The sequence below is a fragment of the Oceanobacter antarcticus genome (genome assembly GCF_044962685.1).
Lineage (GTDB): Bacteria > Pseudomonadota > Gammaproteobacteria > Pseudomonadales > Oceanobacteraceae > Oceanobacter > Oceanobacter antarcticus.
This window is the reverse complement of record NZ_JBBKTX010000004.1, coordinates 1-57,671: the sequence shown is the minus strand read 5'-3', so window position 1 is coordinate 57,671 and position 57,671 is coordinate 1. Positions and strand designations below refer to the sequence as shown.

Here is a 57,671-nt window from a genome sequence, read left to right as displayed (position 1 = left end):
GCGCATGCGCCAGGGCATTGCCTATGTGCCAGAAGGCCGTGGTATGTTCCATAACCTGAGCGTGAAAGAGCATTTGCAGTTGGCTGCCCGGCCAGGCACCAATGGTCAGCAGGAATGGCATTACGACCGGGTACTGGAAACCTTTCCCCGGCTGGCCGAACGCCTGACCAACCTGGGCACCCAGTTGTCTGGTGGTGAGCAACAAATGCTGGCGATCGGACGGGCGTTACTGACCAACCCGGACTTGTTGATTCTGGACGAGGCCACCGAGGGATTGGCACCGTTGATTCGTAAGGAGATCTGGGAGGTGATTGCTCATATCAAAGACAGCGGCATGTCTACGCTGATCGTTGACAAAAACATCCAGGTCTTGAAAAACTTGTGTGATCGGCACGTTGTACTGGTGAAGGGGCAGGTGGTCTTTGACGGTGATACGGCAGAGTTACTGAGTGATCTGGAAACGGTGGAAACCCATCTGAGTGTTTAAATTAAATGTGAGTGGCGGGGTGCAGCAAGCGCAGCATCCCGCTCTCACAGATAGGTCTCGCAAGTAAATTGGCGAGTAATTTGAAAATGGTCAAGGGCTGTTGGTGCGTTGGATAAAAGACAGCAGGTCTAACGCGCCTTTAAGGTCACCGACGGCAGCTCACCAAAAGTGTCCTTGTACTCGGAAGAAAAACGCCCCAAGTGCGTTACCGAATAATCCATGGCCGCTTCGGTAACGTTCCGAATCGCCCGGTTGCTTTTCAGCTCGCGATGGATAGCGAGCAGCTTGGCCTGTTTGATGTAACGTTTGGGAGTGGTCGACAAGCCATTGGCAAACAGGGAATACAGCTTGCGCACACTGATACCCGCAACGGCCGATAACTCTTCGACGGTCAGGTTTTCCTTGATATTAGTATCAATGTAGCCTAACACCCGTTGTATGGTTTTATCTTCTGGGGTGGTGGGGGGCATCACATCCATCAGGTTACTTTGAAAAGTGTTCAGCAGCTTCTGCACCAGCAGGTCGCGGTAGCTGGAGGAAATACCATTCAGACTGAGCTCGGATTCTTCGCTGGCTTCATAAAACACCGCTTCAATACAGGATAAAAAAGATTGCGACTGGCGAATATCCCGTACTTTACGTTCAAACAGAATGCCACTTTTGGGCAGCCGCCCGGCAAATTCGACACAAGTGTTATTAATAACTTCTCGAGGGATTTTAACGATCAGCTTTTCACAATCATCGCTGTAAAGAAGATCGATTTTTTCACCCGGATTCATCATCAGCGCCTGACCGCTGGTTAATACCATATCGGTATCGGAAAAGCGCCACTGACATTCACCGCGCATAACAATCTGAAAGTGATAAATATCTTCAAGGTCAGGACAGGCCACGCGAACCTTGTTGCCATAACAGATACGCGACAGTGACAGGTCGGAAAACTGGCACAACGACAGTTGCGAACGCGAGATTTCTGGTCCCATCAGCTCCAGACGATGACGCCCCACATGTTTGTTGACATGGTTGGATACCTCATCCGGTGTGGTGTTGATACAGACGGCTGAATTATTGAGTACGCTGTGTAACATGCGAATTCTCTTTTATTGTTATTATTTCACTTTACCCCGATTGATACCCATAGTCGAATTGACGGTATAAAAAACAGCCTGTATTCCTGCGAATGAAACGGGATTTATATCACCCAAAAATGGCCCTTTATAACTCGCGGAAACGGGCTTCCAAATGCCTGGTTTTGAGTGATAAACCGGTAGGCTCTTGGGTGGCAGGCATATAAAAGCACCACGACTGCTGCACTTATCTGGGTTAAACGTCACCTCACAAGGCTAATTTATTCCATATCCACTGCCGTTTTTACCGATTTTTGGGGTGTATTTTTTATCGCACTTGGCCTATTTTGATGTATTCAAGACCAGCGTCGGCTGCCGCTGTTGGTGTTGATATCCTGAAAACAGGATTACATTATTCCGTCTGGATGACCTCGCGCAGTCCCTCTGGCACGTCGGTATGGGTATCATTTAGCCAGACGGCTGTCCGCCATCCACATTGGCAAGCCCAGCACAGACACGCTTTACACAGGATCTCGAATGAATATCAAACTCTCGGTTGTCGATCAGTCACCGGTTCACGGTTCCCATAGCCGCAGGGAAGCACCGGAGCTCACCCTCGAACTGGCACGGATGTGCGATGAACTGGGTTACCACCGTTATTGGGTGGCCGAACATCACGACAGCATTCACTTTGCCAACCCCTGTCCGGAAATACTGGTTGCGACCATTGCAGCCCAGACGCGCCGTATCCGTGTTGGCAGTGGTGGCGTGATGCTGAGTCATTACAGCCCGTTAAAAGTGGCAGAGTGCTTCCGCATGCTCGCCACCCTGTATCCTGACCGCATTGACCTCGGCGTCGGACGGGCACCGGGTGGTTCCGGTTTAAGTTCAGCGGCACTGGCCTATCCCTATCGCCCGTTACATGGTGATGCCTATGAGCAGCAAGCGCAGCTGTTGGGGCAGTTTCTGGACGGCACCGTGCCAGCCAATAACCCGTTTCACAGCCTCAGTGTGATGCCAGACAACGAGCCAACCCCTGAGCGCTGGATGCTGGGTTCCAGTGGCGGCAGTGCCGGACTGGCTGGCAAGCTGGGTTACGACCTGGCATTGGCGCGATTTATTGCCCCGGATCACTGTCACCCGTCGATTTTTGAAGGCTGGCAGCAAGCGTGGCAAAAAGCCGGTCATCAGCGCCAACCCAACAAACTGCTCGGCATTGCCTGTATCTGTGCCGAGACGGAAGCAGAGGCAAAGCTTCGGGCTGGTACGGCGGTCTATCGTAAAATGACAGCACAGCAAGGCACGCCGGAAAATTTCCTGACACCCGAGCAGGTGCAGGATCGCTACCGGCAAATGTCGCCGTCTGCGCAGGCCGACTACGACCATATTCTCAGTGGCTATACCGTCGGTACTGCGGATCAGTGTCTGGCCGAGATGGAACAACTGAGCCAGACGTTTGACTGCCAGGAATTTGCCCTGGTCACCGTGACGCACAGTCATTACGACCGGATGGAGAGCTATCGGTTGTTGGCGCGGCATAAATAAACGGTTGAGCTACTAATCCGCCAACTCTTGGGCAGAATATTTCTCCAGACCATCAAAACGCCGGTAGAAGGTGGCCGATGCTGCTGGCAATGGCCCTTCGGCGGTCTCCAGTTGTTCGGCAATCCATTGCTCGGCATAGGGGGTCAGGCTGCGATAAATATTGCGGCACAGTTGCCTGGCTGCGCGGCCTTCCCAGTCTCCGGGCAGCAATTCTTCGGGTAACAGGGGGTCACGCAATACCAGTTTACGGTATTCATGAATCAGCAGTATGCGCGCCAAAAAGCAGGCCTGTTGATCCCGCCCCTTGTTGTCGTTCAATTCCTGCCACATTGGCCGGAACAGGTCGATAAAGTCTTGATAGCGGGCTCCCATATCAGGCAGGCCCCAGCTGTCGCGCACCAGCATTCGGATTGGTTTCCCTGCGAGCTCTTCCCGAGCAGAGGTATTAAACAGCACTACCCTGTCGCTGACCCCCAGCGACGAGAGCGCGGAGTTGACTTCTGCAGGGTTAGCTCGGGGGCTGCCAAGTAAACCAGGTGATAGCACACCAAATCCCTGCCATTCGAGTTCATCCAGCAATTGCTTGCGCTGTTCAGGGCTGAGCTGCTGGATGAGAATCAGTGACCAGGAGCCGTCCCAGGCGGCAGACTTTGCACTGTAAACGCGGCGAAACGCTTGTTCGAACTTACGTCGGCCCGGCCCAGTAAGGCTGTAGTAGCTACGTCGGCCCACCTTGTCACTCATTAGCCAGCCGTCCTGAGTTAGACGAAAAATAGTGGTTCGCATCAGGCGTTCGTTGATCCCGATTGGCTCTAGCAGTTTGATCAGGCTGCCCAGCCAGACGGTCCCCCCGTGTGGTTCAATGGCATCGCCATAAATCGTGATCACCAGAGAGGTGGCACGAATAGGGGTTTGGTTCTGGAAGCGCTTGATCACCGCGTCCAATGTGTTCAGTGACTTCATATTCAAGAAATTCCGGTCGAAGAGCGGGAGCAGCACCTGGCAGTTTAACAGGGCCTCCAAAGGTGTTTCCGCGCAGCAGCGAGTACAATTAGACAAGAACTGGGCGCGGTCTATGAGCACTATATGGGTATCTGGGGGCCATGTTTACAGCTCGGTGCCTGGCAAATTCTGCATAACCTGTCGGGGGTTTGCAGCGACTGCCTTCATGGTAGTAGCGCGACAGCAGTCAAGATTACCAGCCCGGAAGGCTGGCATCTATTATCCAACTGAACAGCAGCGAACGGGCTGGGTTATATTTTTGGCCGGTGGCCGGTATCAACGAAACTCTGGCGATCCGGCTCTTCGGCATTCAGTGGCAAGCACTCTACCAGGCTGTTCAGGCAGCGACGCGACAGCTCGATATATTGTTGCGTGCCGAGCTGTTTCCAGCGTAGCTCATCATCCGTGACTTGACGTTTGATAACACCGGGCGTGCCCATCACCATGGAGCGCGGGGGACAGGTAAAACGGTTTTTGATGAAGGAGGAGGCCGAGACGATTGACTCGGCACCTATATCGGCACCATCCATCACCACGGCATTCATGCCAATCAGGGTATCTTCACCAATAATGCAGCCGTGCAGCACTGCGCCGTGGCCGATATGGCCATGGCGACGAATAATTGTGCTGCTTTGCGGGAAGCCGTGCACCACACAGGTATCCTGGATGTTGGCACCTTCTTCCATAATGATGCGGCCGAAATCACCACGCAGACAGGCGGCCGGGCCAACGTAGCATTGTGCTCCGATGATCACATCGCCAATCAGGACGGCAGTTGGATGGACATAGGCACTGGGATGAACCACTGGTGTCACGCCATCGATTTTGTAACAAGGCATATAAATCTCTCCTGATCAGTCAGTGGCGGCGGTCGCTGGACGACGGCTTTGTACCACTACAAAGCGGCGACTGATAAACCCTCTATCGGTGAGAGAAGTGTTGGCTGCCGGGTTGCCACCAGTGCCATGAAAGTCACTGAATGTGGCGGACTGGTTCATATAAAAACTGCCATCCAGATTGATGGATAACGAGACTGCGACGTCCTGAGCCAGATTTTCTGCCTGCGCCAGCACATCGTCGCGGGTGGTGTAGATAGCCAGTGCAATCGCGCCTTGAGCTAACAAGGTCTGGCGTGTCAGTGACAGGGATTCTGCGGTGCCGTGGGTACGAACCAGATACGCAATCGGGCCAAACTGTTCTTTGCCATACAGATCCTGATCCTGGCTTGCCAGTGCGAGCAGCAGTGGCGTCTGCACGCGGGCTGAGGGAAAATCTGGATGAATCAGACTCTTGCTATCGAGTAATACGCTGCCCCGGCCTGTGATCGCCTCCCGGCATTGCTGAATTCTGACTAAGGTGCCTTCACTTTGAATTGCGCCGAGGAAGCCGCACGCCTGGGCTGGATCGGCGGTCCACTGGGCAATACTGCTGACCAGTGCATCAGCTACTTGCTCAAATGACCAGCATTCACCTCCTACCATCACGCCACTAGCAGGAATATAAATGACTTGGGGAGAGGTACACATTTGCCCGGAGTAGAGACTGAGTGAGAAACCGAGATTACCAGCAACTGCAGTGATGTCCGCCATGCTGTCAATAATCACGGTGTTGAGCCCGGCTTTTTCGGTAAACACTTCCGCCTGGTGAGCGTGCTGTTCCAGCCAGTTGCCAAAGTGGCTGGAACCGGTGAAATCGATCAGCCGCACCCGTGGGTCGGTTGCCAGTCGGGCCGCCAGCGGGGCAGGCCGAGTGTCGACCGCGAGCATCACTAGGCGTGGATCGTATCCGGCTTCGGTGAGTACCTCCTGTAGCACCTTGACGGTCAGTGCCAGCGGCAGAATCGAATCCGGGTGGGGTTTGATGACCACCGGATTGCCCGTCACCAGGCTGGCAAATAATCCGGGGTAGGTATTCCAGGTCGGGAAGGTGCAACAGGCGATGCTGAGTGATATTCCCCGAGGCACGATATGCCAACGTTTAGTCAATGACAGTTGACCACGTTTGCCCATGGGTTTTCGCCACAATACGGATTGCGGTATCTCCGCCATGGCATCCCAGCTGTAGGCAACGGCTTCTACTGCCCGGTCCTGGGCGTGGGGGCCGCCGGCTTGGAAAGCCATATTGGCAGATTGTCCAGTGGTGTGTTGTACCGCCTGAGCCATCAGCGGACTGAGTGCATTTAACCGGTGAATGGCCTCCAGAGCGACCGCCACCCTGGTTTGTGGCCCTGCATCGCGCCAGCCACCAATCAGTGATTGCTGGGTTTCCAGTAACGTATCCGGGTCGTACTGCGGATAGTGGATGCCAAGGGCGAAGCCGTAGGGTGACTGCTCCTCACCCGCTCGTCCAATCTCCCCTACTCCTTGCAGCTCAAACGGCTGTCCTAGCAAGGTCTGGAATTCTGCTGCCGCGCTGGCCAATGACTCCGCCGGGTACGCTTTGGGATGTTCCGGGAAAGGAGCCCAGTAACCGCGCTGATGAATCGCACTAACGGCCTGATCCAGCAAAGGTGAGTGGCGGGAAAACCAGAGCGTGGCCTGGCTGTTCGTCATGGCATCAGACGACATAACAACTCCATTAATGAGTATTTTTGTTTTAAAGACACTAAAATATCTATTATTTATTATTTAATGTATCAAATCATAGGTCGTTGTTGATTGAAACGGCATCTGTTGGTGTTGTTTAGATTGTCTCGAAATGATGTATTTGAATCCATTTTATTTTCTATCTATTTGAAAAATATTGTTTTTTAATCGAGAAATGCTCGCGTCTATTGATTTTTCAGAGGGTTTTTTCATGCAAAATGAAAATAAGATACGAAAATCAAAAAATAAATTATTGTTTTGTATCTTAATTTTGGGCAGCATTGATAACTGTTGATGCAGATCAAACGAGTCCGCTCCTTGATTCAAGGCTGGTGCCGTCAGGGTGCCGGAACGAGTGGGAACGAAGACGTCTGCGCCTTAAGTCATTGCCGAAACGCTATAAAAACAAAATCGGACAGGTTACTCAGATGACAAAACGCTACGCAACACTGGTCGTACATAAGGTCAGTGCAGGGGTTCAGCTGATTGAGCTGAATCGCCCTGCGGCACTCAATGCCCTGACCACCGCCATGCTGGGTGAGTTGTCGGTGGTCATGGATCTGGCAGAAGCCGAGGACGACATTCGAGTGCTGGTTCTCACTGGCAACCGCAAGGCCTTTGCTGCCGGAGCCGATATCAAGGAAATGGCCGAGCGCGATTTGGTCGGTATTCTGAATGACCCCCGCCAGCAGCACTGGCAGCGGATTAGCCGTTTTCCCAAGCCGCTGGTTGCCGCCGTAAATGGCGTTTGTTTGGGCGGTGGCTGCGAGTTGGCGATGCACGCCGATATTATTCTTGCTGGCGCAGACGCGCGCTTCGGACAACCGGAAATCAACCTTGGCATCATGCCCGGTGCTGGGGGCACGCAGCGATTATTGCGGGCGGTGGGCAAGTCGATGGCAATGCAGATGGTACTGACTGGCGAGCCGATCACTGCTCGACAAGCTCAGCAATCCGGTCTGGTAAGCGAGATTACCCAACCGGAATTGACTGTTGAGCGGGCGTTGGCTGTTGCTGCCAGTATTGCCTGTAAGGCACCGCTGGCAGTGCGCCTGGCCAAAGAATCGGTGCTCAAAGGTATGGATACCGATCTCGCCTCTGGTCTCCGTTTCGAGCGCCATGCCTTTACTGTTCTGGCTGGCACCGCCGACCGCAAGGAAGGCATTGCCGCTTTTCAGGAAAAGCGCAAACCCGAATTTAACGGCCAGTAGTGCTGGCAACCCATTCTGATCTCCAGGAGCAATATGCCCATGAACCTCGAGTATATTCTGTATTCCGTTGAGGACGGCGTTGCCATCCTCAGTTTGAACCGTCCCAAGGCGTTGAACAGCTTTAACGAAGCCATGCACCTTGAAGTCAAAGAGGCCCTGAAAGCGACTGCCGGCAATCCGGAAGTCCGCGCCTTGCTGCTGACGGCAGAGGGCCGCGGTTTTTGTGCCGGTCAGGATTTATCTGACCGCAATGTTGACCCTAATGCCAATTCACCGGATCTGGGGTTGTCGATCGAACGCTTTTACAACCCATTGATCAAGACCCTGCAAGACTTGCCGATGCCGGTGATCTGTGCGGTCAATGGTGTCGCAGCCGGTGCTGGCGCGAATATTCCTTTGGCCTGTGATCTGGTGCTGGCGGCTCGCTCCGCCAAGTTTATTCAGGCGTTCTGCAAAATTGGTCTGGTGCCGGATTCTGGTGGTAGCTGGTTTCTGCCTCGCTTGGTCGGCATGGCCCGTGCCAAACATATGGCCTTGCTGGGAACCCCTGTCACAGCTGAGCAAGCGTATGACTGGGGCATGATCTATCGGGTGGTGGATGACGAAGCCCTGCATAACGAAGCCCTGACACTGGCGAAGCAATTAGCGACTCAACCGACGCAAGGTTTGGCGCTAATCAAGCGTGCCTTGAACAGCAGCGTCAGCAACAGCTTCGAGGAGCAGATGACGCTGGAGAGAGATCTGCAACGCCTGGCCGGTCGTACCGCCGACTACCGCGAAGGCGTAAAAGCCTTTATGGAAAAACGCACACCTGAATTCAAAGGGCGCTGAATGATGCCAGAACAGACGCATACATTGAGTATCGACACTCTGGTTGCCGTCATTGGTGCCGGTGCGATGGGGGCGGGCATCGCTCAGGTAGCGGCCCAGGCCGGTCACCCGGTGAAGCTGTATGACAATCGCGAAGGCGCTGCTGCCCAAGCCATTGACACGATGGCTGCTCAGCTGAACAAATTGGTTGCTCGTGGCAAGCTCACGGCTGAACAGCGTGACGCGGTACTGTCTCGTATCACGCCGGTTGATGACATTGAAGCATTGGTGGATGCCAAGCTGGTGATCGAGGCCATTATTGAAAACCTCGACGTCAAGCGCAGCGTATTGGCAACACTGGAAGACGTTTGCTCTGATGATTGCATTCTGGCCAGCAATACCTCGTCGTTATCCATCACCAGTCTGGCCGCCGGCCGCCGGTATCCGGGCCGTATCGTTGGTATGCACTTCTTTAATCCGGCTCCGATCATGAAGCTGGTGGAGGTGGTGTCTGGCCTGGCAACGGATTCCAATGCCGCCAGCACCGTGTACGACACTGCTCTGAACTGGGGCAAAAAGCCGGTGCACACCCGCTCCACACCGGGCTTCATTGTGAATCGAGTGGCACGTCCGTTTTATGCCGAAAGCCTGCGTCTGCTGCAGGAACAGGCCAGTGATTGCGCCACGTTGGATGCCTTGATGCGCGACGCTGGCGGTTTTCGTATGGGAGCATTTGAACTGACCGACCTGATCGGTCATGACGTTAACTACGCGGTGACTTGCTCTGTTTTTACTGCCTATTACGGCGACTTCCGTTTCCAGCCCTCACTGATCCAGAAAGAGCTGGTCGATGCTGGCTATCTGGGCCGCAAGGCCAGTCGCGGTTTTTATCACTACGGTGAGGCTACTGAGCAACCGTTAGCCCTTACCGTGACGGTCAGTTCTGATACTCCATCCGGTTGTGTGGCACTTGGTGATGTCGGTTTGCTGTCGGTATTGGTGCAACGGCTGGCGCAAGCCGGTATCTCGGTGGATCAGGAGTCCGCATCCGATGCCGGGGTGTTACGCATCGGAACCGCCACCGTCGCTTTGACTGACGGGCGCCTGGCCTGTCAGCGGGCGCTGGAAGAGGGTCTCACTAACCTAGTGCTGATTGATTTGGCGCTGGACTACAACCAAGCATCCCGGCTGGCCATTAGCCGTGCTCACAACACCTCGACAGACGCAGTTCAGCAAGTCGTGGACTGCCTGGCTCAGGCCGGGATTCAGGTCAGTGAACTGACCGATGTTCCGGGATTGGCGGTGATGCGAACGGTTTGCATGTTGGCGAATGAAGGCGCGGATGCCGTATTGCAGGGCGTTGGTGATGCAATCGGCGTCGATACCGCCATGTGTTTTGGGGTGAATTATCCTCGTGGGCCGTTGCGGTGGGCCGATCAGATCGGCCTTGCCAAAGTCGACCAGCTGTTGACTTGTTTGCAGGCGGTTTACGGCGAGGATCGTTATCGTCCTTCCTTGCTGATTCGCCGTCTGGCACTGCAGGGAGGTCGTTTCCATGACTGATCAACCGCACCTGCAAACGATGAATGCCGACGAACTGGCGGTGGCTTGTGCCAACGAGTTGTATCGCCGTGATAGCGCGACACAGCACCTGGGCATCGAGCTGCTGCATTCGTCACCGGGCCAATCCACGGTAGCGATGACGGTGGCCGATTTTATGTTGCAGGGCCATCAGACTTGTCACGGTGGTTATCTGTTTACGCTGGCGGACTCTGCGTTCGCCTTCGCCTGCAATACCTACAACGAGCCCACCGTCGCAATCGGTTGTGCCATCGATTATGTCGCGCCGGGTCGCGGTGGCGATGTGCTTACGGCAACGGCAGTTGAGCGCAGCCGCAGTGGTCGGACCGGTAACTACGATGTCGAAATTCATAACCAGGATGGTCACCTGATTGCCTTGTTTCATGGCAAATCCTACCGGGTGCGTGGCCAGATTCTGGAGCCGAACACTCACCTCAAACCACCGACCCAGGAGAATCACAATGACTGATGCCTATATTTGCGACGCCATCCGCACCCCTTTTGGCCGTTACGGCGGCGCTCTGGCCCCGGTACGTGCCGATGATCTGGGTGCTATTCCGCTGAAGGCGCTGGTGGCGCGTAACCCCGATGTCGACTGGGCATCGGTCGATGATGTGATTTATGGCAACGCCAATCAGGCGGGTGAAGACAATCGCAACGTTGCGCGCATGTCGGCATTGCTGGCCGGTTTGCCAGTCTCGGTACCGGGCACGACAGTCAATCGCCTCTGCGGTTCTGGTATGGATGCCATTGGTCTTGCAGCGCGGGCGATCAAGTCTGGAGAAACTGAACTGATGATCGCGGGTGGTTGTGAATCCATGTCTCGCGCCCCTTTTGTGATGGGCAAGGCCGAATCCGCCTTTAGTCGCACGCCGAACGGTTTGTACGACACCACCATTGGCTGGCGTTTTATTAATCAGAAAATAAAAACGCAATACGGCGTGGAATCGATGCCGGAAACCGCCGAAAACGTCGCTGAAGATTTCAACATATCCCGTGCAGATCAAGATCTGTTTGCCTACCGCAGTCAGCAGAAAACGGCCGCTGCAATGGACGCTGGCTTGTTCAACGAAGAAATTTGCCCGGTGGTGATCCCGCAACGCAAGGGTGAAGACATTGTGGTGGATATCGATGAGCATCCGCGAGCATCCACGACATTGGAAGGGCTGGCCAAACTGAAAGCACCCTTCCGTGAAGGCGGCTCAGTCACGGCCGGCAATGCATCCGGCGTGAACGACGGTGCTTGCGCGCTATTGATTGCTTCCAGAGCCGCTGCAGAGAAAAACGGCCTGATACCCAAAGCGCGTATTGTGGCGATGGCTACCGCTGGTCTGGAACCACGCATCATGGGCTTTGGCCCGGCACTGGCAACCCGAAAAGTGCTGGCTAAAGCAGGTCTGACGCTGGCGCAGATGGATGTGATCGAACTCAACGAAGCGTTCGCCTCTCAAGGGTTGGCGGTACTGCGTGAGCTGGGCCTGGCGGATGATGCGACCCACGTTAATCCGAACGGCGGCGCCATCGCGCTCGGTCATCCGCTGGGAGCCAGTGGTGCTCGCCTGGTAATGACCGCTATGCATCAGTTGCAACGTACCGGTGGTCGCTATGCCCTCTGTACCATGTGTGTCGGTGTTGGCCAAGGGATTGCCATGGTGATTGAGCGACTAGATGACTGATCTGACTGGGGGTCGGCACTGACCAGACGGCCCTTGTCAGCCGACAAGCATAAAAAGAGCGCCTGCGACAAATAGCAAACAGCCAGCGCACAGCGGGTGCTGCAGAACACCTGACAAGGTATTCATTGCCTTATCAAAACAACAATAAAAGAGAGATAGAGAGACTCAGCATGAATATTCGAGACCAGTTCAAGCCGGATCAGCTCGATCCGATGGAAACCGCCAGCATAGATGAGTTACGTGCCCATCAGCTGCAGCGGCTGAAATGGAGTGTTGGCCACGCCTACCATAACGTGCCGCTGTATCGTCAGCGTTTTGATGCAGTCGGTATTCATCCGGAAGACATTCAGTCGCTGGATGATCTGGCCAAACTGCCTTTTACCACCAAGTCCGACCTGCGTGACAACTACCCGTATGGCATGTTCGCCACCTCGATGGACGACATCGTGCGTTTGCATGCCTCCAGTGGCACCACTGGCCAGCCGACTGTGGTGGGGTATACCCAGAATGACATTGATACTTGGGCCAATATCGTTGCTCGCTCCATTCGGGCGGCAGGTGGTCATCGTGGTGACAAGGTGCATATTTCCTATGGTTATGGGTTGTTTACCGGTGGACTGGGCGCGCATTACGGGGCTGAACGCCTGGGTTGTAGTGTGATTCCCATGTCTGGTGGCCAAACCGAAAAACAGGTACGCCTGATTCGTGACTTCCAGCCTGACATCATCATGGTTACCCCTTCCTATATGCTCAATATTGCCGATGAAATGGAGCGTCAGGGCATTACTCCAGATGAGCTGTCCTTACGGTTGGGTATTTTTGGTGCCGAGCCATGGACCGATGAGCTACGTCGTTCAGTGGAGCAGCGGCTGGGCATTCAGGCGCTGGATATCTATGGCTTATCGGAAATCATGGGGCCAGGCGTGGCGATGGAGTGTGCCGAAACCAAAGATGGCCCGACCGTTTGGGAAGATCACTTCTATCCGGAAATCATTAACCCGGTCACCGGTGCAGTGCTAGCGGATGGTGAGATGGGCGAGCTGGTGTTTACCACCCTCAGCAAGGAAGCCTTACCTATGATTCGCTATCGCACCCGAGACCTGACCCGATTGTTGCCTGGCAGTGCTCGTCGGATGCGCCGGATCGACAAGATTACCGGTCGTAGCGATGACATGATGATTATTCGTGGTGTTAACGTCTTTCCCACCCAGATCGAAGAAGAGGTGGTTAAAGTTCCACAGTTTTCAGAAATATATGAGATACACCTGTATCGCAAAGGCAACATGGATAGCATGGAAGTGCACGTAGAGCTGCGGCCAGAATTCCACCATTTGGATGAGGCACAGACCCAGCGTTTGGTGCAGGAACTGAAACACCACGTGAAGTCATCAGTGGGTATCAGCGTGGCTGTTGATGTACGTGGTTGTGGCACTATTGCCCGATCAGAGGGAAAGGCCCAGCGGGTGTTCGACAAACGGCATCAGGGCTAACGAACAACGTACTGCCTGGCCAGAGCCTTGGTCAATCCAGGCCAATGTACCTGGAATCGGATGGTTACGCCCTTAAAACGATACAATATATTTTATTTTAATTTATTTTTAGTATCATTATTGAGTTCAGCGGCAGCAGTGGCTGCCCAGTACTACCACCGGAGAGAGATTCATGTACGCACAAATGGTTGAGACAGGGGTCAAGCAAGTCAAAGCTCTGGACGACATGTCCCCGGAAGAGCGCGTCTTTCAGGAAAAGATTGACGCGGAAATCAAGATTGAGCCCAAAAACTGGATGCCGGACGCCTATCGCAAGACCCTGATTCGTCAGGTGTCCCAGCATGCCCACTCGGAAATTGTCGGCATGCTGCCAGAAGGGAACTGGGTCACTCGTGCTCCGACTTTAAAACGCAAACTGCAGCTGATGGCGAAGATTCAGGATGAAGCGGGTCATGGGCTGTATCTGTACAGCGCTATGGAGACCCTCGGTGCTGATCGCGATGAAGAAGTTGAAAAACTGCACAGTGGCCGGGCCAAATATTCCTCTATCTTCAACTATCCGACCTTGAACTGGGCGGATATGGGTGCTGTTGGCTGGTTGGTCGACGGTGCTGCCATCGTGAATCAGGTGGTGTTGCAGCGCACGTCTTACGGCCCGTATTCCCGCGCCATGATCCGTATTTGCAAAGAAGAAAGTTTTCACCAGCGTCAGGGTTACGAAATTCTGCTGACCATGATGCGACAGGGAAATGACGCCCAGAAAGCAATGGTGCAAGACGCTATCAATCGTCTGTGGTGGCCAGCCTTGATGATGTTTGGTCCTAGTGATGCCGACTCACCCAACAGTGCGCAATCCATGGCCTGGAAAATCAAGCGTCACACCAACGATGAATTGCGTCAGCGCTTTATCGACCAGACCGTGCCGCAGTTGGAAATTCTCGGCTGTAGCGCCCCCGATCCCGACCTCAAGTGGAACGCAGAGCGGGGCCACTACGATTTTGGCGAGATTCAGTGGGACGAATTTTTTGACGTCATCAAAGGCAATGGCCCCTGTAACCGCGAGCGTCTTGAAACTCGCCGGAATGCCATCAGCGACGGTACCTGGGTTCGCCGGGCAGCGGTTGCACACGCGAATAAGAAAAAACAACGGGCAGCTGCCTGATTGATACCGGAGATTAAAACTATGTCTGAGTGGACTCTTTTTGAAGTGTTCGTGCGCAGCAAACACGGCTTGAACCATAAGCATGTCGGCAGCGTTCATGCGACAGATACCGAAATGGCGCTGGAAAACGCCCGCGATTTGTATACCCGTCGCAGCGAAGGCGTCAGCCTGTGGATTGTGCCTTCCAATATGATCACAGCGTCGGCGACCGACGAAAAAGAAGCCTTGTTCGATCCATCCGATGACAAGGTTTATCGCCATGCCAGCTTCTACAAGCTGCCTGATGAAGTCGGCCATATGTGAGGCACAGCCATGAACCAATATGACGATCTGACCGAATACCTGCTGCGCCTCGGTGACAGCGCTGTAGTACAGGGGCAACGCCTGTGTGAATGGTGCGGCCGGGCACCAGCGCTGGAAGAAGAAATGGCATTGATGAACGTGGGTCTCGACCTGTTTGGGCAGGCTCGCAACTGGCTGGAGTTCACTGCAGAGCTGCTGGATGACGGTCGTTCTGCCGACCAACTGGTTTTCTGCCGCGATGAACGTGCCTATCGCAACCTGTTGCTGGTCGAGCAGCCAAACGGCGATTTTGCTGTCACCATGTTGAAGCAGTTCTTTTACGACGCCTGGCACTACCATGTACTGACGGCATTAAAAGCCTCGTCCGACAAACGTATCGCGGCGATTGCCGCCAAGGCTCTGAAGGAGGTGACCTACCATCTACGCCGTTCCTCTGATTGGGTACAACGCCTTGGCGATGGCACTGAGGAAAGTCACGACCGGATGGTCAAGGCACTGGATGTCGTTTGGCGTTTTACCGTTGAGCTGATGAGTGGGGACGAAGTAGAAAATCGGTTGGCAGCCGCTGGCGTGATTGCTGCCCCGGAATTGATCGCAGAGCAATGGCTGGCAACCGTCAGTCAGGTGCTCGAGCAGGCGACGCTGACCGTGCCGTCAGCCGCGCCCTCGTTTTACCTGAGTGGCCGTGAAGGCATGCATACCGAGTGTTTGGGCGTGTTGCTGGCCGAAATGCAGTTCCTGCAACGAGCGTACCCTGATGCCGTCTGGTAAGTTGCCTCCGCTGTCGACGGCAGGGGTTGGCCCGGCGGTTGAACTGATTGGTAGTGATCGGCAGGGACGTGCCGGTAGCGCTGAAGACATTGAGCGAGCCTGGTCTGTGCTGGCCGACGTGATGGATCCTGAAGTGCCGGTGATCAATGTCGTCGATCTCGGCATTGTGCGCGACGTACGCTGGTCAGCGGGGCACTTGCAGGTGATCGTCACGCCAACCTACTCCGGTTGCCCAGCGACCGAATTTATCGAAACCCTGATTGAAGAAGCTCTGACCACTGCAGGGTTTCACCAACCGGTACTGAAGCAGCAACTGGATCCAGCCTGGACAACTGACTGGATTACTGCCGCCGGGCGAGAAAATTTGCGCGCCTATGGGGTTGCGCCACCGGTAGGCAGTGCCAACAAGCTGAGTTTGCTGGCCGCTGCACCGGAGATTGCTTGTCCCCAGTGCGGCAGTGTCCACACCGAGCGTGTCAGTGAATTCGGATCAACGGCGTGCAAGGCCCTTTATCGCTGCCTGGACTGCCTGGAACCGTTTGATTATTTCAAATGTATTTGAGCTGAGTCACCGCCAACAACACGGTGGCCCTGGAGAGACACAATGAGTCAATTTCACTCGTTAACCGTTTCCGACTTGCGTCGCGAAACACGAGATTCAGTATCACTGGCCTTTGCCGTACCTGCTGAGCTGGCCGACACCTATCGCTTTACCCAGGGCCAGTACCTGACCTTGCGCACTGAGATTGAAGGTGAAGACGTGCGCCGTTCCTATTCGATTTGTACCGGTGTTAACGATGGGGAAATCCGTGTTGCCGTCAAGAAAGTCCCCGGCGGCCTGTTTTCTACCTTTGCCAACGAGCAGTTGCAGCCGGGCGCTCAGCTACAGGTGATGCCACCGATGGGCAGCTTCTACACCGAGCTGAATCCCGAACGCGCAGGACACTACCTGCTGGTAGCGGCAGGCAGTGGCATTACGCCGATTCTATCGATTGTAAAAAGCACGTTGGAAGTGGAACCCAACAGCACAATCACTGTGATTTATGGCAATCGCTCCAGTTCTTCGGCGATGTTCCGTGAAGCGCTGGAAAACCTGAAAAACACTTGGATGGGGCGGTTAAACCTGATCTATGTGTTTAGCCGGGAGCAGCAGGATATTGATCTGTATAACGGCCATATTGACGCTGACAAGTGCCGCACCTTGTTCAGTCGCTGGATTGATACCAGAACACTGGATGCCGCTTTTATCTGTGGTCCGGAAGCAATGACAGAAACCGTGCGCGGTACCCTCAAAGAGTGTGGTCTGGCCGCCGATAAAATCCATTTTGAACTGTTTGCCAGCGCTGGTAACGAGCGCAAGCGTGAACAGCGGGCGGAAGCTGCCGCTAGGGATGCCAGTATCAGTGAAATTACAGTGATTCGCGATGGCCACAGCAAAACCTTCGATTTGGCTCAGAACACCACCAACCTGCTGGAAGCAGGTAATGAGCACGGTGCCGAGTTGCCGTTCTCCTGTAAGGCCGGGGTGTGCTCAACCTGCAAATGCAAGGTCATCGAGGGTGAAGTCGATATGGACGTCAGTGTTGGCCTGGAAGAGTACGAGGTGAAGGCTGGCTATGTACTGTCGTGCCAGTCGTACCCGCTCAGCCGCAAGGTGGTACTGGATTTCGACGAAGTCTGAGAATGACTGAACACCCTCAATCACCTGTTTAACCGGAGTTTCCAGGAGTCAGGACATGAATCAGATACCGACGTTACAAAGTTTTATTGCGGGCCAATGGATTGGTTCGACTGCGGCCAACCCGCTGGCCAGCGCTGTCAATGGCAAGCTGGTGTATCACACTCATGCCGAGACCATCGATTTTGAGCAGTCACTAGACTTCGCCCGTCGTGCTGGTCAGCAATCACTGCTGGCGATGGATTTCCAGAGCCGTGCCGCCTGTTTGAGGGCGTTGGGCAAGTACCTGATCGAACACAAGGAAACCCTCTACACTATTTCCACCCATAGTGGAGCCACTCGCGCCGACAGCTGGATTGATATCGAAGGCGGCGCTGGTACTCTGTTTGCTTACGCCAGTTTGGGCCGACGGGAATTGCCTTCTGGCAATCTGATCCCGGAAGACGATGTGATACCGCTGGGGCCAACAGGAGCCTTTGCTGGTGGTCACATTTTGGTGCCACGTCGGGGGGTTACGGTGCATATCAACGCCTTCAACTTCCCGGTGTGGGGCATGTTGGAAAAATTTGCGCCTAACTTCCTCGCCGGCATGCCCTGTATTGTCAAACCGGGTTCCTCGACCAGCTATGTCACCGAAGCGGCTGTACGGCTGATGCAGCAGTCGGGCTTGTTACCGGAAGGCAGCTTGCAACTGGTGATCGGTCGCACCGGCGACTTGCTGGATCGGCTGGGTGGACAGGATATTGTGACGTTCACCGGGTCAGCCGCAACAGCGGCCAAGTTGCGGGTAACGCCTAATCTGGTTGCTAACTCGGTGATGTTTAACGCCGAAGCCGACTCCCTCAATTGCGCCATTCTAGCGCCGGACGTAACGCCGGACGACGCCGAATTTGATCTGTTTGTGAAAGAGGTTGTCCGTGAAATGACCACCAAGGCCGGGCAAAAATGTACCGCCATTCGCCGGGTGTTGGTGCCTGCGGACAAGGTGGATGCAGTGACAGAAAAACTGATCGCCAGATTGGCTAAAACCCGCGTCGGTGACCCGGCGATTGAGGGCGTACGGATGGGAGCGTTGGCTTCCCATGATCAGCAGCGCGACGTGCATCATCAGGTCGAAGCCCTGATGACTAGCTGCGAACGGGTATATGGCGGTACGGCTGATTTCTCTCCGCTAGGTGAAGGTGCCAGTAACGGAGCCTTCTTTGAACCAACCCTGCTGTTGTGCCGTGATCCCGATGCAGAAGGTGGCGCTCACGATATTGAAGCGTTTGGCCCGGTCAGTACGCTGATGCCATATCGGGATATTGATCATGCAATTGAGCTGGCGGCTCGTGGCAAGGGTTCGCTGGTGTCGTCAGTGATTACCCGAAGCCCGGAGCTGGCTGCCCGGATCGTGCCCGCCATCGCCAGCTGGCATGGCCGTGTTCATATTCTCGACGCCGAAGCAGCTACTGAATCGACAGGCCACGGCTCACCATTACCCATGCTGAAACACGGTGGCCCTGGTCGTGCCGGTGGTGGCGAGGAACTGGGAGGAATCCGGGCAGTAAAGCATTATTTGCAGCGTGCGGCGGTGCAGGGGTCGCCCACCATGTTGACTGCCGTAACCGGAGAATACGTGCGTGGTGGCCAAACCTATGAGACCGAAGTACACCCGTTCCGCCGGCATTTTGAAGAATTGAGAATTGGTGAGTCGTTACTGACGCACCGACGCACAGTGACCGAAGCCGATATCGTCAACTTCGGTTGTTTATCTGGTGATCATTTTTATATGCATTTTGATGAACTAGCAGCACGGGATTCGCAGTTCGAACAACGTATCGCGCATGGTTATTTCGTGTTATCGGCCGCAGCCGGTCTGTTTGTATCCCCCGGCGTTGGCCCGGTGCTGGCCAACTACGGTCTGGATAACCTGCGCTTTGTGAATCCGGTCGGTATCGGTGACACGATTCAGGCGCGGCTGACCTGTAAACGCAAAATCGATCAGGGCAAGGAAAGTCCGAAGGGTGACCCTCAGGGAGTCGTGGCGTGGGATGTTCAGGTGACCAATCAGCAGGGTGAGCTGGTGGCCAGCTATGACATTCTGACACTGGTGAAAAAACAGGGGGTCGGCAGTTAACTTCGGCAAGCGATTTTATTTCCATATAAGAATAAATAAGTATTCAGCATAAAAAAATATTATTTTTCTGGCGTTGATAACGTTAATAAATTGGTATTTGAGTCTGACGAGATAATACCGAAATAAAGTAGTGCCCATTTGGCTTTTTATCACAGTGTGATAACGAGACAAAATAAAATAAATCTAAAAGCAAGGGTGAAAACGACATGTTTAGTATTAAAAATATGGCGGCGGCCGGTGTGGCAATCGCAGCATTGGTGACCTCCGCCGTCAGTCATTCTGCCACCGAATTACGGGTTGGTACCTGGTTGCCACCAACCGACAATCAGAATGCCATTGTTTGGCCGACCTGGGCTAAATGGGTGGAAGAAGCCACCGAGGGGCGGGTCAAGGTCAAACTCGAGTACGGGTTGGGTCATCCGAAAACCATGTTTCAGCTAGTGGAAGATGGCGTGATTGATGCCAGCTTCAGCTACCACGGGTACGTACCAGGCCGTTTTAAACTGCCACAAATTGTGGAGCAGCCAGGGCTGGGTGTCGGTGCCGAAGCTGCCTCGGTGGCGCTGTGGCGTGTGTACGACAAATATTTCCGCGTCGCGAATGAATTTGAAGGTCTGGAAGTCTTGGGGATGTTTACCCATGGTCAGGGTACCATTCAGTCAAATTTTCGTATCACCTCGCTGGCTGATCTGGAAGGCAAGAAAATTCGTGTAGGGGGCGGTATCCAGACCGAATTATCAGAAAAAATGAAAGTAACGCCGGTGGCTGCACCCGCCACCAAAGCCTACGAAATGCTGCAGCAGGGAGTGATCGACGGCATCTTTATGCCGATGGCACAGCAAAAAAGCCTGCGTCTGAGCGAAGTCACCAAATACATCACGATTTTTCCGGAAGGCATGTATATGGGCAGCTTCTCTATGTTCATCAACCCGGATTTTCTCGATAGCCTGAGCGAACGTGACCGTCAGGCCATTATGTCTGTTTCGGGTGAGAAATTGTCCCGGATGGCCGGTGCGGCCTGGGAAGAAGGTGACGGGGAAGGTTTTATCGCAGCCAAGGCCGACAAGGTAGAAATCAACGAAGTCGGAGCTGCGCAGCTGCTGTCGCGTCAATTCAATACGCTGATTACCGGTATGGATAAGCTCTGGATAGACTCTGTTGCTGACCGCAAGGTTGACGCGGAGGCGGCCTTGGCTGAGTTGCGAAATATTGCCCGTAATTACCACAGAGCGAAATAGCAGATGGTGTTTTCTGATTGGATTTCAGAACACTACGAGGAGAAGGGGCCAGCCAAATGGCTGGCCTTCTCCCTTGAGTGCGTTGCTGCTGCCGTGCTGATGGCGCTGATGCTGCTGACGTGTGCCGATGTGATCGGACGCTATTTTTTAAACAACGCGGTCGATGGCACCGTGGAAATCACCGAGCTAGCACTGGCGGTGGTGGTGTTTGCCGAAATGCCGGTTATTACCTGGCGCGGAGGCCATGTCGTTGTCGATTTGCTGGATCGTTATATGAACCATCGATTGGTCAAGGCGTTGGGGTTGTTATCTGCGCTGCTGGTCTCTGGGGCTTTTTATGCCGTGGCTGGGCGCATGATGTTTACCGCTGAACGTTCGTTACGGCGTGAAGTTGTCACCGAGTATCTGCAAATGCCGGTTGGTTATATTGTTCAGTATATATCGGTGATGAGTTATGTCTGTGCGGTTGTTATGGTCAGCTATGGAATATATAGAATACTGAATGAAGAGCGATGAGCTGAAATGATTTTTACCACTTTATTTATCGGAATTCCCATATGATCGTCGCACTGATTGGCTTTTTTATATTGTTGCTGTTGATTATTGTCGTACGCATTCCCATTGCCTTTGCCATGGGGCTGGTCGGATTTTTCGGCTTCGCTTATTTGCAGGGACTCGGGTTCGATAATCTGCTGGAGTTTCGCTGGACCGGTGCCTTGGCGATGGCATCCAACCGGGTCATTGACACGGTGCAAGAATACAGCCTGTCGGTCATACCGCTATTTATTCTGATGGGCAATCTGGTGACCAGCTCCGGTCTGTCGCAAGCGTTATACCGTGCTTCTAATGCCTTTCTGGGACATCACCGCGGAGGCTTGTCGATGGCCACTGTGGTGGCTTGTGGCGGGTTCTCGGCGATTTGCGGCTCGTCTTTGGCAACCTCGGCGACTATGGCCAAGGTGGCGATGCCTCCGATGCGGAAGTACGGCTATGCCGATTCGCTGGCAACGGCATCGATCGCTGCCGGTGGCACGTTGGGGATTCTGATACCGCCCAGCGTGATTCTTGTGATTTATGGCTTGCTGACTGAAACCAGTATCCGTGAGCTGTTCGCCGCCGGTTTTATGCCTGGTATTTTGGGTATTCTGTTGTACCTAGGAGCAGTCAAGTTTGTGGTGTGGCGCACTCCGGAAGCGGGCCCTTGCGGTGACAAACTGGATTGGAAACAGCGGCTGGAGGCGATGAAGGGGGTCTGGGGTGTGGTGATTCTGTTTACGCTGGTGATGGGGGGCATTTACCTCGGCGTGTTTACGCCGACTGAAGCGGCAGGAATTGGTGCTGGCGGTGCCTTTATTATTGCCTTGACGCGTCGTAGCCTGTCGTTCAGCTCATTGTTTTTGGCACTTACGGATACCGGACGTACCAGCGCTATGTTGTTTACGGTACTGATAGGGGCTTTGATTTTTTCCGATTTTATCAACCGTGCCGGGTTGCCCGCCGATTTGCTGACCTTTGTCTCGGCGCTGGATATGAGCCCGATGGGAGTGATTCTGGTGATTCTGGGTATTTATATTGTACTTGGAATGGTGTTTGAAAGCTTATCGATGATGCTGCTGACGGTGCCGATTTTTTTTCCGCTGGTGCAAAGCTTGGGTTTTGATCTGGTGTGGTTCGGTATTGTGGTGGTGGTGGTCACCGAAATCAGCCTGATCACGCCTCCAGTAGGCATGAATGTGTTTGTGCTCAGTGCGGTGCTACGTAATGTGAATCCGGCGACCATTTTCAAGGGAGTGACGCCCTTCTGGTGTGCCGATATTGTGCGTCTGGCATTGATTGTCTTTATTCCAGCGATCGCCATGCTGCTGCCGGAATGGCTGTATCGCTGATGCCGTTTACTCTGATTATCCAACAGGAGGTGCCTTATGCTGCCTGGTGTTAAACGTATTTTGTACGCATCCGATTTGCAGGATGGTTCGCGCCCGGCATTTCGAGCGGCGGTCAGCTTGTGTGGCCATTACCAGTCGCACATTACCTACCTGCATGTGATCGAATCGCCGAGCCGTCAGGCTGACCGTCTGGCGCAGCAGCTCATGGCTCAGGATCCGTCATTGCAGGCCTTGCATGATGACAGCCTTGTTGCGGTACGGGAGCAGATTCTGGCGCGGGTGCAGGATTTTTGCGCTGCGGAACTGGATATCGACGAGCAGTTGCAAGCGGATCAGCTGGTTGCTCGCGTCGAAGAGGGGCGTGCGTGGCAAGAAATTCTCCGTGTAGCGGATGAAATCAAGGCCAGTGTGATCGTCATGGGGACGCGTCATGGGCTTGGGCTCGGCAAAAAACTGTTGGGTTCAACCGCTGCCAAGGTGATGGAGCACGGTGCTCGCCCAGTACTGATCGTTCCTCTTCTCTAAAAGGCAGGGTTATGGCGGCATGCGGTTTTATTGATACATTACAGACTAGGCCAGCTCCAGCCGCTCTGACGGATGGCAGACGGCATTCATGTCCTGACTATATCTGCATTCAGGAGGTATTTGCGTTCCTGAGGGGCGGGCCTGTGCCACAGACTAGCCAGCAGTCAGACATATTCGTAGAGTGTCGGGGGAGCCATGCTTTGGTGTCGTTCAGTGGTCTGGATATGCCTTGTGACTGGGTCATTCCGGCAGAGATGATGCAGGTGGTTGTCAGTCATACTGGGCGCCATCAATTGCTGTGTAGTGGTACTTGCTACCAGCTGCAATCCGGTGATGTGCTGCTGCTGTTTGCTGGCACTCACAATGCCTTGGTTCCTGATAGTGACGGTTGCTTCAGTATTCTGAATGTGCCGTTGGCTGAACTCAGTGACGCGGCAATTGGTATGAGTTGGCTACGGAAGGAAACACTTTGGGAGCTGCCTGTCGTCTGCGGAGCCCCAGAGCTGGAGCAACTGGTAAAGGTGATGACGCAGCCGTCGCACCAAACAGACCATTTCCGAGAACATATACGTTTTCACCAGTTACAAGTGTGTCATGGCCTGATACTGCAACTGTTTCATGGTCTTGGTTGCGGGATGATAACCACACAGCCGCTGAACGATGCGGTGGTGGCTCAATTGCGGCGTCAGGTGCTGACCAATCTGCAGGAGGATGTCGATCTGTCTGCTCTGGCAGCGTCCTGCAAGGTCAGCGTCAAGACCTTGTATAACCGCCTCAGATCCTCACTGGACTGCACCCCAGGCGAGTTTATTCGCCTGCTCAAAATTGAAAGTGTGTTCCGGGAATTAAGTGCCCGACCTCGAACAGCAAGGAATGTGACTGAGGTGGTTATTAATTACGGGTTTTCCAATCTTGGGCGTTTTGCACAGCATTATCGCCAGCATATTGGTGAGTTGCCTTCTGAAACCTTGCGGCGATCTTCGTCATAGCATTTTCCATATATCAGGCACCCTCACACCCTGCGTATGAGACGAGCAGGTCAGGAGGTGATGGCTGCTTGCACCACCTGATTGATCAGCGCTTCATCATTCAGCCCCTGAGACATATAAGGCATCAACATCTGTTGATTGCGTACCAGGGCGAAGCCGTACAGCATTGACCACATACAGATCATGTTGATTTGTATTTGCTGGCTATCCCGTTCCGGAAAGGCGCGTAAAAACATGCGGTAGAGCAGTCGGTAGGTTCTGGCCAGTGATGCCAGCCGCTGCTCTGCGTTAGCGGCATGAATGACTTCATCGTGATACATCATGCGAAAGGTGCCGGGGTTTGCCTGACAAAAATCAATAAAATGGCGGACAGCAACTTTCAGCGCGGGCAGTGGTTCCGGGTGACTGGCAAGGAACCGTTCGAGCTGTTGATAAAGGCGCTGGTGGGCCTCTTCTGCCAGTTCAAGCAACAGGTCGCTGCGGCTGGCAAAATGCCCGTACATGGCGGCTGGGGTGACACCGATGGCTTTGGCCAGATGACGGATTTGGACGGCATCGTGTCCCTCCGTGGCGATCAGTTGGCGGGCCAGTTCAAGGGCTGTCGCGCGCAGGCTGCCATGGTGATAGGACGTTTTCTTGTTCACTGGGTGCTCCATGTGCGTCGGCCTTTTGGTTGCCGGTGCAGCCAAAAGGCGCAATCTAACATTCTGCCCCGAAGGATTCGAGTGCTTGTCCAGACTCGGGCTTCAGAGGTCAATGGTCAACTGACGACTGTGTGCTCGTGAACAACAGGGGGTGAAACAGTTATTGGCAGCCTGTTCATCCGGGGTAAGGAAGCTGTCCCGGTGTTCTGGAGTCCCTTCCAGGACGGTGGTCAGGCAGGAGCCGCAAATACCCTGTTCGCACGACAAGGGGACATCGATACCCGCAGCCAGCAGCGCTTCGGCTGCGCTGGTGTCGGCAGCCACCCGGATCACCTGATTGCTGCTGCTCAGTAACAGGTCAAACGCGCGATTGCCTTGCTCGTCGTCGTCGCTTGGGCTGGAGGCACTGAAATATTCCCGATGCAGTTGTTGGGCTGACCAGCCAGCCTGAGCAGCGCCGTCCAGTATATAGTCCATAAATCCGGCTGGGCCACAGACGTAGATATGGGTGGTCGGGTCGGTTTGTTGCAACAGGGTGGTGATGTCCAGCCGTTGGGCCGATTCACTTTCATCGCAATGGATATGAACCTGATCACCGTATTCGGACTGTTGCAGGTCGTTAAGGTAGGCCATGTTGGCTAACTGGCGACCGCAATAATGCAGCTCGAACGATTTGCCTTCACCGTGCAGGCTGGCTGCCATTGAGCGAATAGGGGTCACCCCTATGCCGCCCGCCACCAGCAGCGAATGCTGGGCGCTGCTATCCAATGGGAACAAGTTTCTGGGGGCGTTGATCTGCAGCGTACTGCCTTCAACTGCAGCCTGGTGAATGGCGGTCGAGCCACCACGAGAGTCGGCTTCCAACTGAACTGCGATGCAATAGCGATGGCGTTCAGCCGGGCTATTGCACAACGAGTATTGGCGCACGGGGCCATTTGGGGTGACGACATCAATATGAGCGCCAGCGCTGAATTCCGGTAACTCGCCGCCGTTGGGGGCGGTCAGTTCCAGGCTGATGATTCGCTCTGATTCCTGAGTGCGTTTCGAGACGATAACGTCAAACATGCTGTTTACCTGTACGAGTGCAGTCCGCCGGGGCTGTTATCCCCGGCGGTGGTTCTAGGGGACGTTCCAATTAGTTAACGTGGCCTGTCAGGAGGAAAATCCCGTCAGGCAAGGCGTTGGACGCCGAGAATAGCGCGTCCTTTTCAAGTCCGACAACACCGCATGGAACACCGCATGGCGGGATATTGACCCTGACCCTTCGGGCTCTCAGCAGGCTCGGTTTAATCATTGAGAACGTCCCCTCGGTTTGAGGAATAGGATGCTGAGCTGGCTCAGGTCGCGGCGTTTTCTGCCTTGATCAGCTTGTCCAGTGTCCTGCGTGCACGAATGGCTCCTGCGTCACCGATCAGCAAGACCGGTTTGTTTTCCCAGAAGTCGCTGTCACCCATGTTGTCTTGCTGGGCTTCCAGCATGGGCAGGTCTTCGGTTTCAAACGGCACGCTCAGGTTGGCGACCTGTTCGTCAGCCAATTGCTGCGCATGCGGCCCGATGGCCTTGGGAAAGGACATGCCAAACCAGTAATGCGTGGAATGTGCGGTTTCGGGGGTGAAAATATGTGGAATCAAGGTTTCGATGCCGTTTTCTCTGGGCTGTCCGGTGGGGGTTGCACCGCTGATCAGCAGCATGTTGGCCGGGGCGTCCCAACGGACGTCGATCCAGCGATCGACCCGTTTTCCATGTTCAATGCCCCAGGCCTGGTACAGGAAATCGGGCAGGATTTCGTTGTTGGTTTGGCGCATGGACCAGACGGTGTCGCCATCCTGTTTCACTTCGGTGACCGAGTCTTTGACAGCATCGCTGCCCAGCGTGCCAGGATGCAAGAACTCGATATGGGACAGGTCTAGAATGTTATCGGACTCCAGCACATAGTTGGCTTTGGCATATAAATACCCTTCACCCACGTAGAAATGTTCCCGATCCATGCAGGAAAAATCGGTTATCAGTGCTGGGTCAGCCTTGTCTTGGTCACCCATCCAGATCCACAGACAGTTGTGTTTTTCGACCAACGGGAAGGTCTTGACGCGAGCGGCTGCGGGTATTTTTCCATCACCGTGCGGATTGTGCACGCACTGGCCGGACTGGTTGAACTGCAATCCATGGTAATTGCACTGGATCGAACGGCCACCATCGCAGAGGCTGCCGCTGGACAGGGGGACAAAACGGTGGGGACAGCGATCCAGCAAGGCGTGGGCCACGCCTTCGTTGTCGCGGTAGATGACGACTTTCTGATCCAATAGGGTGCGGGGAAACAGTTCCCCGGTGCTTACTTCGCTGGCCCATGCGGCCACGTACCAACAATTCATCAGATAAGGCATACGGTGTTCTCCTGCTGGGTTATGGATGCTGTTATCCCTTGCCGGGCGTGATGATCCATGACCTGGTGATTTATTTTTATGTAGCGGGTGTTTCAAAGGTTAAATTAACAGTGTTAAGTTAACTATGTTTACTTTAGTGGTGAGTATTTTTTATGTCAAGGTTCCGGAGCTGACAAGTTGAGTCTGCTGTGAGGGTAAGCACGGTTCAAGATAGCGATGGTTGGTAGCTGATCATCAGAAACAGGCACTGGCTACCAGTGCCTCAGGTGATCGGTCAGCACCAAGTGGGTGTTCGAGACATTGGCTGCTGTGCGATCGGCTGCTACGCCGGGGGTGAGATATCCAATTGGGAGGTGGCTTTGACCAGCAGTTCTCGGAGCCAGATTAGCCCTTTGTCATTATTGCGGTACTGATGCCATTGCACACATTGCTTCATTCGCGCCATGGCAAAGGGTAGGGGCTTGATCGTGAGCGGCCAGATTCTGGCAATTTGACGGGCCAGACGTGCATGCACAGTGGCGATGTTTTCTGTCCCGACCACCATGGAAGGCAATACGGCAAAGCTGTAGGTGCTGACGGTAATGTGACGGTTGATGCCGTATTCCTGGTTAATAAACTGGCTGAAAAAATCTCGGCGATGGGCGGAAGGCTCCATGCTGACATGACCCGCATTGGCATAGGCCGCTACGGTCAGGGGGGTGTGTGCAATAGCGCTGTCGTTCCACATCATGCACACAAAATCTTCTTCATAAAGTACATCGCTGGGGTTTTCGGCGGAGACAAAGTCCGACGGAATAATCAGCAGGTCGGCCTCGCCTCGCTCCATGGACTTATGCGGATTTTCAATCTGTGGCAAAAACCGGAAGCGGGCATTGCTGTTTTGTTGTTCTGCCAGCATCAGCAGGTGGGGAATAAGTACCATCTGGGTGTAGTCAGAGCAGAAGATACTGAAGGTTCTGTCGGTAGTGGCGGGGTCAAAGTTGGGCTGGATAAGAATACTGCTTTCGATCAGATTGAGCACATTACGGACGGAATCCTGCATGTCTTCCCCTAATGGCGTGATGTACATCTTACGGCCGATCTGGGTCAGGATATCGTCGTTGAAATACTCCCTCAGACGTGAGAGTGAGTTGCTGACGGCGGATGGACTCAGGTTCAGCTTTTCTGCTGCTCTGGTAATACTTCGTTCTTTTAGCAACACATCCAGTGCGATCAGCAAATTCAGATCCAGCTTGTTAAAACGCATGATGTTTCCCCTCTTGTCTCGCCATTCCGGCTCACAGAGTAGAGTCTTTCCAGCTGCTTTGACCAGCCTTATTGGCAAATGGGCGGATGACCGAATTATTCAATAAACGTTCGATCTTATCGAATCCTCTGTTTAGTTTTAAGCGTTTTACTGAATGGTCGGTCACTCGTAATCTGCCCTCTCGCGGTACATCGCTAGCCTCAGTTCAGTAGCGATAACGCTGGCTCCGGTGTTCGGCTCCCTGAATAAAAACAACAATCTCCAAATAATTGGAGGAGGGTCTGATGACGATAAACACTCGCAAGGGTATGGCTCCCGTGTGTCAGAAATTGCACCCCAAAGTGCTCTCTCTGGCCATCATGGTATGCACAACATCTGTTCACGCATTTACGATTGATACCGGTCATCCGGAACTGTCCCTGCGTTTGGATAATACGGTCAAATACAGTGCTGCCTATCGCCTCAAAGAGCGGTCTGCAGAGCTTTCCGAAACACAGTACGATGCCAATGGCATTGTCGGCCCCAATAATGTTAACCAAGACGACGGTGACAATAACTTCGACAAGGGGCTGGTCTCCAACCGACTGGATATCCTGACTGAGGTTGACCTGGCCTATAAAAACATGGGCGCTCGGGTCAGTGCGGCGGGTTGGTACGATCAGATTTACCATCAGGATACCGACAACGATACCACTACCTCTAATGCCGATTCGGCAGATGAGTTTTCAGACGATGCCCGCACCATTATGGGGGGGGATGTTGAACTGCTGGATGCCTTCGTGTACGGCTACTTCAGCTTTGGTGAGCACATGAGTACGGTGCGGGTCGGGCGTCATACCTTGCTATGGGGTGAGAGCCTGTTTTATGGCGCGAATGGTATTGCCGGTGGTCAGGCACCGCTGGATCTGGTGAAATTGTTATCGGTTCCCAATTCCCAGTTCAAGGAAGTAGCTCGGCCGCTGGGCAAGGTGTCTGCCACCTTATCGTTGTCCGACTATTTGTCGCTGGGTGCCTATGTTGGGTACGAATGGGAGAAAACCCGTTTGTTGCCAGCGGGTGCTTATCTGTCGAGCAGTGATGTACTTGCTGGAGAGCGTTTGAATGCTGGCCCCACCGGTGTGTTTGAAAATGGCGGTGATATGGAGGCGTCTGGCAGCGGCCAGTACGGCCTGCAGGCACGCTTGTATGTGCCTGAGGTTGACACCGATTTTGGTCTGTACGCCATTCGATACAATTCGTTTTCTCCCAGCGTTATCTACACCACCTTGTCTGGTACTCCGCCGGAGCTGACGGCTTCCAAGTTCCAGTGGGCCTATCATGAAGGGATAAAGGCGTTTGGCGCCAGTTTTGCCAAAACGGTCGGCGTGTGGAGCCTGGCGGGTGAAGCCTCCGTTCGTCTGAACGCACCGTTGGCCAGTTCTGGCGTAACCATTCTGGAAACCATCGGTGTCGGCACCGAATACAACAACAGTGATAACCCTGGTTATGCGGTAGGCAAGACGGGTCATGCCCAGGTGTCATGGCTCGCCAGCCTCGGCCCTTCGTTTATTTCAGATGAGGCCAGTTTCTTGGGTGAAGTTGCCTGGAATACGCGTATGGCCATTACTGATAACGAGGGTGCATTGAATCCGAATACCGATAAATCGGCATCGGCTATTCGGGTTGTTTATAGCCCGACCTATCGCCAGTTATTCTCCGGTATTGATGTAAGTCCAACGATCGGTGGTAGCTATACATGGGGTCGTTCGTCTGCCGTTGGCCCGGCTTTTGGTGTTGACCGGGGCGGCGATTTTAATGTTGGCGTCAAGGCAATATATCTGAGTCGCTGGACTGGTTCGCTGAGCTATATGAGGTTCCACGGACCGATTGGCTCAGGCAACGATAACAATAATGACCCCCAATTCAAACAAGCGCTGAAAGACAGGGATTACCTCTCATTGTCTGTCAGTACTACCTTTTAAATAGCCGGAGGCAATTATGTATAACAACAAAAGCCGGGCACTGTTGGCCGTTATTTCTACAACGGTATTGTCGTGTTCCAGTCTGGTCGCCAGCGCGGCTGTTTCAGAAAAAGAAGCTGCTCGTTTGCAGCGGGATCTGACCCCGCTTGGTGCCGAGCGCGCCGGGAATGCGGCTGGTATCATTCCTGCCTGGACTGGCGGTTACACCCAGCCAATTCCCGGTGATGTGGCGGGCGGGCGTCGCAGCGATCCGTTCAAGGATGAGCAGCCGCTGTACACCATCACCGTCGACAACATGAATCAGTATGCCGATCAGTTGACTGACGGTGTCAAGGCGATGCTGCAAAAATACCCGGATAGCTACCATCTGAATGTCTATCCGACTCATCGTACTGCGTCAGCGCCCCAGTGGGTGTATGACAACACTGCCGCCAATGCGATTCGCGCGACTCTGGATGGTCACACCCTCAAGGGTGCCTACGGTGGCGTGCCGTTCCCGATTGCTAAAACAGGTCTTGAAGCCATTAAAAATCATATTCTCGGCTGGGCGGGAAGCAGTTGGGAGGTGATGCTGACGCAATATCAGATCACTTCGAACGGCAGAAGCGTACTGACCACCGAGGGGTCTATTCGCCAGAATATGCCGTATTACTTTCAGGATGGCAGCGTGGATAACTACGATGGCATGTACTGGGAAATTAACCTGACCAACGTCGGACCGCCGATTCGTGCCGGTGAAATGATCGTCGGACGTGATAACCTGGATGCCGACAAGTCGGCGGCCTATGTCTACCTGACAGGTCAGCGCCGGGTTCGGCGTTTGCCGAATGCCTGTTGCGATACGCCAGCTCCCGCTACTGCCGGTCTGATGTCATTTGACGAGATATCGGTGTTTTCGGGTCGTACCGACCTGTTCGACTGGAAACTGCTGGGCAAGCAGGAAATCCTGGTGCCCTACAACCAGAACCGGTTTTTGCAATACAGCGAAGATCAGATCATTACCGGCCAGCACCTCAATCCCGCAGCCGTACGCTGGGAGTTGCACCGGGTGTGGGTCGTCGAAGCGACACTGGCGGAAGGCAAGCGTCATCGTGTTCCCAAAAGCAAGTACTACCTGGACGAAGACACCTGGCAAGCGGTGTTGGGCGACCGTTGGGATGGCAAAGGCCAGCTGTGGAAGACGTTGTGGGGCTTTAACTACGTGATGCCAGACTTTCCCGGCACGATTCGCCAGACCTTTGGTTACTACGATCTGTTGTCTGGTGAAGGTTATGTGGCCAATGTCTTGAACGATCAGGAATTCCATCACCGACCGACCAATCGTTGGCCAACCAATACCTTTACCGGCCAGGGCCTGGCAGCACAAGGGGTTCGTTAATAGCAAATCAGCGATACCGGATTTGAATCGTTATCTCCTGTGAGTGGCAGGGGTAGTCTCTTGAAATAACAAGGGTTTGGATTCGGTATTACTGCGGTGTGATCGAGTTGGATATGTGCATGATGTGAATGGGACATGAAAATACGATTGCTTGGTAAGCCACCGGGTAACCGCTTGCTTGCCAGAGTTATGTTGTTGGGTTGTATCTCGGTGGTAATTAATGGCGGCCAGGATCCATTTTAACGTGCCTTGTTTTATTGGGTTGGTTCAGCAACAAGGTGCTTTGACTTTCAGAGGTTAATTCAGCGTTTGACGATAATTGTTAATGGTGTCGGAGGGCCTCTGAAAGTCTTTTTTATTGTGTGTGGATATCTGAGGATATTCTGTTTTTACCGTTGTTATTAATTTATGTTATTGATTTGATCAGGAGGAATTATGTTTCGATATTTTCCAACCAACTATCCGTGGAATTTATCCGTCGATCTGGCCATTGAAATGGGGGCCAAGATGGGTGAAATCGAGGAAATGTGCGCACCGCTGATGGAGGCTTCCAAAAAGCGTGACGCGGAAGGCACGGTTGCATTTCGTGAAACCTGGGCGCGTATGGCCGACAAACTCTGCGATCTGGCGGCTGAAGATGAAACCAAAGGGCGACTGATCTCTGCCGGAGAAAAATACAACCGGGCTGCAACGTATTATCTGACCGCCGAGCGTTTGCAGGCCCATGGTGCAGAAGGTCGTCTGGCGTTATTTACCCGTTTTCTGGAAGTGTTTAACCGCGGTACCGAGCTGACCAAAGAAAACTGCGTGCGGGTAGAAATTCCCTACGAAGGCACACACCTGTCGGCGCTGTATGTGCGGGCGGAAGGGGTGGATGGCCCGGCTCCAGTGCTGGTACAGGTCAACGGCCTGGATTCCACCAAAGAAATGAAATACCGCGTTGGTTTGCCCCGCATGCTGGCTAAACGGGGGGTGGCTTCCCTGGTTATTGATCAGCCAGGCACAGGTGAAGCGTTGCGTTTGCAAGGTTTGCCTGCACGCTTTGATGCCGAGCACTGGGCCAGCCGCGTGGTCGATTGGCTGGAAGCCCGCGATGATATTGATGCTGCCCGTATTGGTATGGAAGGGGTGTCGCTGGGTGGCTATTACTGTCCTCGTGCCGTGGCATTCGAGCCGCGTTTTGCTTGCGGTGTGGTCTGGGGTGCTAACCACGACTGGCGCGACGTCCAGAAAAAGCGCCTGGAAAATGAAGGTGATTTTCCGGTGCCGCATTACTGGGAACACGTGCGCTGGGTCTGGGGTGCGAAAGACATGGGCGACTTTATGGCGATTGCGGAACAGGTTCACCTGGATGGTGTGGTTGAGAAAATCAAGGTGCCATTCCTGGTTACCCATGGTGAAAAAGATTCCCAGATTCCATTGAAGTGGGCTCAGCGCACCTTCGACCAGCTGGTGAACAGCCCTGACCGTGAACTGAAAATTTTCACCGAACGTGAAGGTGGTACCCAGCATTCCAGTTTTGATAACCCGGACAACGCTGGAGCCTATATTGCTGACTGGGTTGCCGAACACTTGAATGGCCGCATCGCCTAGCACTGTCTTTTCAGGAGAAGCAAAGATGAATATTACCGGTTTGGAAACTTTGGTATTTGGTGTTGAAAACCTTGCTGACTGTGCTCAATACCTGACCGACTACGGCTTGATTGCGGTCGATACGAATGATCAGGGTGGTCGCTTTGAAGCCCTGGATGGCACTGCCATCGTACTGGCTCATACCGACGATGAAACCTTGCCAGCGGCGCTGGGTAATGGCTGTTTGTTGCGTAAAACCGTGATGGGTGTGGCTAATCAGGCATCGCTGGATGGCATTCGCGACGAGTTATCGAAAGACCGTGCAGTACGGCTGTTAGACGATGGCTCGATTGAATCCGTTGACGACATGGGTTTTGTGATTGGTTTTCAGCTGACCCAACGCAAGTTGATCGAAAAAATCGGCGAAATCGCCAACGTGCCCGGATCGCCGATCCAGCGTGATGTCAACCAGCTGGGGGTCGATGACCATGTTGGCCAGATACGCCCGCGTACCCTGTCGCACGTTGTGTATTTCGTCCCGGATGTGGTCAAGGCCGAGGCCTTTTATGTTGAACGCCTGGGCTTCCGCTGCACTGACCGCTTTGATGGTATTGGCCCCTTCTTACAGGCCAGTGGCTCATTGGAACACCACTCTCACTTTCTGATTGGTGCGCCAGAACATATGAAAGGTGTTGAGCATTTCACCTTCCATTTCTCTGGTCCAACGGAAGTGATGCAGAACGGTTCCCGCTTTATCGAAAAAGGCTATCAGGCGTTCTGGGGCCCAGGCCGACACCTGCTCGGATCCAACTGGTTCTGGTATTTCAACAGCCCGTTTGCCTGCCATATGGAAATGGACGCCGATATGGATCTGCACGACAGAACCTGGGAAGCGCGGGTTTCTGACCTAGGGGCTGATGCCTCGCAGGCGTTCCTGCTGCAATACCGCAAGAAGTGGTCTCCAGGCCCAGGTACGCCTGAAAACGGTGACTATGCGTGATATCTGCGTGATATCGCTTCACCGGGCGGTGCTTTGCCGCGCCGCCGGGTGAAGCGCTTTGCCATTGCGGTGGCAATAAAGACGCAAGGACAGCAGGCCAGGCAGAAGGATTGAGCGGCGGTCTTAACCGCCAGCAGGCATCACCACATAACAATAAACAGTTTTGTATCGAGGTAGCGTCATGGCACACACATATAGAAAAGCTTCGTTAGCCTGGCAGGCAAGGGTTATTTTCCGCTCTGCGCCAGGAGTGGCTGGTTCATGATGGCAGTGGCATCGAAGCATGGCTTTTTGGCGTTGCTGTTGGCGTTGGCGGGTCTCGGTAGCCCGTGTCTGGCGGCAGAACAAAACCCTGATGAAGTGGCGGATGCCTGGGATCGACCGGCGCTATCAAGCCGGGCAGATGCCCATTCGTTTATGACCTCGGTTGCGCTCGCGGGATCACGTCAGATCGCCGTCGGTGAACGGGGTCTGATCCTGCTGTCGGGCGATCGTGGCACGCACTGGATTCAGGCACCGGTGTCCGTCAGTGTGACTCTGACGGATGTTGATTTTTTTGATGCCAATACCGGGTATGCCACGGGACATTCTGGCGTGGTGTTAGCCACCACTGATGGTGGTGCACATTGGCAGGTGGTGCTGACGGGTGAACAAATAGCTCGCATCCTGCTGGCGGAAGCGGAAGCCTCTGGCAATGATCATGCACTCCGGGCGGCCAATTTTCTGGTTCAGGATGGCCCCGACAAACCTTTATTTGACCTGTTGGTACTCAGCGCGAAGCACCTGATTGTGGTCGGTGCGTACGGTCTGGCGCTGGAAAGTAACGATGGCGGGGCGACCTGGAGCGACTGGGCGCAGCGCTTGAATAATGTCATGGGCATGCACTTGTACGGTATTCGCAAGCAAGGGCAGCGCTGGCTGGTATTTGGCGAACAGGGCCTGGTGCAGCTGTCGGTTGATAACGGTCACACCTTCAGTGAACTGGAAGCACCTTATCCTGGCAGTTTCTTTACTGGTGAAATCACTGCCGGTGGTCGATTGGTTTTGGCTGGATTGAAGGGCAATACCCTGGTATCCGCCGATGCCGGTCAACATTGGCAAGAGATTAGCAACCCGGTGGCGGCCACCATTACCTCGTCGCTTTATCAGGATGGCGAGTTGTTGCTGATTAATCAGGCGGGTCAAATCCTGCGTGAAACCAACGGCGCGCTGTTGCCGGTTATCAATAAAAAACTCCCACCCCTGAATCATCTTGTCCGAACCCAGGACGGTGGACTGCTCGCGGCCAGTGTGCGGGGAATTATCTTGGTTGAGTCTGGAGACGTGCAGTGAAATATTCCACTCCAAGTACACCCGCCGATAGCGGCGAATTCGATCCTAAATCCGGATCTTTGATCGAACGTTTGTTGTTTAACAACCGCCTGGTCGTGGTTGTGCTGTGCGCCCTGATCACGTTGTTGCTGGCCTCTCAGGCAATCCGGCTGGAATTGAATGCCAGTTTTGAAAAGACCTTGCCAACTCATCACCCATACGTCACTAATTATCGGTCTTACAAGAGTGAACTGAACGGCTTGGGCAATTCGGTTCGTGTGGCTGTCGCCAATCCGGGCGGCACCATTTACGACGCCCAGTACATGGAAACCTTGCGGCAGATGAGCGATGAGATCTTTCTGCTGCCAGGGGTTGACCGGGTACAGATGAAGTCAATCTGGACGCCGTCGACCCGTTGGGTCGGGGTGACCGAAGAAGGTATGGAAGGCGGCCCGGTGATTCCAGACGGCTACGATGGTTCGCAAGCCAGCATGGAACGGTTGGCGATCAATGTTAACCGTTCTGGCGAAATCGGCCAACTGGTGGCACTGGATAGCGGCTCCAGCACCATTTATGTGCCGCTGCTTGACAAGGATGCTGAAGGGAATCCGATCAGCTACGCTGAATTTGCCACCCGGCTTGAAGAGCTTCGAGGCCGTTACGAGCAACAGGGCGTCGAGATCCACATCACCGGTTTTGCCAAGGTTATTGGCGATCTGATTGATGGCGTGCGATCGGTTCTGATGTTCTTTGCTATTGCCGTCGCCATTGCCACTGCCATGGTGTACTGGTACACCCGTTGTGTCCGCTCTACCGCACTGGTGGTATTGGCCTCATTGACGGCGGTGGTATGGCAGCTGGGGTTACTGCCGGTACTGGGTTACTCGCTGGATCCTTATTCCATCCTGGTGCCCTTTCTGGTGTTTGCCATTGGCATGAGCCACGGTGCCCAGAAGATGAATGGCATTATGCAGGACGTCGGGCGGGGGTTTGACAAATTGGTTGCCGCCCGCTTTACCTTTCGCCGGCTGTTTCTGGCTGGACTGACGGCCTTGCTGGCCGATGCAGTGGGCTTTGCCGTACTGCTGGTGATTGATATTCCGGTGATTCGCGAGCTGGCTATTGCGGCCTCGATCGGTGTTGCCGTGCTGATTTTTACCAATCTGATTCTGCTGCCAATCCTGCTCTCCTACATTGGGGTCAGTGAGCGCGCCGCCAAACGCAGTGTCGCCAATGAGAATGAAGACCAGAGTCATTCTGCCGAAGCGCGTTTGTGGGTGTTTCTGGATCGCTTTACCCGGCGGAAGTGGGCCATCGGTGCGATTCTGACCGGGGTTACGTTGGCCATTGCTGGCGGTGCCCTGAGTACCCAGCTGAAAATTGGCGACCTCGATCAGGGTGCCCCGGAGCTGCGCCCTGACGGTCGTTATAACCGCGACGTGGCCTTTATGAATCAGCATTACGGTGCCTCCAGTGATGTACTGGCGGTGATGATTGAAACCCCCGCCGGGTTCTGTTCCCAGTACGGCATTCTCAAAGCGGTTGACCTGCTGGAGTGGCAATTGCGCCAGCTGCCCGGTGTGGAAACCACCAATTCTCTGGCCTTGATGTCGCGTCGTATGCTGTCGGGCCTGAACGAAGGTAATCCGCTGTGGTACGGCTTGTTACCCAACCAGAATATGCTGAATTTTATTACCGCTGGCGCGCCACGGGGTTTGTATAACGACGACTGTTCGCTGTTGACCTTGTACGTCTATTTGCAGGATCACAAGGCGGACACCCTGACCAGGGTGGTGGATCATATTGAACAGTTTGCCGCCGCCAACAACCGTGAAGACGTCACTTTCTTGCTGGCCGCAGGCAGTGCCGGTATTCAGGCGGCAACCAACATCGCGGTCAAGGAGGCCTGGCGCAATATGCTGTTACTGGTATACGGCGCGGTGATTCTGCTGTCGTTTATCACCTTCCGTTCCTGGCGTGCCGTGGTTGTTGCCATTTTGCCTTTGATGTTGACCTCAATTCTGGCTGAAGCCCTGATGGTTCTGCTGGGAATGGGTGTCAAGGTCGCTACTCTGCCGGTGATCGCACTGGGCGTGGGTATCGGTATTGATTATGCGCTTTATATTCTGTCGGTCACGATGTCCCGCTTGCGAGCTGGAGCGAGCCTGTCGGAAGCCTATTTACGGGCGCTGCAGTTTACCGGAAAAGTGGTAATACTAACGGGTGTTACTTTGGCCGTCGGTGTGGTGACCTGGGTGTTCAGTCCGATCAAGTTCCAGGCTGATATGGGGTTGTTACTGGCGTTTATGTTTCTCTGGAACATGCTGGGGGCACTGATTCTGATCCCGGCGCTGGCGCACTTTCTGATGAAACCTGCTGCTGAGCCGGAATCACAACGGTGAGCAGCGGACAGCAATCTCAGCCTCAACCCCAGCTGCTGTGCCGCAGTGAGATGGTAGCAGAAGGCCAGTCGCGCGGGTTTGACCCGCTGCAACTGGGCTGCGACAGCCTGTTTGTGGTGCGTCGGGCTGGGCAGCTGTATGGCTGGCGTAATGCCTGTCCCCATATCAACGGCGCGCCCATGGCCTGGCGTAAAGACGCGTATCTGGATGCGGCCGGGCGCTATATCGCCTGCCATGCCCATGGCGCTTTATTCGAGCCAGACACAGGTATGTGTATCCAGGGGCCTTGTGTTGGCCAACAACTTCAACCAGTGGATGTATCTGAAACTCCCGACGGCAATATCGTCGTGGTGGATCCATTACAAGACAATAAGAAGGAGTAATAACGATGAGTGCAGTTAACAAGGTATTGGTTATTGGTGGCGGGTTTTCCGGAATGGCCGCCGCCATCCAGATGCGCAAGGGTGGCATTGAGGTTGATCTGATCGAGATTGACCCGGAATGGTGCCCTTTGGGGGCCGGTATCACCATTAATGGTGCGACTTTGCGAGCTCTGGAAACGCTTGGTCTTTATGATGAGTTTCTGGAAACCGGGTTTGTGTCTGACGGGGTGGATATCTGTACCGCCTCGGGCCAACTCGTTGCCACTCTGCCAACACCCCAGCCGCTTGGCTCCAATGTGGCCGGTGGTGGCGGTGCCATGCGTCCGGAACTGGCCCGGATCATGGCCAAAGCGACCCGTGATAGCGGTGTTGACGTACGCCTGGGATGCACCTTCAGCGATGTGACCGTAAACAGTGACCATGTCGATGTCAGCTTTAGCGACGGTAGCAGCGCTAGCTATGATCTGGTCGTGGGCGCTGATGGCGTGCACTCGTCGCTGCGTGAGCGGTTCTTCCCGGAAATCAAAAAACCTGAGTATATCGGGCAGGGGGTCTGGCGTGCAGTGATGACACGTCCGGCCAAGCTGGAACGGCCGTGTATGTGGTTGGCAGAGCATTTGAAGCTGGGCATTAACCCGGTATCCCAAACCCAGATGTACATGTTTATTACCGAAGACCGTCCGACCAAGGAATATATTGATCCGACGACCTGGCCAGATGTGTTTGCTGAGCTGATGAGCCGTTTTTCCGACCCGATGATTACGGATCTGATACCTCAGGCTCATGCTGCAACTGCCAATATAGACTATCGTCCGTTAGCCAATTTGCTGGTGCCGACACCCTGGAACCGGGGTCGTCTGGTCATGATTGGTGACACCGTGGCGGCCACCACACCGCACCTGGCATCCGGTGCCGGTATCGGTATTGAAAGCGGCATCGTGCTGGGTGAGGAATTGGCCAGTAATACCGATCTGCAAGTGGCGCTGGATCGCTTCCATGAACGCCGCTGGGAACGCTGCCGCATGGTGGTGGAAAACTCTGGTCGCCTGTGTCAGATCGAGATTGATGGTGGTGACAAGGCCGAACATGCCAGCATCATGAAAACCTCGATGATGACGTTAGCACAGCCTATTTGATTGGCTTTGTTACTGGTTGTGCTGGATGGCTGACATCAGGGTGTATTGGTTGCAGCCATGTCAGCCATCGGCATACCGCCTTTGAGGAAAAATACCATGGCTGTTAACGTTTTGCGCCGATTTGTTGATTGTCAGCCATCGCCATACCGCCGTTGAGGAGTAATACCATGGCTGTTAACGTTTTGCGCCGATTTGTTGATTTGTCGATTTATCTTGAAAATGATGTGCTGTCTGATCCGCCTGCCCTGGCACCTAAAATCACCTATCAGACCCATCAGGATACCATTGGCGAATTTACCCGGTTAATACCGGGCACCAGTCCGGAAGACTATCCAGAGGGCGAAGCCGCTGCCGCAGAATGGGTCAGCCTGTCCACCCATAGCGGCACGCATCTGGATGCGCCCTACCATTTTCATTCTACCCAGGATGCCAGAAACGGCGGCTCGCGCCCATCGATCACCATCGATGAAGTACCGCTGGAATGGTGCTTTCAGAACGGTGTGAAACTGGATTTTCGCCACTTTCCGGATGGCTATGTGGTCACCGCAGCGGATGTTGAAGCCGAACTGGAGCGGATTGGCTACGACCTTCAGCCGCTCGATATTGTGGTGGTGAATACTCGTGCGGGGATGGCTTATGGCCAGCCAGGTTACGTCAATACCGGTTGTGGTATGGGTTACGAAGCCACCATGTATTTGTTGGAGCGTGGCGTACGCCTGACTGGAACCGATGCCTGGAGCTGGGATGCGCCTTTCAGTTATACCGCCGAACGTATTGCTGCCACCGGCGATACCTCGCTGATCTGGGAAGGCCACAAAGCAGGCCGTGATATCGGTTATTGCCATCTGGAAAAGCTCCATAACCTGGAAGCGCTACCCTCTCATGGATTTATGATCAGTTGCTTCCCGCACAAGATTCGCGGCGCATCAGCGGGCTGGACGCGTGCGGTCGCGATCTTCGACGATGAACAGAACTAACGCTGGCAACGTAGATAGCAGGGCGAATTGACCGTGCTGGATGGACACCCCCAAGGCATCCCAAAAAATCGTTTTTATACACCGCGCAATGAGGTTTTTTTATGAGTTTTCCTGATATTCACCGAGTCGTTACGGGTCACGATGCAGACGGCAAGGCCGTCGCTATTCTGGATGGCCCATTGGCCACCGTTGTACCGTTGACGGCCATTCCCGGTACTGTGTTCCATGAAGTCTGGAGTACCTCGGCAACGCCGGTCAGCATCAATAACGACACCGATCCGACAGTGGGGGAACTGGTCTTGCCGCCGCCCGGTAATGGTACTCGTATTCGCTTTGTGGATATTCCCCCCGACACGGAAGACTATCTCGCAAATGGCGCCGGCCGTATGAAAGATGCGTTCAACGAAATCGGCGATGAAGCCGCTTCTACAGTAAAAACCGACTCGCCCCATCCCTTGATGCACCGTACCGAATCGGTTGATTACGGCATTGTGATAGAAGGCGCCATGACACTGGTGCTGGATGATTCCGAGGTTGAATTGCGTGAGGGCAGTGTGGTGGTGCAGCGTGGCACCAACCACGCTTGGGCCAATCGCTCCGGCAATATGTGTCGCATGTTGTTTGTACTGGTCGATGGCAAGTACGAAGCAGAGATCGCTGCGGCCCTGGATAAAAGGAACGGTTGATATGGACTCTACGCTGTTTGACTTGACTGGCAAGGTTGCTCTGGTCACGGGTGCTGGCGGTGGGCTGGGCAACGCCATCAGCAACGGGCTGGCTGCCCATGGAGCGACGGTGATTGTCTCGGATATCGATCTGACAGTCTGTGACGCTGTCGCCGACAGCATTCGTCGCCAGGGAGGAATCGCCCATGCGCTGGGGTGTGACTTGGCAGACCCGGTCGCCATCAACCAACTGGTCACTGATGCCCTGGCATTGTGTGGCCGGGTGGATGTGCTGGTGTGTAATGCCGGTATTCAGGGACCTGCCGGTTCGCTAGCAGCGGTCTCGGATGATGACTGGGAGCAGGTGATGAACATCAACCTGCGCAGTGCTCAACGATTAACTGCCTTACTGATTCCGGCGATGGCTGAACGTGGTGACGGTTCGGTCATTCTGATGGCCAGCATCGCGGCGTTACGCGGCAACAAGGCGATTGGCCTGTACGGCTTGTCGAAGGCTGCACTGGCGCAGCTGGCGCGCAATCTTACTGTGGAATGGGGGCCATCCGGGGTGCGGGTGAATGCCATTGCCCCTGGTCTGATTCGTACCCCGCTGGCGACAGCGCTGATCGATAACCGTGCTTTTATGGAGCGTCGCTTGGCGGCCACACCGTTACGCCGGGTTGGCGAGCCAGAGGAAATTGCCGGAGTGGTCATCATGCTGGCCAGCCGTGCGGGTGGTTTTATCGCCGGGCAAACCCTGGTGGTGGATGGCGGAACCCTGATCAGTGACGGCGGTTGACCGCCTTTGGTGCGTAGCCGGTTGCTGACCGAGATGTTCCACGTTTTTGTTACCAGTATAAGAAGAGCACACTATGAAACTGGCTTCACTCAAATCTGCACGTAAACACGGTCGTTTGGTTGTGGTATCCCGCGACCAGACTCTGGCGGCCGATGCCTCTATGATTGCGCCGGATCTGCTTTCTGCGCTGGAGTGCTGGGATACCCGTCAGCCAGAGCTGGAAGAAATTTATAGCCGTCTCAACGATGGCACTTTTATTGGTGCCTTTGCGTTTGACCCGGCCCAATGCGCTGCGCCGTTACCCTGTGCACCGCAATGGCTGGATGCCTCGGCCTTCCTGAATCACGGCTACCTGATGGAACGTGCGTTTAATACCGAACGTATCCCTCACTTCGAGACCATTCCCGTGATGTACCAGGGTGCCAGTGACGATTTTCATGGCCCGATGGACGATATGGTCATGGCCAGCGAAGAATACGGCATCGACTTCGAAGGAGAGTTTGGTGTGGTGGTGGGAGCCATTCCGATGGGTTGCAGCCCGGAAGCCGCAGAACAACAGATACGTTTGATCGTCCAGGTCAACGACTGGAGTTTACGGGCACTTGGCCCCCACGAAATGAAAACCGGCTTCGGTTTTTTGCAGGCCAAGCCATCCAGCAGCTTTGCCCCGATTGCCGTTACTCCTGACGAACTGGGTGATGCCTGGGCGAATGGCCGGGTCAATATGCACCTCAAGGTCGAGTGGAATGGTGCGCGCTTTGGCGAACCCCATGGCCGCGAAATGCATTATTCATTTGGTGAACTGATTGCTCACGCAGCTCGCACCCGTACCTTGTCAGCGGGCAGTGTGGTGGGATCTGGCACGGTGTCGAATCAATCCCGTGCCGCTGGCTCAGCCTGTATTGCTGAACGGCGAGTCATTGAAATTATAGATGAGGGTGCCGCTAAAACACCTTTTATGCAGTTTGGCGACCGGGTGCGGATGCAGGCCATGTTTGATAACGGTGATGCCGGCCCCTTTGGTGTTATCGATCAGCGCGTTGTTGCATTAACCAAGGACTGAAACCATGCATATAGTAATTACTGGAGCCAATGGCTTTGTCGGCAAGGCTCTGGCGCAGCGTCTGTGTGGTATGGGGACGCTGGGTAGCAGAACAATAACGCGACTGACCTTGCTGGATCTGTCGTTTGATAACGTTTTGAGTGGTGATGTGGCGGTCAGCCAGCGCTCTGGCAGCATCGCCGACCAGGACTGGCTGGTGTCGCAATTTCCCGCCAGCGATACGATGGATGTGGTGTTTCACCTCGCCAGCATTCCCGGTGGCATGGCAGAAACCCACTACGAATTGTCTCGGGCAGTGAATCTGGATGCAACCCAGACCTTGCTGGAGCTGGGGCAAACCCAGCAGCAAGCCGGTGGGCCAGCCCCCATCTTTGTCTTTGCCAGCAGTATTGCCATTTTTGGCACGATGGATGGCCCAGTATCCGATGACACACCGGCCCGCCCGCTGATGACCTATGGCGCACAAAAACGCATCGGGGAAATTCTGCTGGAAGACTTCAGCCGCCGGGGCTGGGTTGACGGCCGCTCCTTGCGATTGCCTGGTGTATTGGCCCGTCCGCCAGCCAATACCGGCCAGTTATCGGCCTTTATGAGCGATATTATCCGTGAACTCGCGGCTGGACGCCCGTTTGTCTGCCCAACCGCGGCGGCGGCAACAATCTGGGCTTCCTCCCTAACCAACGTGATCGACAACCTGATTCATGGCGCTGTGGTGCCGGCGCAGCAGCTGGCGGGCCAGCGCACATTCACCTTGCCAACCCAGGTCTGCACCATGGAAGCACTGGCACAAGCGGTGGGCAGGGTATACCAGGTGCCAGCCATGGAGCTGGTGCAATTCAGCCCGAATAAGCGGATAGAAACCCTGTTTGGGCGTTTCCCGCCTTTACTCTCAGGGCATGCAGACACGGCCGGTTTCAAAGCCGATGCTAACCTGGATGCACTGGTACGGGATGCCTTGCTGACAGCATGACTGGTCATGGCTGGCAACCAGCAGGGACGCACCAACTATAATAACAATAAGGTGATTATCATGAGGTATCTGATCGGATTGATCCTGTGTCTGAGCTGGCTGGTGGCCAACGCAGATGACGTTTTTAGCATGCGAATGAACGCGTTTCGGCTGGTGAGTGATGTACTGCTTTACCACAACCCCAGGTACAGCAATCAGGATCCGGCATTACGAGAGGAGTATCATCAGCTGGCTGTTACTCTGTCTTCGTGGTCGGCTGCAAACCGTTTCGGCCCCCTTGCCAGCAGCCAGACCCTGGTCAGCGACCTGGAGGCGGCAGTGACAGATGTCGACCAGCTGGCTCCAGAGCTGGACTACCTGTTCCCGATCTATATGAACAAGATGTTGCAAACCCATGCCGCTTTGGATGAGTTTCTGGCTAGCCTGGAACCGCAGGATTCCGACCGCTCCATTCTCAACGACGTTGCCGTTTCGGTCTCCATGCAGAACCTGGCCTATCAGGCCCAGGTATTCGGTTCACTGAATTTCTACCTATTGGGTGGAGACCCGGATGCACTCAGTTTGCTGGATGACCAGATACTGCAAAGGTGCATCAAGGCGGTGGAATCGAAGGACTACCAGAACCTGGAAGAACAGCAAAAAATACAAGACATTCTCACCAAATACCGCTTTATCCGTACCCATGTCACCGGAGAGAAACAGCAATGGATACCCGATCTGGTGGCTCGTTATCGCAACAGCATCGTTGACGTGGCTGACTAAAACAAACGTCTACTGGAGATTTCCCTGCTCCTCAGCAGATGGCGCGGCAAAAGCGCTTTTGTTGAGTGCTGATAACCGAAATACTGGCAAGACGCGTTGCTGGCCGATAATCTGTGGTCAACCTCTATCGACGACAGCAAAAACCAGATGAACCTGCACCAGATTCGCCAATTGGCGGGCGATAGCGTATTTAAAAAAGGTACCGACCTGCTGGAACAGGATCGCGTGCAGGCGCTGCATTCGGAAAACAGCCATGATCGGATCACGGTGACGTCGGATGTACAGGGCACCCGGCGTTATCAGGTGACACTCACTTTTGCTGACGGCAGTTTGCTGCACCACCGCTGCACCTGCCCGGCTGCCGATTACCAGCCGATCTGCAAACATCAGGTCGCGACTTGCCTCGAATATCTGGACAGCTTGCAAGACGACGTCAGCGGGCCAGGCGATAACCAGAACAATGCCGCTGATAACACCTCTGCAAAAAATTCCGCAAACACCGCGCCACGCAAGCCAGCCAAAAAAGACACCGAGTTGGAACAGATACAACAGTGGCTTCAACAACAGCCTAGCGCCGCGCTCATCGAACGCCTGTCCAGACTGGCCAGCCAACACCCCGAACTGCGTTCCGAACTGGCGATTCAGGCAGCACTGGCGCTCTCGCCACCCACGCCTGCCGCATTAAACAAACACATCACCAAAGCCCTGCCAAAACGCACGGGCCTGTGGGAATACCGCAAGGTGGCGCAATATTTTGACCGCGCGCTGTTACAGCTACAGCCGGTGATCGACCACATCGCCAACCTGCCAGCCGAGACTGCGCTCAACTGGAGCGCCAAGGCCTTACAACGGCTGGGGAGCGTGCTGGAACAAATTGATGATTCGGGTGGTTTTCGAGAGGCGCTGGAATACACCCTGGGCAAGGCAATCAGCCGCGACGTTGCCCGGCTCGACTGGCCACAAGAATGTAAGCTGACCTGGTTACTCAACCAACAACTGGACAACAGCGACCTGTTCCCATCGGTGGCGGAGCTGGAACTGTCCGATGGAGAGAAACAAGCGTTTTACCAACAGGTAAGAGCAGAATTTGATCGCATTGATGTTGCCAGCGATTACCGCCAGAGAACCCGCCATCAGCGCCTGCACAACCTCGCCGGGTTACTGACCAGTCGACCGGCACCGACATTAAGCCCCCGTGAACGGTTGGCCATCGACGAAAAAACAGCCACCACCGCATGGGAGTGCCTACGCCTGGCCGAAGGCTGTCTGAATCTGGATGACGAACTGAGCGCAGAAGACTTCCTGCTACGAGCCAGATCACTGCCACATGACGAGCATAACCGAAACCACTTTGACGACGTGCAGCAACGCATCGATCTGGCGTCGGGCAAGGCCGTCAGCGTCTGGCAGCAGCGCTGGCAGAACTTCCAGCAAAGCCCCGGCTACAAGGACTGGAAAATCCTCAATGCGCTGGTGGAAGACTACTCGCTTCAGGCCAGCGTCCCAGCCGACTGGCAAGCTCAGGCCGACGCTTGTTTGCGTCAAGCACTCACCCAGCCTGCCAATTCAAAACCGAGCTGGAGGATGCGCGCCGTGACCGACGACATGGTCAATTTCTACCTGGCCACCTCGCAACCGGAACAAGCCCTGGCCTGGGTCAAACAGCAACCGGTAAGCATGACAGCCATGATCAACACCCTGAAGCAGCCTGCCAACTATCAACAGGCATCAGATACCGTGATCGCCCTGGCCGCCAGCGCATTAAACGACCGGGTGGCCATTACCCATAACCAGGCCTATGCCGAAGCCGTAGAAGCTCTGCAGCAACTGCAACAAGGGTGGGGCAGCGACGGAGACGACGGGTTTCGCCAGCTGGTGCGTGAACTGGAGGCAACCAACCGCCGCAAAACCAACTTCGTCGCTGGACTAAAAAGACACTTCAGCGACTACCTGAAATAACCACCTAAAAGAGCGAATTTGGCCAGACTAACAGGTAGCAGTAGAGCATCCATAAAAAAGCAGATACAATACGCGGCCTTGATTCAGGTAATCCTAGCCTGAACTCATCGACCGCCCGTAGCTCAGCTGGATAGAGCGTTGCCCTCCGGAGGCGAAGGTCAGAGGTTCGAATCCTCTCGGGCGGACCATTCTCAAAGCCGTTCTGGCGATCGTACCTACTAACATTTCTTGCTTGGTAACCATTCAGTGCGCACGGTTTTACTGATGGTTTCGTTGGTGATCGTGATTTTGACTTTGCCTCAAAAGGCTACCGATCAAGAGAACCTTCTATTCCATCTAATTCTTTGATTACGCTTTATGCCAGGAATGTTACTCTTTTCACATTTTTATATTGTGGTGATGTCTTGCATATCTCTGGCATCCAGCAAGTGAATCGGTAGAAGGAAACTCCGGTGTCTGAGTCGTTTTTCGAACATCCTATCCTAAATAGCCCTTATGAATACCCCAATCGTCATTGGGAATTAGATGAAAGCGGTCAGCCGATAAAAGAAGTGAATCGCAGGCGCTCGGCAAGCTATATCACTCCTGTACCTAAAGCCAAACGCCAGAAAGCACCCAAAGCACAGGATTCACTGAACTTTGAGGCTGACGTCAGTACAGATGACAACTATGACCCCATGCCCTTTATTAATGACCTGCGTAAGGAAATTGATGCATGGCGTCTACTGCCAGAAGAAAAGTGGGGAGTCACCGCTGAAACCGCCCGTCTGCTCAAGCACTGGCGTGGTGATCACTTCTCCGGTATTCGCCCATTTTTCTGTCAGGTTGAAGCGGCTGAAGTCGCCATTTGGCTCACAGAGGTTGCGCCACGTGCTTCGGTACGCGGCAAATACTTTCTCGACCATCTGAAAAATGCCAACGAGGGTTCAAACCCGGGTCTGCTGCGTCTGGCACTGAAACTCGCCACCGGTGCCGGTAAAACCACAGTGATGGCCTTGCTGATTATCTGGCAAACCATTAACTCAGTGCGTTACCCAAACAGCGCAAGGTTTACCAAAGGTTTTTTACTGATAGCGCCCGGCATCACCATTCGTGATCGCTTGCGGGTACTGCTGCCCAACGACCCGGAAAACTATTACCAAACCCGCAATCTGGTACCGAGGGAATTTCTGCGCGAAATCCAGCAAGCCCGAGTAGTGATTACCAACTACCACGCCTTCAAACTGAAAGAAAAAATCGAGCTATCGAAAGGTAATCGCGAGTTTCTGCAAGGGCGTGGCGACGCACTGCAAACCGTGGAAACCGAAGGCCAGATGCTAAGCCGGGTGTTGAAGCCGTTAATGGGTATGAAGCACATGATGGTGATCAACGACGAAGCTCACCACTGCTACCGTGAGCGACCACCCACTGAAAACGAAGAAGGTAAGCTCACTGGCGACGACAAAAACGAAGCCAAGGAAAATAACGAAGCGGCGCGTTTGTGGATCTCCGGCATTGAAGCCGCTAATCGCCATTTCAAGAAAGTGAGTGTGATCGACTTGTCCGCTACGCCGTTTTTCCTGCGCGGCTCTGGTTATTCCGAAGGCACTCTGTTCCCTTGGACCATGAGCGATTTCTCACTAATGGATGCCATCGAATGCGGCATCGTCAAACTGCCGCGGGTGCCTGTGGCTGATAACCTGCCCGATGGCGAACTGCCCAAATACCGTGAGTTATGGGAACACATCCGAACCCAAATGCCGAAAAAGGGCAGAGGCAAAGCCGGTGTACTGGACCCGCAAAAGCTGCCAACGCTGTTAAACGGCGCGCTCGACGCCTTGTATGGCCACTACAAGGCCACCTACGACATCTGGGCCAAGGCCAATATCCCTGTGCCGCCCTGCTTTATCGTGGTCTGCAATAACACTACCACCTCAAAACTGGTGTACGACTATATCTCCGGTTATGAGCGTGACAATGCTAATGGCGATATCGAAGTGGTACCAGGCAAGCTGGAGCTGTTCCGCAACTACGATGAAAACGGCAACGTCTTGGGTCGCCCGCGCACTCTGCTGATCGACAGTGGTCAGCTGGAATCCGGCGATGCCCTGGACGACAACTTCCGTAAAGCCGCAGGTAAAGAGATCGAGCTGTTCCGCCGTGAGATTCTGGAACGTACCGGTGACCAAAAACAGGCGGATAACATCACTGAAGCCAGCCTGCTGCGCGAAGTAATGAACACAGTGGGTCAGCAAGGCAAGCTCGGTGAATCCATCCGCTGTGTGGTATCCGTCTCCATGCTGACCGAAGGCTGGGACGCCAATACCGTAACCCATGTGTTGGGTGTACGAGCTTTTGGTACCCAATTGCTGTGTGAACAAGTGATGGGCAGGGCGCTGCGTCGTCAGAGTTATCAGCTGAATGAAGAAGGCAAGTTCGATGCCGAATACGCCGACGTACTGGGTATTCCCTTCGACTTTGCCAGCCAGCCGATCAAGGCCGATCCCAAGCCGCCGAAACCGACCACGCGCATCAAAGCGATGTCGCCAGAGCGCGATGCTCTGAGTATCGAGTTTCCGCGCGTAGAGGGCTACCGTATTGATATTCCTGACACCGGGTTAAAAGCCGAGTTTAACGACGACCACAAACTCAAACTCACCCCGGAATTGGTTGGCCCTTCCATCACCGAACAAGCCGGTATTGTTGGCCAGACCGTTGAATTGAATGTGCGCCACCTGAGCGAAGTCCGCTCATCCACTCTGAATTTTGAGCTGGCGGCCAAACTGGTACGCAAGCTGGCTAAAGCCGGCGAACAACCCGCCAACGGCCTGTTCCAGAATGCTCGCCGTCTGGTTAAACAGTGGCTCAAAGAATGCCTGACCTGCGTTGGCGATACCTACCCGGCACAGCTGCTCTATCCGGAACTGGCGGATTTGGCTTGCGAGCGCATTATCGCCGGTATCGTTCATACCGGATTACAGCAGGAACGTACCTTGCTGGCCGTGGCCGACCCTTATAACCCCATTGGCAGCACCGCCCATCTGTCCTTTAACACCAGCAAGAACGATCTGTGGGAAACCGCAGCCAACAAATGCCATATCAACTATGTGGTACTGGACAGCGGTTGGGAAGCCGAGCTGTGCCGCGTGGTCGAACGCCACGAGCGGGTCAAGGCCTACGTGAAAAACCATAACCTGGGCTTTGAAGTGCCCTACGAGATGGGCGGCAGCAAGCGCATCTATATCCCCGACTTTATCCTCAAGATCGACGACGGCCAGACCACACCAAAGCCGGATGCCTCCGGCGAACTGGTCGAGGTGCCGGACTATCTGAATCTGATCGTAGAGGTCAAAGGCTACCGCGGTGAAGATGCAAAACAGAAAAAACTCACCATGGACAGCTACTGGATTCCGGGTGTGAATCAACTTCAAAAATACGGCCGCTGGGCCTTTGTGGAATTAACCGACGTATTTGCCATGCAAGATGACTTTGAACAGAAACTCAGTGAAGCACTGAGCAACGCTATTGAACAGGGCATCGCCAAGGCACAGCAGCCAAACGCACCCTTGATAGCCACCCCGGATTCATACAAGGCTGAAAGCGAAACACAGAACAAAGCGCAGGGAGAGCAGGCATGAGCAAGCCCGGAAGTAAAAGCAGCAGTAACCATTCAGATGGCGGCGTCAGCGCCATCACCCATAGCGAAGCCAACCGCAAAAATATTCCCTCCGCCGAAATGCAGCAGCTGATGGAAAAAGACCAACAGTTGCCGAAAAAAGTCACCTACGAGAGAAACCCGGATCTCGACCCGCAACTGGTCTGGCGCGGCAAAGACCTCACCAACAGCTCGGATCTGGTGGTCAATGCGCCGCCGCTCTACATTCAGGAAAAGGTGCATCCCAAGGTACTGATCGACGACCTTAAGCGTCATAGCCAGATGCTGGAACAAGGCGACGAGCTAGAAGACGACTTCGACGACCTGCAAGCGGATCTGTTCGCCGACTTTAACGGCCTGCCCAACGCCGACGCCCAGACCGAGTTCTACCAGCACGACCAGCATTGGTCGAACCGCATGATCCTCGGCGACAGCCTGCAAGCCATGGCCTCACTGGCGGAGCGCGAAGGCCTGCGCGGCCAGGTGCAATGCATCTATTTTGATCCGCCGTACGGCATCAAATTCAACTCCAACTTCCAGTGGTCCACCACCAGTCGCGACGTCAAAGACGGCAACGCCAGCCATATCACCCGCGAACCGGAACAGGTAAAAGCCTTTCGCGATACCTGGCGCGATGGTATCCACTCCTACCTGACCTATTTGCGCGACCGCCTCACCGTGGCCAGAGACCTGCTGACCGAATCCGGCTCCATCTTTGTGCAAATCGGCGATGAAAATGTGCATCGGGTAAGGGTTCTATTGGATGAAGTCTTTGGCGAAGAAAATTGCTGTCGGACGATTTTCTTTAAAAAAACTGCTGGGGATACAAGCCTAATTATGCCAGCCACTGGTGATTTCGTTTTGTGGTATGCAAAAAACAAAGATTCCCTGAAATTTCGCCCTGTTTTGAAAGAAAAAGAACTAGGAGAAGGTGCAGGAGCCCAATACACGCAGATTCTGGACAGAGGCAATTGGATAACGCGGAAGATAACAGAGGATGATCTGAGAAATAAAAAACTATTAGTTAATGGTTTTGAGCCTTTCACTGTTGCTGATTTGAAAAGAGCTGGATTCAGTAATACAGCTACTTTCGAGTTTGAGTTTGATGGTAAGAAATACCACCCTGGCCACAACCGCCAATGGAAAACGAATATTGCTGGCATGACCCGGTTAAAAAATATCGGTTGGTTACATCCAATAGGAGATAACCTTCGCTATAGACGTTTTTATTCCCATACATCGACAACCACACTTGGAAACAATTGGACGGACACTGAAACGGGAAGCTTTCTTTTAGACAAAGTCTATGTTGTTCAAACGGGTACGAAAGTAGTTGAACGCTGCCTTTTAATGACCACCGACCCCGGTGATCTGGTGCTTGACCCAACCTGCGGCTCTGGCACCACGGCTTATGTGGCGGAACAATGGGGCCGTCGCTGGATTACGCTGGATACTTCGCGAGTGTCTTTGGCTTTGGCACGGGCGCGGATTATGGGCGCGCGTTACCCCTATTATTTGCTGGCGGATAGCCCGGAAGGTCAGCAGAAAGAAGCAGAAGTCACTCGCACCGCCAAATCTACTGCGCTGCCACGAGGCCGGATTAATCTCGGATTTGTTTATCAGCGTGTGCCCCATATCACCCTGAAAAGCATTGCCAATAACCCGGAGATCGACGAAATCTGGGAGCGCTTTCAACCCGAGCTGGAAACCTTGCGCAGTCAGCTAAACGATACCTTGGGAACCGATTTTGAAGAGTGGCAAATTCCCCGTGAACCCGGCTTCCCCTGGCCGGAGGATCAGGGCAAGTTACACGCCAAGCTGGTTGCCATGTTGTCTGCTGCCGACAGTGACGCAAGCATCACCGAGAAAAAGCTGCTCACGGCGCTGAACAAATTGAATGAAGCGCGCTTTGGCTCTTCCAAAGAAGGGAAAACCGGCCAGTACTATTCACTGGATTCGGTACCCGAAAAAGCCTTTGATCTCTGGGCCGATGCCGGTTCTGCCATTAACCCAAAAGCCATCGAGCTGCACGCTCAATGGTGGGCCTTGCGCATTCAGCGCCAGCAGCAGATGGATGCGTCTATTGCCGCCCGTGCCGATCAGGAATACCTCTACGACAAGCCCTACGAAGACAAAAAGCGAGTGCGCGTCGCAGGGCCATTTACCGTGGAGAGCCTGTCGCCACACCGCGCTCTGGGCGTGGATGAAAACGACGAGTTGATCGACCCGCTGATGGATCAAAGCGAGGCCTACGCCGACACCCAGACCTTCCTCAATATCATGCTGGACACCCTCAAGGTCGCCGGGGTGCAGCAAGCTCATAAAGAAGACAAGATCGAGTTCAGCAGCCTGGAAATTTGGCCCGGTGCCTATATCAGCGCGGTGGGGCGAGTGGCTCTTAATGAAGAAGCAGCCGATAAAGGCAGCTCGCAAGAGCAGCGTGCGGCGATTTTTGTTGGCCCGGAGTTTGGCACCGTCTCCCGTGCTGATCTGGCCGCTGCCGCCCGTGAAGCTGCCGATGGCGGGTTTGATATGCTGATCGCCTGTGCCTTCAGCTATGAAGCCCACACCACCGACTTCAACAAACTCGGCTTTTTACCAGTACTCAAGGCACGGATGAACGCTGATCTACATATGGCCACCGACCTCAAAGACACCGACAAGGCCAACCTGTTTGTGATCTTCGGCGAGCCGGATATTGATATTCTGACCACCGACAACGGCCAGTATCAGGTCAAGCTGCACGGGGTGGATGTGTTTGACCCCTCCACTGGCGAGGTACGCAGCGACAACGCTGATGGCATTGCCTGCTGGTTTATCGACACCGACTACAACGAAGCCAGCTTCTTTGTGCGTCAGGCTTATTTCCTCGGCGCCAGTGATCCGTACAAATCGCTGAAAACCACCTTGAAAGCCGAAATCAATATCGACGCCTGGCAAAGCCTCAACAGCGACCTGTCGCGGCCTTTTGCCAAGCCTCACAGTGGTCGCATCGCGGTAAAAGTCATCAACCACCTCGGCGACGAAGTGATGAAGGTATTTGTCGTTTGAGCCTGGCTTGTAAGATCTAACCCATCTCGACGGAGTAGCAGAAGATGGAATTTCGTACCTCGGATACCTTTGCCAGCAGTCTTGGCAAGCTGACCAATCAGGAACAAAAAGCGGTAAAACAAGCCGCTTTCGACTTGCATATGTATATGAACACGCTGGACTCGGCACCCACGGGTCTGCGTTTGCATAAGATCGACAAAAGCAAAGACCCGAACTTCTGGTCGGCCAGTGCCAATATGGATCTGCGCATTGTTCTCCATCGTACCGAGGGCAGCATTTTGCTCTGCTACGTCGATCACCACGACAAGGCTTACCGCTGGGCCGAAAAGCGCAAGCTGGAAACCCACCCGACCACGGGGGCTGCTCAGCTTGTAGAAGTTAGGGAAATTCAGCGAGAAGAGCAGACTGAACCAGAGCCATTTCAGTATCCCAAAGCAGCCGATCCAATTTTTATCGGTCAGAATGAAACCACTTTGCTGGGCTATGGTGTTCCGCAAGACTGGATTTCTGCGGTGCTGTCGGTCTCTACCGAGGATGAATTGGTCGATCTGATTGATGTATTGCCTTCCGAAGCCTCAGAAGCTCTGCTGGAAATTCACGAAGGTAAAACCCCGAAACCGGCCAAGAAAGCCGCGGCCAATAGCAATCCCTTCAACCACCCGGATGCCATGCGCCGCTTTCGGGTGTTGGAAGATATTGAAGCACTGCAACGGGCGCTGGATTACCCTTGGGACAAGTGGACGCTATTTTTGCACCCCAGCCAGCAGGATCTGGTCGAACGTGACTTTAAAGGCCCGGCACGGGTTACGGGTTCTGCGGGTACCGGTAAAACCATTGTGGCATTACATCGCGCTATGCATCTGGTCTGCGAGAGCGATGAAAAGCGGGTTCTGCTGGCTACTTATTCCGGCTTGTTGGCGAATCGCTTGCGTGGTCTGACAGGACGTTTGATTTCCGAAAATCGCCAGCTCAGCCTGGGTGAGCGGCTGGAAGTGTATTCGGTAAAAGAAAAGGCCGCGCAACTCTATAAGGCGAACCTTGGTCAGTTTCAGTTGGCCACAGAAGGTCGGGTTGCTGAATTGCTTGCCAGCGCAGCCAAGGCCGAAGGCTCAGACTATCCACCGCGCTTCTTGCTGGATGAGTGGAATTATCTGATCGACGCTTCGCAGCTACGGGATTGGGAATCCTACCGTGACGCTAAACGCACAGGCCGTAAAAGTCGCCTGAGCGAAGCCAAACGCCAACATCTTTGGGCTATTTTCAACCGGGTTTGGCAAGGGCTGGAGCAACAAAGCCTGATTACTGAAGCGACCATGTACACCCGTTTAGCCGAAACGCTGGCACAGCGGGACAGGGTCATTTTCGATCATGTACTGATCGACGAAGCCCAGGATCTGACCATCGCCCAACTCAAGTTGATCGCCGCACTTGGTCAGAATCGTCCCAACAGCCTGTTCTTCGCCGGGGATTTGGGGCAGCGGATTTTCCAGCCGGGGTTCTCATGGAAAGCCTTGGGCATCGACCTGCGTGGCCGCTCCAGTACGTTGAAAATCAACTACCGCACTTCTCACCAGATCCGCCGTCAGGCCGACAAATTGCTTGACAGCGAGATGAGCGACAGCGATGGCAATACCGATGATCGTAGCGGTACGATTTCGCTGTTTAACGGGCCAGATCCGGTGATTGAACTGTTCGACGAACAGGATGAAGAAAACGCCTTCGTCGGTGAAAAAATCCGTAGCTGGCTCGACGCTAATATCGCCCCGGAAGAGATCGGTATTATGGTGCGCAGCGAAGCACAGTACGAACGCGCCAAAGCCGCACTCGGCGCAGCTGGAGCCGACTTTAACGCCATGAGCCGTGCCATGGAGTGGGTTACAGGCAAGGTCTCTCTCTGCACCATGCATCTGGCCAAAGGTCTGGAATTTAAATGCGTGGTGCTAATGGCCTGTGATGATGACGTACTGCCATTGGAAGAACGACTGGAAGCCGTGATGAACGATACTCAGGCCATGAAGGAAGTCGAAGACACCGAACGTCACTTGCTTTACGTCGCCTGCACCCGTGCTCGTGATGAGCTGGTGATTACCTCCGCAGGAATGGCATCGGACTATCTGGATGATTTGGTCGAGTAGCCATAAACCAGATCAATCGGCATGATTGCTGATCACTAACGGACTATTGACACAAAAGTCGCACAGCGTAATATGCCGCGACTCTGGATGAACTTACCATTATGGTAAATACTCTGAAAAACATAAGTGCATATCAAAGTGAGCCACCTACAGATCTGCAACCCAGAATCATTGCGTCTGGGCCTTTGTATCCAAGGGAAAAAGTGCTGGCTGTTCTGGATTGTGGTAAGACGCCTTCTCCATTTACAAAAAAGTGCGTTCAGGATCTTGAGCGTCTCAGCCTTGATCTGGAGAAGGATGTCCCTGAGTTGATTCGCACAGCGCTGATTTCAGGAACATTCCTTGGATCCGAATGGTGTCAGGGAAAATCTCCAACGCTGGTGGTTGCATGCGATGCCTATCGGTTGTTCCGGTCTGAGTGGGTGGCGCATGCGCGCAAGGACATGCGCTTTGAATACTATGTGAAATTTGCCTTGAAACGGCCAAAGGAGGAGAACTCCCAACCAGAGTTGATTCTGATCGTTTCTTGCCATCTTTCCGAAGAAAGGAGATGAATATGTCAGACTTACCTGTTTGCCCTATCTGTGATGAGGGCCATCTTCACGCTCGTTCCGAAATGATCGAGGTTGAGCATGCTGGTCACGCAGGTCAGATCGAGAGTCTGTATTCCGAATGCGATGAATGCGGTAGTGAAACTGCAACCGCTGCTCAGATGCGTGATAACAAGCGTGCCATGATCGCGTTTAAAAAACAGGCTGATGGTCTTATTACTGGTGCTGATGTGAAAGCCATGAGGCAATCACTTGGGCTGAATCAGGATCAGGCGGCCCGTATGTTTGGCGGTGGCCCTGTGGCGTTCTCCAAGTATGAAAACGACGATGTGGTGCAGTCCGAACCTATGAACAATCTGCTGAAGGTCAGCAAGCGTTTTCCTATGGTGGCCGCTTACCTGGCCAGGGAAGCCGGTGTTGAGTTGAAAGATCACAGCCATCTGGTGGCGAGTTTTCAATCCCGTTCTTATGTGTCATCGGCACTTGGTTCTAACCTGTCGGGCGTTCGAGAATCATTGCGTTTGGTTGCAGTTTCCAACTCGGATTGTTTTGAGTTGCCCGATGAGGAGTATCAGCATGCCATCTGACGTATTGACGGCTTCACCTTTGCAATTAAAACAACTGTTGTTTGTCCGTGTGCATGTCGAGGCTGAGAACAGCGAAAAATTTCCAGACGGTATCTGGGCGCCTGAGTTTGATTTTGCTGGTGTTCGTTTGGGCCACCATATTGACGTGACCCCAGCAGAGAAGCTGGAGAATGGTCGTTTTCAGTATGTGATTGCCGTGATATTCCAGGTTTTTAATGAAGACGAAGAATCCCAGGTTTGTCCTTATATTCTGGATATCGAGGCCAGAGCGCTGTTTGAAATGCGCCCTATGGAGAATGAGGAGAAGCGGGATAGTCTGGTGCGTGTGAATGGCGCTTCCATGGTGATTGGCGCGATTCGGGAACAGGTTACTTTGCTAACCTCACGCTGCTTGTATGGGCCTTTGACTCTTCCTTCTTTTCGGGTTGAACCCTGACACTGTACTCGCCAAAGATCGTGCGGTATCCAGACACTCGTTCAGAATCTGGAAGCCTGTTTCGCTGTCGCGATGATTCAGTACCTGCCGTCTATGATCCAGAAAGCCTTTTAGATCCATATATCGAATGGCACAAACTGGTTGCCAGGTTGGCTTCGCGTGGTTGGCCAATACGTATGGCATCAACCAATCAGCTTTTGCTCCAGTACCGGGGCGGCAAACGCGGTGGCGACGCCTCGTACAATTTCAGCGGGCTTGGCCGGGAAGACGTACTTCAAGCCAAACACAATAAACCCCAGCAGCGCTTTGGTATTTACCCGTGGCAGGCCGGTTTTGCGGTCGTTACGGAGCAGTCCAACATCAAAACACCGCTTTAACGACAGGTTAACTTGTGACTTGCTGATCCTGGTGACTTCTTCAAAGTAAACGCTCAAACAACCCCATCTAAAATCACTACTCAATTCATTCTAAGCTGTCTTCAAATTCTTCAACGAGACAGCTCATGACTAAATCCGAACAATGGCAGCAGCACATCAACCTTTG

Annotated in this window: 49 protein-coding genes and 1 tRNA gene (1 of these 50 running past the window's edge); 41 read left to right on the top strand and 9 right to left on the bottom strand. The window is 54.0% G+C overall.

Translation table 11 applies throughout. The annotated features are described in order from the left end of the window. Positions 1-487, top strand: partial view of an ABC transporter ATP-binding protein gene (locus tag WG929_RS04285; RefSeq protein ID WP_369856600.1) — the 3' portion only. 224 nt of this gene lie to the left of the window's left edge; the window shows 487 of its 711 coding nt (coding positions 225-711); its start codon lies beyond the left edge, outside the window; it ends in the stop codon at positions 485-487. Between the two features lie 128 nt (positions 488-615). Here WG929_RS04285 and WG929_RS04280 read toward each other — a convergent pair whose 3' ends face one another. Next, positions 616-1,575: an AraC family transcriptional regulator gene (locus WG929_RS04280; protein ID WP_416205035.1), complete on the bottom strand. Its 960-nt coding sequence runs from the start codon at positions 1,573-1,575 to the stop codon at positions 616-618. A 516-nt stretch (positions 1,576-2,091) separates the two neighbouring features. On the opposite strand from WG929_RS04280, the gene WG929_RS04275 reads away from it, so the two are divergent. Next, entirely contained in the window at positions 2,092-3,099 is a 1,008-nt protein-coding gene (locus WG929_RS04275; protein ID WP_369856602.1) for an MsnO8 family LLM class oxidoreductase, read from the top strand. A gap of 12 nt (positions 3,100-3,111) precedes the next feature. Here WG929_RS04275 and paaX read toward each other — a convergent pair whose 3' ends face one another. From paaX to paaN, 3 genes are all read right to left on the bottom strand, one after another. Then, a complete protein-coding gene (gene paaX / locus WG929_RS04270) occupies positions 3,112-4,062 on the bottom strand; it encodes a phenylacetic acid degradation operon negative regulatory protein PaaX (RefSeq protein ID WP_369856603.1) in 951 nt (316 codons plus the stop codon). Positions 4,063-4,352: 290 nt separating this feature from the next. Continuing rightward, positions 4,353-4,940 carry a phenylacetic acid degradation protein PaaY gene (locus tag WG929_RS04265; RefSeq protein WP_369856604.1) on the bottom strand — a complete coding sequence of 196 codons (588 nt, stop codon included), beginning with the start codon at positions 4,938-4,940 and terminating at the stop codon, positions 4,353-4,355. A 15-nt stretch (positions 4,941-4,955) separates the two neighbouring features. Beyond that, positions 4,956-6,668 (bottom strand): phenylacetic acid degradation protein PaaN, encoded by a 1,713-nt coding sequence (gene paaN, locus WG929_RS04260; protein WP_369856605.1) that lies wholly within the window; start codon positions 6,666-6,668, stop codon positions 4,956-4,958. Positions 6,669-7,114: 446 nt separating this feature from the next. Here paaN and paaF point away from each other — a divergent pair, with 446 nt between their 5' ends. From paaF to WG929_RS04175, 17 genes are all read left to right on the top strand, one after another. Then, positions 7,115-7,897 carry a 2,3-dehydroadipyl-CoA hydratase PaaF gene (gene paaF / locus WG929_RS04255; RefSeq protein WP_369856606.1) on the top strand — a complete coding sequence of 261 codons (783 nt, stop codon included), beginning with the start codon at positions 7,115-7,117 and terminating at the stop codon, positions 7,895-7,897. A gap of 39 nt (positions 7,898-7,936) precedes the next feature. Continuing rightward, positions 7,937-8,728 (top strand): 2-(1,2-epoxy-1,2-dihydrophenyl)acetyl-CoA isomerase PaaG, encoded by a 792-nt coding sequence (gene paaG / locus WG929_RS04250; protein WP_369856607.1) that lies wholly within the window; start codon positions 7,937-7,939, stop codon positions 8,726-8,728. After that, positions 8,729-10,270 (top strand): 3-hydroxyacyl-CoA dehydrogenase PaaH, encoded by a 1,542-nt coding sequence (paaH, locus tag WG929_RS04245; protein ID WP_416205034.1) that lies wholly within the window; start codon positions 8,729-8,731, stop codon positions 10,268-10,270. It abuts the gene before it with no gap. Continuing rightward, positions 10,263-10,757 (top strand): hydroxyphenylacetyl-CoA thioesterase PaaI, encoded by a 495-nt coding sequence (gene paaI / locus WG929_RS04240; RefSeq protein WP_416205033.1) that lies wholly within the window; start codon positions 10,263-10,265, stop codon positions 10,755-10,757. The genes paaH and paaI overlap by 8 nt, the downstream gene beginning before the upstream one ends. Beyond that, on the top strand, positions 10,750-11,964 hold the full coding sequence (pcaF, locus tag WG929_RS04235) for a 3-oxoadipyl-CoA thiolase (RefSeq protein WP_416205032.1): 1,215 nt from the start codon (positions 10,750-10,752) through the stop codon (positions 11,962-11,964). The genes paaI and pcaF overlap by 8 nt, the downstream gene beginning before the upstream one ends. Positions 11,965-12,134: 170 nt before the next feature. Then, on the top strand, positions 12,135-13,454 hold the full coding sequence (paaK, locus tag WG929_RS04230; protein WP_416205031.1) for a phenylacetate--CoA ligase PaaK: 1,320 nt from the start codon (positions 12,135-12,137) through the stop codon (positions 13,452-13,454). A gap of 172 nt (positions 13,455-13,626) precedes the next feature. Continuing rightward, positions 13,627-14,616 carry a 1,2-phenylacetyl-CoA epoxidase subunit PaaA gene (paaA, locus tag WG929_RS04225; protein ID WP_416205030.1) on the top strand — a complete coding sequence of 330 codons (990 nt, stop codon included), beginning with the start codon at positions 13,627-13,629 and terminating at the stop codon, positions 14,614-14,616. 21 nt (positions 14,617-14,637) lie between these two features. Next, a complete protein-coding gene (gene paaB / locus WG929_RS04220) occupies positions 14,638-14,919 on the top strand; it encodes a 1,2-phenylacetyl-CoA epoxidase subunit PaaB (protein WP_416205029.1) in 282 nt (93 codons plus the stop codon). A 9-nt stretch (positions 14,920-14,928) separates the two neighbouring features. Then, positions 14,929-15,690, top strand: coding sequence for a 1,2-phenylacetyl-CoA epoxidase subunit PaaC (gene paaC, locus WG929_RS04215; RefSeq protein WP_416205028.1), 762 nt, complete (start codon positions 14,929-14,931; stop codon positions 15,688-15,690). After that, complete coding sequence (gene paaD / locus WG929_RS04210; RefSeq protein WP_416205027.1) at positions 15,677-16,252, top strand: 1,2-phenylacetyl-CoA epoxidase subunit PaaD; 576 nt, start codon at positions 15,677-15,679, stop codon at positions 16,250-16,252. The genes paaC and paaD overlap by 14 nt, the downstream gene beginning before the upstream one ends. A 42-nt stretch (positions 16,253-16,294) precedes the next feature. Beyond that, positions 16,295-17,371: a 1,2-phenylacetyl-CoA epoxidase subunit PaaE gene (gene paaE, locus WG929_RS04205; protein WP_369856616.1), complete on the top strand. Its 1,077-nt coding sequence runs from the start codon at positions 16,295-16,297 to the stop codon at positions 17,369-17,371. Between the two features lie 55 nt (positions 17,372-17,426). Beyond that, positions 17,427-19,487 carry a phenylacetic acid degradation bifunctional protein PaaZ gene (paaZ, locus tag WG929_RS04200; protein WP_369856617.1) on the top strand — a complete coding sequence of 687 codons (2,061 nt, stop codon included), beginning with the start codon at positions 17,427-17,429 and terminating at the stop codon, positions 19,485-19,487. A 206-nt stretch (positions 19,488-19,693) separates the two neighbouring features. Then, positions 19,694-20,725, top strand: coding sequence for a TRAP transporter substrate-binding protein (locus tag WG929_RS04195; protein WP_369856618.1), 1,032 nt, complete (start codon positions 19,694-19,696; stop codon positions 20,723-20,725). Positions 20,726-20,728: 3 nt separating this feature from the next. Beyond that, the gene (locus WG929_RS04190; protein ID WP_369856619.1) at positions 20,729-21,241 is read left to right on the top strand and encodes a TRAP transporter small permease; all 513 of its coding nucleotides are present in this window, start codon (positions 20,729-20,731) and stop codon (positions 21,239-21,241) included. 41 nt (positions 21,242-21,282) lie between these two features. Next, on the top strand, positions 21,283-22,611 hold the full coding sequence (locus WG929_RS04185) for a TRAP transporter large permease (protein ID WP_369856620.1): 1,329 nt from the start codon (positions 21,283-21,285) through the stop codon (positions 22,609-22,611). 36 nt (positions 22,612-22,647) lie between these two features. Further along, positions 22,648-23,136: a universal stress protein gene (locus WG929_RS04180; protein ID WP_369856621.1), complete on the top strand. Its 489-nt coding sequence runs from the start codon at positions 22,648-22,650 to the stop codon at positions 23,134-23,136. 143 nt (positions 23,137-23,279) lie between these two features. Beyond that, positions 23,280-24,125 carry a helix-turn-helix domain-containing protein gene (locus WG929_RS04175; RefSeq protein WP_416205026.1) on the top strand — a complete coding sequence of 282 codons (846 nt, stop codon included), beginning with the start codon at positions 23,280-23,282 and terminating at the stop codon, positions 24,123-24,125. 50 nt (positions 24,126-24,175) lie between these two features. Here WG929_RS04175 and WG929_RS04170 read toward each other — a convergent pair whose 3' ends face one another. From WG929_RS04170 to WG929_RS04155, 4 genes are all read right to left on the bottom strand, one after another. Then, positions 24,176-24,769: a TetR/AcrR family transcriptional regulator gene (locus WG929_RS04170; protein ID WP_369856623.1), complete on the bottom strand. Its 594-nt coding sequence runs from the start codon at positions 24,767-24,769 to the stop codon at positions 24,176-24,178. A 102-nt stretch (positions 24,770-24,871) separates the two neighbouring features. Then, positions 24,872-25,834: a PDR/VanB family oxidoreductase gene (locus WG929_RS04165; protein WP_416205025.1), complete on the bottom strand. Its 963-nt coding sequence runs from the start codon at positions 25,832-25,834 to the stop codon at positions 24,872-24,874. 272 nt (positions 25,835-26,106) lie between these two features. Further along, complete coding sequence (locus tag WG929_RS04160; RefSeq protein WP_369856625.1) at positions 26,107-27,150, bottom strand: Rieske 2Fe-2S domain-containing protein; 1,044 nt, start codon at positions 27,148-27,150, stop codon at positions 26,107-26,109. Between the two features lie 322 nt (positions 27,151-27,472). Further along, positions 27,473-28,396, bottom strand: coding sequence for a LysR family transcriptional regulator (locus WG929_RS04155; RefSeq protein WP_416205024.1), 924 nt, complete (start codon positions 28,394-28,396; stop codon positions 27,473-27,475). A gap of 284 nt (positions 28,397-28,680) precedes the next feature. Between WG929_RS04155 and WG929_RS04150 the strand changes: the two genes are divergently transcribed. From WG929_RS04150 to WG929_RS04045, 22 genes are all read left to right on the top strand, one after another. Next, positions 28,681-30,357, top strand: coding sequence for a DUF1302 domain-containing protein (locus WG929_RS04150; protein ID WP_416205023.1), 1,677 nt, complete (start codon positions 28,681-28,683; stop codon positions 30,355-30,357). Between the two features lie 16 nt (positions 30,358-30,373). After that, positions 30,374-31,735: a DUF1329 domain-containing protein gene (locus WG929_RS04145; RefSeq protein ID WP_369856628.1), complete on the top strand. Its 1,362-nt coding sequence runs from the start codon at positions 30,374-30,376 to the stop codon at positions 31,733-31,735. A gap of 435 nt (positions 31,736-32,170) precedes the next feature. Beyond that, positions 32,171-33,328 (top strand): alpha/beta hydrolase family protein, encoded by a 1,158-nt coding sequence (locus tag WG929_RS04140; protein ID WP_369856629.1) that lies wholly within the window; start codon positions 32,171-32,173, stop codon positions 33,326-33,328. A gap of 25 nt (positions 33,329-33,353) precedes the next feature. Then, a complete protein-coding gene (locus WG929_RS04135; RefSeq protein WP_369856630.1) occupies positions 33,354-34,307 on the top strand; it encodes a VOC family protein in 954 nt (317 codons plus the stop codon). Between the two features lie 261 nt (positions 34,308-34,568). Next, positions 34,569-35,639, top strand: a complete 1,071-nt coding sequence (locus WG929_RS04130; protein WP_416205022.1) for a WD40/YVTN/BNR-like repeat-containing protein — start codon at positions 34,569-34,571, stop codon at positions 35,637-35,639. After that, positions 35,636-38,020 (top strand): efflux RND transporter permease subunit, encoded by a 2,385-nt coding sequence (locus WG929_RS04125; RefSeq protein WP_416205021.1) that lies wholly within the window; start codon positions 35,636-35,638, stop codon positions 38,018-38,020. The genes WG929_RS04130 and WG929_RS04125 overlap by 4 nt, the downstream gene beginning before the upstream one ends. After that, positions 38,017-38,403: a Rieske (2Fe-2S) protein gene (locus WG929_RS04120; protein ID WP_369856633.1), complete on the top strand. Its 387-nt coding sequence runs from the start codon at positions 38,017-38,019 to the stop codon at positions 38,401-38,403. Before WG929_RS04125 ends, WG929_RS04120 begins: the two co-directional genes overlap by 4 nt. Positions 38,404-38,408: 5 nt before the next feature. Further along, positions 38,409-39,539: an FAD-dependent oxidoreductase gene (locus tag WG929_RS04115; RefSeq protein ID WP_369856634.1), complete on the top strand. Its 1,131-nt coding sequence runs from the start codon at positions 38,409-38,411 to the stop codon at positions 39,537-39,539. A gap of 167 nt (positions 39,540-39,706) precedes the next feature. Continuing rightward, positions 39,707-40,516 carry a cyclase family protein gene (locus tag WG929_RS04110; RefSeq protein ID WP_369856635.1) on the top strand — a complete coding sequence of 270 codons (810 nt, stop codon included), beginning with the start codon at positions 39,707-39,709 and terminating at the stop codon, positions 40,514-40,516. 101 nt (positions 40,517-40,617) lie between these two features. Then, positions 40,618-41,202, top strand: coding sequence for a cupin domain-containing protein (locus tag WG929_RS04105; protein WP_369856636.1), 585 nt, complete (start codon positions 40,618-40,620; stop codon positions 41,200-41,202). A gap of 1 nt (position 41,203) precedes the next feature. After that, positions 41,204-41,980, top strand: coding sequence for an SDR family NAD(P)-dependent oxidoreductase (locus WG929_RS04100; protein WP_369856637.1), 777 nt, complete (start codon positions 41,204-41,206; stop codon positions 41,978-41,980). Between the two features lie 73 nt (positions 41,981-42,053). After that, positions 42,054-43,043, top strand: a complete 990-nt coding sequence (locus WG929_RS04095; RefSeq protein ID WP_369856638.1) for a fumarylacetoacetate hydrolase family protein — start codon at positions 42,054-42,056, stop codon at positions 43,041-43,043. Between the two features lie 4 nt (positions 43,044-43,047). Beyond that, positions 43,048-44,013, top strand: coding sequence for an NAD-dependent epimerase/dehydratase family protein (locus WG929_RS04090; protein ID WP_369856639.1), 966 nt, complete (start codon positions 43,048-43,050; stop codon positions 44,011-44,013). Between the two features lie 60 nt (positions 44,014-44,073). Further along, on the top strand, positions 44,074-44,775 hold the full coding sequence (locus WG929_RS04085) for a hypothetical protein (protein WP_369856640.1): 702 nt from the start codon (positions 44,074-44,076) through the stop codon (positions 44,773-44,775). Positions 44,776-44,922: 147 nt separating this feature from the next. Next, positions 44,923-46,734 (top strand): SWIM zinc finger family protein, encoded by a 1,812-nt coding sequence (locus tag WG929_RS04080; RefSeq protein WP_416205020.1) that lies wholly within the window; start codon positions 44,923-44,925, stop codon positions 46,732-46,734. A gap of 111 nt (positions 46,735-46,845) precedes the next feature. After that, positions 46,846-46,922 (top strand) — tRNA-Arg (locus WG929_RS04075). A gap of 264 nt (positions 46,923-47,186) precedes the next feature. Then, positions 47,187-50,351: a BPTD_3080 family restriction endonuclease gene (locus WG929_RS04070; protein WP_416205019.1), complete on the top strand. Its 3,165-nt coding sequence runs from the start codon at positions 47,187-47,189 to the stop codon at positions 50,349-50,351. After that, entirely contained in the window at positions 50,348-53,419 is a 3,072-nt protein-coding gene (locus tag WG929_RS04065) for a site-specific DNA-methyltransferase (protein ID WP_416205018.1), read from the top strand. Before WG929_RS04070 ends, WG929_RS04065 begins: the two co-directional genes overlap by 4 nt. Before the next feature lie 44 nt (positions 53,420-53,463). Next, a complete protein-coding gene (locus WG929_RS04060) occupies positions 53,464-55,554 on the top strand; it encodes a 3'-5' exonuclease (RefSeq protein WP_416205017.1) in 2,091 nt (696 codons plus the stop codon). 101 nt (positions 55,555-55,655) lie between these two features. Continuing rightward, on the top strand, positions 55,656-56,108 hold the full coding sequence (locus WG929_RS04055; protein WP_416205016.1) for a hypothetical protein: 453 nt from the start codon (positions 55,656-55,658) through the stop codon (positions 56,106-56,108). A 2-nt stretch (positions 56,109-56,110) separates the two neighbouring features. Next, positions 56,111-56,692, top strand: coding sequence for a type II toxin-antitoxin system MqsA family antitoxin (locus tag WG929_RS04050; RefSeq protein WP_416205015.1), 582 nt, complete (start codon positions 56,111-56,113; stop codon positions 56,690-56,692). Continuing rightward, the gene (locus WG929_RS04045) at positions 56,682-57,128 is read left to right on the top strand and encodes a hypothetical protein (protein WP_416205014.1); all 447 of its coding nucleotides are present in this window, start codon (positions 56,682-56,684) and stop codon (positions 57,126-57,128) included. Before WG929_RS04050 ends, WG929_RS04045 begins: the two co-directional genes overlap by 11 nt. A gap of 182 nt (positions 57,129-57,310) precedes the next feature. On the opposite strand, the gene WG929_RS04040 is transcribed toward WG929_RS04045, so the two are convergent. Beyond that, a complete protein-coding gene (locus WG929_RS04040) occupies positions 57,311-57,562 on the bottom strand; it encodes a hypothetical protein (protein WP_416205013.1) in 252 nt (83 codons plus the stop codon). Between the last annotated feature and the right edge of the window lie 109 nt (positions 57,563-57,671).

Coding starts and splice junctions, on each gene's coding strand:
- paaE (WP_369856616.1), top strand. CDS start 16,295: ATGAGTCAATTTCACTCGTTAACCGTTTCCGACTTGCGTCGCGAAACA.
- WG929_RS04110 (WP_369856635.1), top strand. CDS start 39,707: ATGGCTGTTAACGTTTTGCGCCGATTTGTTGATTTGTCGATTTATCTT.
- WG929_RS04130 (WP_416205022.1), top strand. CDS start 34,569: ATGATGGCAGTGGCATCGAAGCATGGCTTTTTGGCGTTGCTGTTGGCG.
- WG929_RS04280 (WP_416205035.1), bottom strand. CDS start 1,575: ATGTTACACAGCGTACTCAATAATTCAGCCGTCTGTATCAACACCACA.
- WG929_RS04045 (WP_416205014.1), top strand. CDS start 56,682: ATGCCATCTGACGTATTGACGGCTTCACCTTTGCAATTAAAACAACTG.
- paaK (WP_416205031.1), top strand. CDS start 12,135: ATGAATATTCGAGACCAGTTCAAGCCGGATCAGCTCGATCCGATGGAA.
- WG929_RS04060 (WP_416205017.1), top strand. CDS start 53,464: ATGGAATTTCGTACCTCGGATACCTTTGCCAGCAGTCTTGGCAAGCTG.
- WG929_RS04055 (WP_416205016.1), top strand. CDS start 55,656: ATGGTAAATACTCTGAAAAACATAAGTGCATATCAAAGTGAGCCACCT.
- WG929_RS04145 (WP_369856628.1), top strand. CDS start 30,374: ATGTATAACAACAAAAGCCGGGCACTGTTGGCCGTTATTTCTACAACG.
- paaA (WP_416205030.1), top strand. CDS start 13,627: ATGTACGCACAAATGGTTGAGACAGGGGTCAAGCAAGTCAAAGCTCTG.
- paaB (WP_416205029.1), top strand. CDS start 14,638: ATGTCTGAGTGGACTCTTTTTGAAGTGTTCGTGCGCAGCAAACACGGC.
- WG929_RS04165 (WP_416205025.1), bottom strand. CDS start 25,834: ATGTTTGACGTTATCGTCTCGAAACGCACTCAGGAATCAGAGCGAATC.
- WG929_RS04160 (WP_369856625.1), bottom strand. CDS start 27,150: ATGCCTTATCTGATGAATTGTTGGTACGTGGCCGCATGGGCCAGCGAA.
- WG929_RS04135 (WP_369856630.1), top strand. CDS start 33,354: ATGAATATTACCGGTTTGGAAACTTTGGTATTTGGTGTTGAAAACCTT.
- paaD (WP_416205027.1), top strand. CDS start 15,677: ATGCCGTCTGGTAAGTTGCCTCCGCTGTCGACGGCAGGGGTTGGCCCG.
- paaG (WP_369856607.1), top strand. CDS start 7,937: ATGAACCTCGAGTATATTCTGTATTCCGTTGAGGACGGCGTTGCCATC.
- WG929_RS04050 (WP_416205015.1), top strand. CDS start 56,111: ATGTCAGACTTACCTGTTTGCCCTATCTGTGATGAGGGCCATCTTCAC.
- paaZ (WP_369856617.1), top strand. CDS start 17,427: ATGAATCAGATACCGACGTTACAAAGTTTTATTGCGGGCCAATGGATT.
- paaI (WP_416205033.1), top strand. CDS start 10,263: ATGACTGATCAACCGCACCTGCAAACGATGAATGCCGACGAACTGGCG.
- WG929_RS04105 (WP_369856636.1), top strand. CDS start 40,618: ATGAGTTTTCCTGATATTCACCGAGTCGTTACGGGTCACGATGCAGAC.
- WG929_RS04275 (WP_369856602.1), top strand. CDS start 2,092: ATGAATATCAAACTCTCGGTTGTCGATCAGTCACCGGTTCACGGTTCC.
- WG929_RS04180 (WP_369856621.1), top strand. CDS start 22,648: ATGCTGCCTGGTGTTAAACGTATTTTGTACGCATCCGATTTGCAGGAT.
- WG929_RS04195 (WP_369856618.1), top strand. CDS start 19,694: ATGTTTAGTATTAAAAATATGGCGGCGGCCGGTGTGGCAATCGCAGCA.
- paaF (WP_369856606.1), top strand. CDS start 7,115: ATGACAAAACGCTACGCAACACTGGTCGTACATAAGGTCAGTGCAGGG.
- WG929_RS04065 (WP_416205018.1), top strand. CDS start 50,348: ATGAGCAAGCCCGGAAGTAAAAGCAGCAGTAACCATTCAGATGGCGGC.
- WG929_RS04185 (WP_369856620.1), top strand. CDS start 21,283: ATGATCGTCGCACTGATTGGCTTTTTTATATTGTTGCTGTTGATTATT.
- WG929_RS04080 (WP_416205020.1), top strand. CDS start 44,923: ATGAACCTGCACCAGATTCGCCAATTGGCGGGCGATAGCGTATTTAAA.
- WG929_RS04265 (WP_369856604.1), bottom strand. CDS start 4,940: ATGCCTTGTTACAAAATCGATGGCGTGACACCAGTGGTTCATCCCAGT.
- paaH (WP_416205034.1), top strand. CDS start 8,729: ATGATGCCAGAACAGACGCATACATTGAGTATCGACACTCTGGTTGCC.
- WG929_RS04140 (WP_369856629.1), top strand. CDS start 32,171: ATGTTTCGATATTTTCCAACCAACTATCCGTGGAATTTATCCGTCGAT.
- WG929_RS04115 (WP_369856634.1), top strand. CDS start 38,409: ATGAGTGCAGTTAACAAGGTATTGGTTATTGGTGGCGGGTTTTCCGGA.
- pcaF (WP_416205032.1), top strand. CDS start 10,750: ATGACTGATGCCTATATTTGCGACGCCATCCGCACCCCTTTTGGCCGT.
- paaC (WP_416205028.1), top strand. CDS start 14,929: ATGAACCAATATGACGATCTGACCGAATACCTGCTGCGCCTCGGTGAC.
- paaX (WP_369856603.1), bottom strand. CDS start 4,062: ATGAAGTCACTGAACACATTGGACGCGGTGATCAAGCGCTTCCAGAAC.
- WG929_RS04095 (WP_369856638.1), top strand. CDS start 42,054: ATGAAACTGGCTTCACTCAAATCTGCACGTAAACACGGTCGTTTGGTT.
- WG929_RS04100 (WP_369856637.1), top strand. CDS start 41,204: ATGGACTCTACGCTGTTTGACTTGACTGGCAAGGTTGCTCTGGTCACG.
- WG929_RS04090 (WP_369856639.1), top strand. CDS start 43,048: ATGCATATAGTAATTACTGGAGCCAATGGCTTTGTCGGCAAGGCTCTG.
- WG929_RS04190 (WP_369856619.1), top strand. CDS start 20,729: ATGGTGTTTTCTGATTGGATTTCAGAACACTACGAGGAGAAGGGGCCA.
- WG929_RS04155 (WP_416205024.1), bottom strand. CDS start 28,396: ATGCGTTTTAACAAGCTGGATCTGAATTTGCTGATCGCACTGGATGTG.
- WG929_RS04085 (WP_369856640.1), top strand. CDS start 44,074: ATGAGGTATCTGATCGGATTGATCCTGTGTCTGAGCTGGCTGGTGGCC.
- paaN (WP_369856605.1), bottom strand. CDS start 6,668: ATGTCGTCTGATGCCATGACGAACAGCCAGGCCACGCTCTGGTTTTCC.
- WG929_RS04150 (WP_416205023.1), top strand. CDS start 28,681: ATGACGATAAACACTCGCAAGGGTATGGCTCCCGTGTGTCAGAAATTG.